Origin of the sequence: Mucilaginibacter agri (assembly GCF_009928685.1) — a bacterium.
Lineage (GTDB): Bacteria > Bacteroidota > Bacteroidia > Sphingobacteriales > Sphingobacteriaceae > Mucilaginibacter > Mucilaginibacter agri.
The window spans coordinates 288,358-346,028 of the sequence record NZ_WWEO01000041.1 but is presented as its reverse complement, the minus strand read 5'-3'; the positions used below and the strand labels follow the sequence as shown (position 1 = coordinate 346,028).

General features: G+C 42.9%; 57 protein-coding genes and 1 tRNA gene (2 of these 58 only partly in view). 20 read left to right on the top strand and 38 right to left on the bottom strand.

What is annotated here, in order from left to right; translation table 11 throughout:
• Positions 1–1,285: the 5' portion of a T9SS response regulator signal transducer PorX gene (gene porX / locus GSY63_RS08865; RefSeq protein ID WP_166585430.1), read on the bottom strand. 269 nt of this gene lie to the left of the window's left edge; the window shows 1,285 of its 1,554 coding nt (coding positions 1–1,285); its start codon is at positions 1,283–1,285; its stop codon lies off the left edge, out of view.
• Between the two features lie 141 nt (positions 1,286–1,426).
• Between porX and GSY63_RS08860 the strand changes: the two genes are divergently transcribed.
• From GSY63_RS08860 to GSY63_RS08825, 8 genes are all read left to right on the top strand, one after another.
• Positions 1,427–2,653 (top strand): HD domain-containing protein, encoded by a 1,227-nt coding sequence (locus tag GSY63_RS08860; RefSeq protein WP_166585429.1) that lies wholly within the window; start codon positions 1,427–1,429, stop codon positions 2,651–2,653.
• Between the two features lie 61 nt (positions 2,654–2,714).
• The gene (gene lpxD / locus GSY63_RS08855) at positions 2,715–3,758 is read left to right on the top strand and encodes a UDP-3-O-(3-hydroxymyristoyl)glucosamine N-acyltransferase (protein ID WP_166585428.1); all 1,044 of its coding nucleotides are present in this window, start codon (positions 2,715–2,717) and stop codon (positions 3,756–3,758) included.
• Between the two features lie 32 nt (positions 3,759–3,790).
• Positions 3,791–5,191: a bifunctional UDP-3-O-[3-hydroxymyristoyl] N-acetylglucosamine deacetylase/3-hydroxyacyl-ACP dehydratase gene (locus GSY63_RS08850; protein WP_166585427.1), complete on the top strand. Its 1,401-nt coding sequence runs from the start codon at positions 3,791–3,793 to the stop codon at positions 5,189–5,191.
• Positions 5,188–5,970, top strand: coding sequence for an acyl-ACP--UDP-N-acetylglucosamine O-acyltransferase (lpxA, locus tag GSY63_RS08845; RefSeq protein WP_166585426.1), 783 nt, complete (start codon positions 5,188–5,190; stop codon positions 5,968–5,970). The genes GSY63_RS08850 and lpxA overlap by 4 nt, the downstream gene beginning before the upstream one ends.
• A gap of 107 nt (positions 5,971–6,077) precedes the next feature.
• Positions 6,078–6,713, top strand: coding sequence for an ABC transporter ATP-binding protein (locus tag GSY63_RS08840; protein WP_166585648.1), 636 nt, complete (start codon positions 6,078–6,080; stop codon positions 6,711–6,713).
• A gap of 60 nt (positions 6,714–6,773) precedes the next feature.
• Entirely contained in the window at positions 6,774–9,617 is a 2,844-nt protein-coding gene (locus GSY63_RS08835) for a M16 family metallopeptidase (RefSeq protein ID WP_166585425.1), read from the top strand.
• 55 nt (positions 9,618–9,672) lie between these two features.
• Positions 9,673–10,236: an elongation factor P gene (efp, locus tag GSY63_RS08830; RefSeq protein WP_166585424.1), complete on the top strand. Its 564-nt coding sequence runs from the start codon at positions 9,673–9,675 to the stop codon at positions 10,234–10,236.
• A 211-nt stretch (positions 10,237–10,447) separates the two neighbouring features.
• Entirely contained in the window at positions 10,448–11,017 is a 570-nt protein-coding gene (locus GSY63_RS08825) for a 5-formyltetrahydrofolate cyclo-ligase (RefSeq protein ID WP_166585423.1), read from the top strand.
• Positions 11,018–11,041: 24 nt separating this feature from the next.
• Here GSY63_RS08825 and GSY63_RS08820 read toward each other — a convergent pair.
• The 4 genes from GSY63_RS08820 to GSY63_RS08805 form a co-directional block, all read right to left on the bottom strand.
• Positions 11,042–11,114: transfer RNA gene (locus GSY63_RS08820), tRNA-Thr, on the bottom strand.
• Between the two features lie 97 nt (positions 11,115–11,211).
• Positions 11,212–11,979, bottom strand: a complete 768-nt coding sequence (locus GSY63_RS08815; protein WP_166585647.1) for an exodeoxyribonuclease III — start codon at positions 11,977–11,979, stop codon at positions 11,212–11,214.
• Between the two features lie 62 nt (positions 11,980–12,041).
• Positions 12,042–12,770, bottom strand: coding sequence for a peptidylprolyl isomerase (locus GSY63_RS08810; RefSeq protein ID WP_166585422.1), 729 nt, complete (start codon positions 12,768–12,770; stop codon positions 12,042–12,044).
• Between the two features lie 2 nt (positions 12,771–12,772).
• Entirely contained in the window at positions 12,773–13,120 is a 348-nt protein-coding gene (locus GSY63_RS08805; RefSeq protein WP_166585646.1) for a hypothetical protein, read from the bottom strand.
• Between the two features lie 332 nt (positions 13,121–13,452).
• On the opposite strand from GSY63_RS08805, the gene GSY63_RS08800 reads away from it, so the two are divergent.
• Positions 13,453–14,433: an alpha/beta fold hydrolase gene (locus GSY63_RS08800; RefSeq protein WP_166585421.1), complete on the top strand. Its 981-nt coding sequence runs from the start codon at positions 13,453–13,455 to the stop codon at positions 14,431–14,433.
• Between the two features lie 126 nt (positions 14,434–14,559).
• On the opposite strand, the gene hisS is transcribed toward GSY63_RS08800, so the two are convergent.
• Positions 14,560–15,930, bottom strand: coding sequence for a histidine--tRNA ligase (hisS, locus tag GSY63_RS08795; protein ID WP_166585420.1), 1,371 nt, complete (start codon positions 15,928–15,930; stop codon positions 14,560–14,562).
• Between the two features lie 197 nt (positions 15,931–16,127).
• Here hisS and GSY63_RS08790 point away from each other — a divergent pair, with 197 nt between their 5' ends.
• Entirely contained in the window at positions 16,128–16,637 is a 510-nt protein-coding gene (locus GSY63_RS08790) for a GNAT family N-acetyltransferase (protein WP_166585419.1), read from the top strand.
• 72 nt (positions 16,638–16,709) lie between these two features.
• Entirely contained in the window at positions 16,710–17,630 is a 921-nt protein-coding gene (locus GSY63_RS08785) for a DUF6607 family protein (protein WP_166585418.1), read from the top strand.
• Between the two features lie 187 nt (positions 17,631–17,817).
• Here the strand turns inward: GSY63_RS08785 and GSY63_RS08780 are convergent, their stop codons facing one another.
• The 5 genes from GSY63_RS08780 to fumC form a co-directional block, all read right to left on the bottom strand.
• Positions 17,818–19,062, bottom strand: coding sequence for a hypothetical protein (locus GSY63_RS08780; RefSeq protein WP_166585417.1), 1,245 nt, complete (start codon positions 19,060–19,062; stop codon positions 17,818–17,820).
• A 45-nt stretch (positions 19,063–19,107) separates the two neighbouring features.
• A complete protein-coding gene (locus GSY63_RS08775; protein ID WP_166585416.1) occupies positions 19,108–19,545 on the bottom strand; it encodes a low molecular weight protein-tyrosine-phosphatase in 438 nt (145 codons plus the stop codon).
• A gap of 89 nt (positions 19,546–19,634) precedes the next feature.
• On the bottom strand, positions 19,635–20,429 hold the full coding sequence (locus GSY63_RS08770; RefSeq protein ID WP_166585415.1) for a S1/P1 nuclease: 795 nt from the start codon (positions 20,427–20,429) through the stop codon (positions 19,635–19,637).
• 2 nt (positions 20,430–20,431) lie between these two features.
• Complete coding sequence (locus tag GSY63_RS08765; protein WP_166585414.1) at positions 20,432–20,980, bottom strand: fumarate hydratase; 549 nt, start codon at positions 20,978–20,980, stop codon at positions 20,432–20,434.
• Positions 20,981–21,034: 54 nt separating this feature from the next.
• A complete protein-coding gene (fumC, locus tag GSY63_RS08760; protein ID WP_166585413.1) occupies positions 21,035–22,432 on the bottom strand; it encodes a class II fumarate hydratase in 1,398 nt (465 codons plus the stop codon).
• Positions 22,433–22,645: 213 nt separating this feature from the next.
• On the opposite strand from fumC, the gene GSY63_RS08755 reads away from it, so the two are divergent.
• The 5 genes from GSY63_RS08755 (at position 22,646) to GSY63_RS08735 (ending at position 26,536) form a co-directional block, all read left to right on the top strand.
• Entirely contained in the window at positions 22,646–23,497 is an 852-nt protein-coding gene (locus GSY63_RS08755) for a hypothetical protein (RefSeq protein ID WP_166585412.1), read from the top strand.
• 1 nt (position 23,498) lies between these two features.
• Positions 23,499–23,960, top strand: coding sequence for a hypothetical protein (locus GSY63_RS08750; RefSeq protein ID WP_166585411.1), 462 nt, complete (start codon positions 23,499–23,501; stop codon positions 23,958–23,960).
• Positions 23,961–24,195: 235 nt separating this feature from the next.
• The gene (locus GSY63_RS08745) at positions 24,196–25,413 is read left to right on the top strand and encodes a serine hydrolase domain-containing protein (protein WP_166585410.1); all 1,218 of its coding nucleotides are present in this window, start codon (positions 24,196–24,198) and stop codon (positions 25,411–25,413) included.
• 118 nt (positions 25,414–25,531) lie between these two features.
• On the top strand, positions 25,532–25,837 hold the full coding sequence (locus GSY63_RS08740; RefSeq protein WP_166585409.1) for a YbaB/EbfC family nucleoid-associated protein: 306 nt from the start codon (positions 25,532–25,534) through the stop codon (positions 25,835–25,837).
• A gap of 21 nt (positions 25,838–25,858) precedes the next feature.
• Positions 25,859–26,536, top strand: a complete 678-nt coding sequence (locus GSY63_RS08735) for a metal-dependent hydrolase (protein WP_166585408.1) — start codon at positions 25,859–25,861, stop codon at positions 26,534–26,536.
• Between the two features lie 70 nt (positions 26,537–26,606).
• Here GSY63_RS08735 and GSY63_RS08730 read toward each other — a convergent pair whose 3' ends face one another.
• The 6 genes from GSY63_RS08730 to GSY63_RS08705 all read right to left on the bottom strand — a co-directional run bounded on the left by GSY63_RS08730 (position 26,607) and on the right by GSY63_RS08705 (position 33,718).
• Positions 26,607–26,804, bottom strand: a complete 198-nt coding sequence (locus GSY63_RS08730) for a hypothetical protein (protein WP_166585407.1) — start codon at positions 26,802–26,804, stop codon at positions 26,607–26,609.
• Between the two features lie 67 nt (positions 26,805–26,871).
• The gene (locus GSY63_RS08725) at positions 26,872–28,137 is read right to left on the bottom strand and encodes a glucose-1-phosphate adenylyltransferase (RefSeq protein ID WP_166585406.1); all 1,266 of its coding nucleotides are present in this window, start codon (positions 28,135–28,137) and stop codon (positions 26,872–26,874) included.
• Complete coding sequence (locus GSY63_RS08720) at positions 28,134–29,555, bottom strand: glycogen synthase (RefSeq protein WP_166585405.1); 1,422 nt, start codon at positions 29,553–29,555, stop codon at positions 28,134–28,136. Before GSY63_RS08720 ends, GSY63_RS08725 begins: the two co-directional genes overlap by 4 nt.
• 92 nt (positions 29,556–29,647) lie before the next feature.
• Complete coding sequence (gene polA, locus GSY63_RS08715) at positions 29,648–32,458, bottom strand: DNA polymerase I (protein ID WP_166585404.1); 2,811 nt, start codon at positions 32,456–32,458, stop codon at positions 29,648–29,650.
• 186 nt (positions 32,459–32,644) lie between these two features.
• Positions 32,645–33,211, bottom strand: coding sequence for a DNA-3-methyladenine glycosylase I (locus GSY63_RS08710; RefSeq protein ID WP_166585403.1), 567 nt, complete (start codon positions 33,209–33,211; stop codon positions 32,645–32,647).
• Between the two features lie 156 nt (positions 33,212–33,367).
• Positions 33,368–33,718, bottom strand: a complete 351-nt coding sequence (locus tag GSY63_RS08705; protein ID WP_166585402.1) for a carboxymuconolactone decarboxylase family protein — start codon at positions 33,716–33,718, stop codon at positions 33,368–33,370.
• Between the two features lie 195 nt (positions 33,719–33,913).
• On the opposite strand from GSY63_RS08705, the gene GSY63_RS08700 reads away from it, so the two are divergent.
• A complete protein-coding gene (locus tag GSY63_RS08700; protein WP_166585401.1) occupies positions 33,914–34,273 on the top strand; it encodes a VOC family protein in 360 nt (119 codons plus the stop codon).
• Between the two features lie 87 nt (positions 34,274–34,360).
• On the opposite strand, the gene GSY63_RS08695 is transcribed toward GSY63_RS08700, so the two are convergent.
• From GSY63_RS08695 to GSY63_RS08650, 10 genes are all read right to left on the bottom strand, one after another.
• A complete protein-coding gene (locus tag GSY63_RS08695) occupies positions 34,361–34,693 on the bottom strand; it encodes an MGMT family protein (RefSeq protein ID WP_166585400.1) in 333 nt (110 codons plus the stop codon).
• Between the two features lie 5 nt (positions 34,694–34,698).
• Positions 34,699–35,349 carry a tRNA (guanosine(46)-N7)-methyltransferase TrmB gene (gene trmB, locus GSY63_RS08690; RefSeq protein ID WP_166585399.1) on the bottom strand — a complete coding sequence of 217 codons (651 nt, stop codon included), beginning with the start codon at positions 35,347–35,349 and terminating at the stop codon, positions 34,699–34,701.
• A gap of 73 nt (positions 35,350–35,422) precedes the next feature.
• On the bottom strand, positions 35,423–35,851 hold the full coding sequence (locus GSY63_RS08685; RefSeq protein WP_166585398.1) for a hypothetical protein: 429 nt from the start codon (positions 35,849–35,851) through the stop codon (positions 35,423–35,425).
• Positions 35,851–36,204 (bottom strand): phage holin family protein, encoded by a 354-nt coding sequence (locus GSY63_RS08680; protein ID WP_166585397.1) that lies wholly within the window; start codon positions 36,202–36,204, stop codon positions 35,851–35,853. The genes GSY63_RS08685 and GSY63_RS08680 overlap by 1 nt, the downstream gene beginning before the upstream one ends.
• Before the next feature lie 55 nt (positions 36,205–36,259).
• The gene (locus GSY63_RS08675; protein ID WP_166585396.1) at positions 36,260–36,526 is read right to left on the bottom strand and encodes a YtxH domain-containing protein; all 267 of its coding nucleotides are present in this window, start codon (positions 36,524–36,526) and stop codon (positions 36,260–36,262) included.
• A 107-nt stretch (positions 36,527–36,633) separates the two neighbouring features.
• Complete coding sequence (locus tag GSY63_RS08670; protein ID WP_166585395.1) at positions 36,634–37,677, bottom strand: AI-2E family transporter; 1,044 nt, start codon at positions 37,675–37,677, stop codon at positions 36,634–36,636.
• A gap of 114 nt (positions 37,678–37,791) precedes the next feature.
• Positions 37,792–38,013 (bottom strand): hypothetical protein, encoded by a 222-nt coding sequence (locus tag GSY63_RS08665; RefSeq protein WP_166585394.1) that lies wholly within the window; start codon positions 38,011–38,013, stop codon positions 37,792–37,794.
• 2 nt (positions 38,014–38,015) lie between these two features.
• Positions 38,016–39,458: a sigma-54-dependent transcriptional regulator gene (locus GSY63_RS08660; RefSeq protein ID WP_166585393.1), complete on the bottom strand. Its 1,443-nt coding sequence runs from the start codon at positions 39,456–39,458 to the stop codon at positions 38,016–38,018.
• 111 nt (positions 39,459–39,569) lie between these two features.
• Complete coding sequence (locus tag GSY63_RS08655; RefSeq protein WP_166585392.1) at positions 39,570–40,346, bottom strand: enoyl-CoA hydratase/isomerase family protein; 777 nt, start codon at positions 40,344–40,346, stop codon at positions 39,570–39,572.
• Between the two features lie 7 nt (positions 40,347–40,353).
• Entirely contained in the window at positions 40,354–40,776 is a 423-nt protein-coding gene (locus tag GSY63_RS08650; protein ID WP_166585391.1) for a cobalamin B12-binding domain-containing protein, read from the bottom strand.
• A 180-nt stretch (positions 40,777–40,956) separates the two neighbouring features.
• Here GSY63_RS08650 and GSY63_RS08645 point away from each other — a divergent pair, with 180 nt between their 5' ends.
• Positions 40,957–42,612, top strand: a complete 1,656-nt coding sequence (locus GSY63_RS08645; RefSeq protein WP_166585390.1) for a glutamine--tRNA ligase/YqeY domain fusion protein — start codon at positions 40,957–40,959, stop codon at positions 42,610–42,612.
• Positions 42,613–42,747: 135 nt separating this feature from the next.
• Here the strand turns inward: GSY63_RS08645 and GSY63_RS08640 are convergent, their stop codons facing one another.
• From GSY63_RS08640 to ypfJ, 3 genes are read right to left on the bottom strand one after another with little or no spacing between them, the layout of a single operon-like run.
• Complete coding sequence (locus GSY63_RS08640; RefSeq protein WP_166585389.1) at positions 42,748–43,584, bottom strand: N-acetylmuramoyl-L-alanine amidase; 837 nt, start codon at positions 43,582–43,584, stop codon at positions 42,748–42,750.
• Positions 43,581–44,537 (bottom strand): MrcB family domain-containing protein, encoded by a 957-nt coding sequence (locus tag GSY63_RS08635; protein ID WP_166585388.1) that lies wholly within the window; start codon positions 44,535–44,537, stop codon positions 43,581–43,583. Before GSY63_RS08635 ends, GSY63_RS08640 begins: the two co-directional genes overlap by 4 nt.
• A 57-nt stretch (positions 44,538–44,594) precedes the next feature.
• Positions 44,595–45,461: a KPN_02809 family neutral zinc metallopeptidase gene (ypfJ, locus tag GSY63_RS08630; RefSeq protein WP_166585387.1), complete on the bottom strand. Its 867-nt coding sequence runs from the start codon at positions 45,459–45,461 to the stop codon at positions 44,595–44,597.
• Positions 45,462–45,613: 152 nt separating this feature from the next.
• Here ypfJ and GSY63_RS08625 point away from each other — a divergent pair, with 152 nt between their 5' ends.
• Positions 45,614–47,830 (top strand): transferrin receptor-like dimerization domain-containing protein, encoded by a 2,217-nt coding sequence (locus GSY63_RS08625; RefSeq protein ID WP_166585386.1) that lies wholly within the window; start codon positions 45,614–45,616, stop codon positions 47,828–47,830.
• Positions 47,831–47,919: 89 nt separating this feature from the next.
• On the opposite strand, the gene GSY63_RS08620 is transcribed toward GSY63_RS08625, so the two are convergent.
• Together GSY63_RS08620 and ffh are read right to left on the bottom strand one after the other, a co-directional pair.
• Complete coding sequence (locus GSY63_RS08620) at positions 47,920–49,521, bottom strand: AAA family ATPase (protein WP_166585385.1); 1,602 nt, start codon at positions 49,519–49,521, stop codon at positions 47,920–47,922.
• 132 nt (positions 49,522–49,653) lie between these two features.
• Positions 49,654–50,982 carry a signal recognition particle protein gene (gene ffh, locus GSY63_RS08615; RefSeq protein ID WP_166585384.1) on the bottom strand — a complete coding sequence of 443 codons (1,329 nt, stop codon included), beginning with the start codon at positions 50,980–50,982 and terminating at the stop codon, positions 49,654–49,656.
• 157 nt (positions 50,983–51,139) lie between these two features.
• Here ffh and GSY63_RS08610 point away from each other — a divergent pair, with 157 nt between their 5' ends.
• Positions 51,140–53,590: a DUF5916 domain-containing protein gene (locus tag GSY63_RS08610; protein WP_166585383.1), complete on the top strand. Its 2,451-nt coding sequence runs from the start codon at positions 51,140–51,142 to the stop codon at positions 53,588–53,590.
• Position 53,591: 1 nt separating this feature from the next.
• Here the strand turns inward: GSY63_RS08610 and GSY63_RS08605 are convergent, their stop codons facing one another.
• From GSY63_RS08605 to GSY63_RS08580, 6 genes are all read right to left on the bottom strand, one after another.
• A complete protein-coding gene (locus GSY63_RS08605; protein ID WP_166585382.1) occupies positions 53,592–54,695 on the bottom strand; it encodes a DUF3078 domain-containing protein in 1,104 nt (367 codons plus the stop codon).
• Positions 54,696–54,764: 69 nt separating this feature from the next.
• A complete protein-coding gene (locus tag GSY63_RS08600) occupies positions 54,765–55,103 on the bottom strand; it encodes a hypothetical protein (RefSeq protein ID WP_243749189.1) in 339 nt (112 codons plus the stop codon).
• Positions 55,087–55,854: a carboxypeptidase-like regulatory domain-containing protein gene (locus GSY63_RS08595; protein WP_166585381.1), complete on the bottom strand. Its 768-nt coding sequence runs from the start codon at positions 55,852–55,854 to the stop codon at positions 55,087–55,089. The genes GSY63_RS08600 and GSY63_RS08595 overlap by 17 nt, the downstream gene beginning before the upstream one ends.
• 59 nt (positions 55,855–55,913) lie before the next feature.
• The gene (locus GSY63_RS08590; protein ID WP_166585380.1) at positions 55,914–56,786 is read right to left on the bottom strand and encodes a glucosaminidase domain-containing protein; all 873 of its coding nucleotides are present in this window, start codon (positions 56,784–56,786) and stop codon (positions 55,914–55,916) included.
• 61 nt (positions 56,787–56,847) lie between these two features.
• Complete coding sequence (locus GSY63_RS08585; protein WP_166585379.1) at positions 56,848–57,381, bottom strand: glucosaminidase domain-containing protein; 534 nt, start codon at positions 57,379–57,381, stop codon at positions 56,848–56,850.
• A 3-nt stretch (positions 57,382–57,384) separates the two neighbouring features.
• A protein-coding gene (locus tag GSY63_RS08580) for an O-methyltransferase (protein WP_166585378.1) crosses the window boundary here: on the bottom strand, positions 57,385–57,671 show its end. The gene runs 352 nt beyond the window's last position; 287 of the gene's 639 nt are visible here — the last part of the coding sequence; the start codon falls outside the window, past its right edge — the gene reads right to left on this strand; the stop codon is at positions 57,385–57,387.

The window sequence follows — 57,671 nt, the reverse complement described above, 5'->3', positions numbered from 1 at the left end:
CGCCTATAATTTTGCTTGGGTTTTTTACTCGGATGGTACCATGATCTGTAGTAATAACCACTTTTACCTGTTTGGTAGATAAAAACTTAAGCAGATCAAACAGCGGCGAATGTTCAAACCACGATAGTGTTAACGAGCGGTAAGCCGCATCATCACTGGCCAACTCACGGATCATCTGCATATCGGTACGGGCATGCGACAGCATATCAACAAAGTTGTATACCACCACATTCAGGTCGTTATTCATCAGGTTGTTTACCGAATCATTTAACGCACGGCCCTCGTCGATATTGAGTATCTTGTTATACGATACCTTGCACTCTTTGCGCACGCTGCGCTTCACATTATCACTCAGGAAGTCTGATTCAAAAAGGTTTTTGCCACCCTCGTCCTCATCATTCTGCCACTGGTTGGGGAAACGTTTTTCCATATCCAAAGGCATTAAACCTGCAAATATGGCGTTACGGGCGTATTGCGTAGCAGTGGGTAAAATACTGTAGTAAGTATCTTCCTCTTCTAATCTGAAGTATTCGCTGATGATAGGGTTAATAATCCTAAACTGATCGTAACGTAAATTATCGATAAGGATAAAAAACACCGGCTGGCCACCTTCCAGTTTCGGAAATACTTTCTTTTTAAACAACTGGTGCGATAACATCGGGCCCTTGTCCTGGTTCTTGATCCAGTCGAGGTAGTTTTTCTCAATAAATTTTGAGAACTGCACGTTAGCCTCAGCTTTTTGCAATGTCAAAATCTCATGCATGCCCGAGTCTTGCAGGGTTTCCAGCTCAAGCTCCCAATAAATTAGCTTTTTGTAAACGTCGGCCCATTCCTGGTAACTCAGGTTGTCGTTGAGTGTCATACCCAGTTGGCGGAAGTCCTGCTGATAGGCCATAGTGGTTTTCTCAGTTACCAGCCTTTTGTTTTCGGTAAGCTTTTTAATGGTTAACAATACCTGTTTCGGGTTTACCGGCTTAATCAGATAATCATCTATTTTCGACCCGATGGCATCTTCCATCATAGGTTCTTCTTCGTTTTTGGTAATTAGTACTACCGGCACATCATTATTAAGCGCCTTAATTTCAGATAGTGTTTCCAGGCCGGTAAGTCCCGGCATATTTTCGTCAAGGAAAACCAGGTCGAAATAACCGCCCTTAAACGCATCAACCGCATCGCGGCCATTGGTTACGGTGGTAACTTTATAGCCCTTTTCGTTCAATAACATTATATGGGGCTTCAACAGATCAATCTCATCGTCTGCCCATAGAATTGTGGTTTCCTGCATCTTTGTTGTCAATTTATCTGGGTATAACTTTTCGCCAGCCTAATTGTTGCATGTAATTATAAGTAATTAACAATATTTAACAGATACTCTTAGTAAGGTTTACAATAAATTAACACTTTTGCATCACAATAAGCTGCCGCCTTGAATAAAAAGAAAATAATAAACGACCCGGTATACGGTTTCATTAACATACCTACCGATCTGGTGTTCGACCTTATCGAGCACCCTTACTTTCAAAGGCTAAGATACATTAAACAATTGGGGATGACCCACCTTGTTTATCCCGGTGCTTTGCACACCCGTTTTCACCATGCTCTGGGCGCTATGCACCTGATGAGTATGGCTGTTGAAACTCTTTGCAATAAAGGCCACATCATCACCGCCGAAGAGCAGGAAGCCGTTACTATTGCCATTTTACTGCACGATATAGGTCACGGGCCGTTTTCGCATGCTTTAGAAAAAACCATTGTTCAGGGTATCTCCCACGAGGATATTTCCGTATTACTGATGGATCGCCTGAACCAGATTTTCAACGGGCGGTTAAGCATGGCTATCGCGATATTTAATAACACTTATCCTAAACGTTTTTTACATCAGCTGGTGTCCAGCCAGTTGGATATGGACCGCATGGATTACCTTAACCGCGACAGCTTTTTTACCGGTGTATCTGAAGGCGTGATCAGTTCTGAGCGCATTATTAAAATGCTCAACATTGCCGACGACTATATCGTGGTTGAAAAAAAAGGCATTTACTCAATAGAGAAATTTCTGATTGCCCGTCGTTTAATGTACTGGCAGGTGTATCTGCACAAAACCGTTGTAGCAGGCGAAAACCTGTTGGGTAAAATATTAAAACGTGCCAGAGAGCTTGCATTAGGGGGCGAGAAACTTTTTTCTACACCGGCGTTAAACCATTTCCTGGTAAATAGTATCAGTAAAGAAATGTTTATGCAGCAAGAGCAGCATTTAAAAACGTTTACCTGTTTGGATGATACCGATATTATGGCGGCTGTAAAGGCCTGGATGAACCATGGTGATAAGGTTTTATCTACGCTTTGCACCAATTTTATACATCGCCATTTGTATCATGTTGATATCGCCAACCAACCTGCCGACGAAAATTTTGTAGCACAACTGCTGCTTAATGCTTCGCGGAAATACGGGGTGAACGAAGTTGATGCTTCTTATTTTGTATTTACAGATACCATTAGCAACTATGCCTATAAGCTTGATGATGGAAATATTTTAATATTGATGAATAACGGCGAAACGCGGGATATAACCAAGGCAAGCGACAATCTTAACCTCGAAGCCCTGGTGAAACCTGTTGAAAAATATATATTGTGTTATACAAAAGAGCTTATATAAAACGTATAAAGCCTGTATTATAATAATTTGTTGCTTCGATATTAACATTTAAATTTGCCCGATGCAATTTAGTGCAATTGAAATAGGTTTACTGCTAAACGGAACCGTAGAAGGCAACCCGCAAGCCATAGTAAACCAACTGGCTAAAATAGAAGAAGCCAAGGCTGGCTCATTATCTTTTTTGGCAAACCCAAAGTATGAGCAGTATCTATATACTACGCAGGCTTCGGTAGTAATTGTTAACAACGATCTGGTTTTAACCGAACCTGTTAATGCCACTTTGGTGCGTGTTGAAAACGCCTATAGTGCGTTCTCCATTTTACTCGAGAAATATAATACCATAAAGCTTAACAAAACAGGTATAGAGCAGCCAAGCTTTATACACCCCAGTGCGCAGCTTGGTTCAAATGTTTACATCGGCGCATTTAGCTATGTAGGGCCCAATGTAAAAATAGGCGATAACAGCAAAATTTATCCTAACACTTATTTAGCCGATAATGTAACAATTGGCAATAACACTACGTTATTTCCAGCAGTGAAAGTTTACTTTGATTGTATTATCGGTAACAATGTGATCATTCACTCGGGTACCATTATCGGCAGCGATGGTTTTGGATTTGCGCCTAATACCGATGGTACTTATACCAAAGTTGCCCAAATTGGCAATGTGGTTATCGAAGATGATGTGGAAATTGGCTCTAACACAACGATAGACAGGGCCACAATGGGATCTACCATTATCTCTAAAGGAGTTAAGCTGGATAACCTGATCCAGATTGCCCATAACGTTGAAATAGGACCCAATACCGTGGTTGCTGCTCAAACAGGTATATCGGGCAGTAGCAAAATAGGCGAAAATGTAATTATTGGAGGTCAGGCGGGTGTTGTTGGGCACATCAGCATTGCCAAAGGATCGCAAATACAAGCACAATCAGGCATTGGCCGAAGCATTACCGAAGAAGGAAAAAAATGGGCTGGCTCACCGGCTGTCCCTTATGCAAATAACATGCGCTCGCAGGTAGTTATTAACAGATTGCCCGAGTTAGAAAAGAAAATAAACGAACTGGAAAAATTAATTGCTGAGTTACGGAACATCAGCATATGACTCAAATTTTGATGCAGTCTCCATTACAAATTATGAACGTAAAACAAAGAACCATTAAGACAGCGGTTGCCGTATCGGGCACAGGTTTACACACCGGCGAAAGCGTAACTATGACTTTTAACCCGGCTCCTGAAAACCATGGCTTTAAATTTAGACGAGTTGACCTACCCGGCCAGCCGATAATTGACGCCGATGTTGATAACGTAACCGACACTTCGCGTGGTACTACCATAACTCAAAACGGTGCCAGCGTTAGCACGGTTGAGCACGTTTTAGCCGCCTTAGTAGGTTTAGAACTTGATAACGTACTGATTGACCTCGACGGGCCCGAGACGCCGATAATGGATGGCAGCTCGATGCCTTTTGTTGATACCCTTACCGATGCCGGCTATGAAGAGCAAGAGGCTGATCGCGAGTATTACCATATCCCATACAACATACACTATTCTGAGCCCGACCGTAAGGTTGATATGGTAGCAATGCCTTTAGACGATTATCGTTTTACCTGTATGGTAGATTATAACTCGCCTGTATTGGGTAGCCAGCACGCCAGTATTTCAACTATATCTGAGTTTAAAAAAGAGATCGCCTCATGCCGCACTTTCTGTTTCCTGCACGAACTGGAAGCATTATTAGCACATGACTTGATTAAGGGCGGCGATATTAACAACGCTATTGTTGTTGTTGATAAAACTATCGATGCTGAAGAATTAGCTAAACTGGCTAAACTATTTGGCCGTGATGATATTGATGTTGCCCCGCAGGGTATCTTAAACAACATTGAACTGCGCCATCAAAACGAACCTGCCCGCCATAAACTGCTTGATATGATTGGCGATTTGGCATTAGTTGGTGTACCATTGCGCGGCCACATTATGGCAGCCAGGCCAGGCCATGCTGCAAACGTAGCCTTCGCCAAAAAAATCAAGGCGCTTATTAAAAAGGAAAGAAGCCGCAAACATGTAAAGGTTTACAACCCTAACATGAAACCGGTTTATGATACCGTACAGATCATGGATATTTTGCCGCACCGCCCGCCTATGCTGCTGGTCGACAAAATATTAGAGCTTACCAAAACCCACGTAGTAGGTTTAAAAGGCGTAACCATGAACGAGCCTTTCTTTGTGGGCCACTTCCCTGGTGCCCCGGTTATGCCAGGTGTGCTGCAGATTGAGGCTATGGCACAAACAGGCGGTATATTGGTGTTAAACACTGTGCCTGATCCACAAAATTGGCTTACCTTGTTCCTGAAGATCGAGAACGCAAGGTTTAAAGACAAAGTTTTGCCGGGAGACACACTGATATTCCGTTGCGACCTGGTGGCGCCAATCCGCCGTGGTATTGCACAAATGAAGGGTATTGGTATGGTAGGAGAAAAAGTTGTTGTTGAAGCCGAATTAATGGCACAAATTGTAAAATATAAAGAATCATGATCCAGCCGTTAGCATACATCCACCCACAGGCTAAAATAGCTGATAACGTGGTGATCGAGCCTTTTGTAACTATTCACAAAGATGTTGAAATAGGAGAGGGTACCTGGATCGGTTCAAACGCCACCATTATGGAGGGCGCTCGTATTGGTAAAAACTGCCGAATTTTCCCCGGTGCCGTAATATCGGGCATCCCGCAGGATCTTAAATTCAAGGGCGAAAATACGCAGGTAATTATTGGCGATAACACCACCATTCGTGAGTGCGTAACCATTAACCGTGGCACCAAAGATCACTGGCGTACCGAAATTGGCAGCAACTGCCTCTTGATGGCCTATTGCCACGTAGCGCACGATTGCCAGATTGGTGACAACTGTATCTTCTCTAACAACACTACCCTTGCCGGGCACATTACCATTGGCGATTATGTAGTATTGGCAGGCATGGTGGCCATCCATCAGTTTTGCAAGGTAGGCTCACACGCTTTTGTAACCGGCGGTTCGTTGGTGCGTAAAGATGTGCCTCCTTATGTAAAAGCTGCACGTGAACCGCTTTCCTACGCTGGTATTAACTCTGTAGGCTTACGTCGCCGTGGTTTCAGCGAAGACAAGATCAACGAAATACAAGATATTTACCGCACACTGTTTGTTAAAAACAACAACGTGAGTAAAGCCATGGAGATTATCGAAGCCGATTTCAGGCCGACCGCCGAGCGCGACGAGATCCTAAACTTCATTACCGGCTCGCAACGCGGTATCATGAAGGGTTTTGGAAATAGTTAAATTACTTTGTTCATAGATCATAGTTGATAGTTCATAGCCATATTTTTAAGACAGCTGTTTAAGAAATTTAATTCCATGAACTATCAACTATGAACCATGAACCTTCTATAAGCATCTCCCTCGAAAACGTAGGCCGTCGTTTTAACCGCGACTGGATCTTCCGGAACGTTAACTACAATTTTACTTCGGGCGAGAGTTATGCTATACTGGGGTCTAATGGCTCGGGTAAGTCAACCCTTTTACAAATTCTTAACGGTAGCCTGGGCCCATCTACTGGCAAAGTTACCTATCAACTTAACGACTCTGTTATTCCAACCGAGGCCATTTATGAGCATTTAAGTCTCGCTGCTCCTTATCTGGAGGTAATTGAAGATTTCTCGCTGACAGAAATGATCGATTTCCACTTCCAGTTTAAATCCTTGTTGCCGGGCATAAGCAAAGCAGATATCATTGCATTGCTTAATTTAAATACCAGCCCGGGTAAGCTCATTAAGTACTTTTCGTCGGGTATGAAACAACGCCTCAAACTGGCGCTGGCATTCTGCTCAGAGACCCCAATACTGATGCTCGACGAACCCACTTCGAATCTTGACACACAAGGCATTGACTGGTACCGCGACCTGGTACAAAGGTTCGCAGTCGATCGCCTTACCATTGTGTGCTCAAATCAATTGCACGAATACGATTTCTGCAACCATCAGCTCCACATTGCCGATTATAAAAAACAACCTGTAACACCTTAACGTGTTGATTGTCTAAGGGTATCTTTTTATATTGTCAAAATATCTTAAATCTCCTGATTAATGAAAAAACATGTACTAACAATGATTTCGGCATTGGCTATTGCCGGCACTGCGCTGGGGCAAGCCAAACTTGTTGAAAAAGTAACCAAAAAAGGCAGCGAAATTGTAATACCCTACGAAAAGTATGTGCTACCCAACGGCCTTACCGTAATACTTACCGAAGATCATTCAGACCCATTAGTACACGTTGATGTTACCTATCACGTTGGCTCGGCCCGCGAAGAGATCGGCAAATCGGGCTTTGCACATTTCTTTGAGCACATGATGTTCGAGGGATCAGACGATGCCCCCAAAGGCGTACATGATAAAATAACCATCGGCAACGGTGGTACCAACAACGGTTCTACCAATCGCGACCGTACCAACTATTATGAAACCGTGCCGGCTAATCTGTTAGAAAATATGGTTTGGCTGGAAGCCGACCGTATGGGCTTTCTGTTAGGCCAGGTTACCCAGGAGCGTTTTGAAGTACAACGCGCAACTGTTAAAAACGAGCGCGGGCAAAATTACGATAACCGTCCTTACGGTTTAGCTTCGGAATACACGAGCAAAAATCTCTATCCCTACGGGCACCCATACTCATGGTTAACCATCGGCTATATCGAAGATTTAAATCGCAGCAATGTTAACGACCTTAAAAACTTCTTTCTGCGTTGGTACGGACCCAATAACGCCACGCTAACTATTGGTGGTAATATTAACCCAGCTACCACTTTAAAAATGGTGGAGAAGTATTTTGGCGGCATTCCACGCTGCCCGGCAGTGCAACCGGTTAAAGTTGCACCTGTTAGCTTAACCGCTAATCGCTATGCGTCGTATACCGACAACTACGCCAAACTGCCCATGTTGGTGATCGACTATCCCACCATACCCGATTTTACCAAAGATGTGCCTGCACTTGATTGCCTTGCCGAGGTTTTAGGCCAGGGTAAAAATTCTATCTTATACCAAAGCCTGGTTAAAAAACAATTGGCATTGCAGGCATCTGCTTCGAGCCAATCGTCAGAGTTGGCGGGTGAATTCATTATCCGCATTGTACCACTTCCGGGTAAATCTTTGGCTGATATGGAAAAGCTTTATATGGCTGCTGTAGACTCGTTAGATAAACGTGGAATTACCGACGATGACCTGCAAAAATTTAAGGGTGGGGTAACCGCCAGCTTTATCAACAACCTGCAAAGTGTATCGGGCAAGGTATCGCAGCTAGCCGAGTTTCAGACCTTTACGGGTAACCCAAATAAAACTGCTGATCTGTTGAAAGAATATGCCTCACTTACCAAAGAACAGGTAATGGCGGCTTTTCACAAATATGTTAAAGGTAAATCGGCAGTGATTCTAAGCGTATTGCCTAAAGGACAAGAGCAGGCTATTGCCGGTGCCAACAATTACACAGTAGATACTACACATTACGTAAAACCAAACTACGGTTACGCAGGCTTAAAATATGTAAAGGCTGTTGATAACTTCGACCGTAAAGTAGCGCCGCCTCTTGGCCCTAACCCGGTAACTAAAGCGCCTCTATTCTGGAAAAAAGATTTGACTTCGGGTACAAAAGTTATCGGCGTGCAAAATACCGAAGTGCCTTTGGTTACCCTTAACTTAACCTTGCCAGGCGGTCGTTTATTAGAGGCCAAGGACTTGAGTAAGGCTGGCCTATCGAGCCTGTTTGCTACCATGATGTCGGAAGACACCAAGAAATACACTGCCGAGCAGTTCAGCATCGAACTGCAGAAACTGGGTAGTACTATCCGCGTAAATAGCGATATTGATGGGGTTGTATTCTCTGTACAATCACTTAAAGGCAATTTTACCAAAACCATGGCCTTGTTACAGGAGCGTTTGTTCAATCCATTGTTTACAGAAGCGGCATTTAACCGGGATAAAAAGCAAACGCTCGAGTCGTTTAAAATCGCCAAATCGCAACCGGCATCGATTGCCACCGCGGCTTTTGCCAAAATAAATTATGGCGCATCCAATATTCTAGGCAACCAGGCTTCGGGCACCGAGCAAACAGTTAAAAACATCACCCTGAAGGATATTGAAGATTACTATAGCAATAACATAACTGCCAATGGCGCTAAAGTGGTTGTAGTTGGCGATATCACCGAGGCGGAGCTGTTACCGCAGCTGGATTTCTTAAACAAACTGCCTAAGAAAACAATAGATCTTACGCCACCGGCACCGGCGTTGGCCGTAGCAAAAACCAAGATCTATTTGATAGACGTTCCAAAAGCCGCACAAACCGAATTCAGAGTTGGCTACGGCACCAATTTAAAATATGACCCAACCGGCGATTATTTTAAGCTGTACCTGATGAACTATCCATTAGGCGCCGATTTTACCAGTCGCGTTAATACTTATCTGCGTGAAACCAAAGGCTGGACTTACGGTGCAAGCACCCGTGTAATAGGTGATAAGTATTCTGCTGATTATTTCTTCCAATCGGGTATCCGCGCTAATGCAACTGACAGCGCGCTGGTTGCCTTAATGAAAGAGTTAAACGACTACAGCCAAAACGGACCAGACGCAGCCGAGATTACCAACATGAAAAAGGCTATTAGCCAGGGCGATGCGCTTCGTTACGAAACCGGCATGCAGAAAGCCCGTTTTGTTTCGAGGATCTTAGACTACAATTTACCCGCAACTTATGTTGATGCGCAGAATCAGTTGATAGCCAACATTACGCCAGAGCAATTAAAAGCAACAGCTGCCGAATGGATTAAACCTGGCCAACTAAACATTTTATTGGTAGGCGATAAGGCTGCGATTTTGCCGGGACTACAGAAACTGGGCTATGATATTGTTGAACTAAATACCGACGGAGACCCGCTTGTTTCGCAGTAACTGCTTGATATTTTGCAGTTAAGTCCCTAAGTTTGCGCTCCTATATCAGTTTAGTATGTCAAAAGCATCAGAAATAAAAAATGGCAACATCCTTCGTTTTAACGGGGAGTTAGTGCAGGTAGAAGAATTTATACACCGTACACCAGGCAACCTACGTGCCTTTTACCAGGCGCGTATGCGTAACGTAAAAAGCGGCAAGTTGGTTGAATATCGTTTTCGTACAGACGAAGACGTAACCATTGCCCGTGTAGAAACCAGTGATTATCAATACCTATACGAAGACGGTAATGACCTGGTAATTATGGACAACGCCACTTACGAACAACACAATGTGCCTAAGTTTTTATTTGGTACCGGTGTTAAGTTTCTAAAAGAGGGTATGAACGTAATTGTGGCTTTCGAAAGCGATGAGCCTATTATGGCTAAAGTTCCTGCATCGGTAGAATTAGAAATTACCTATACAGAACCCGCCGTTAAGGGAGATACTTCAACCAACGCGCTTAAAAATGCCACAGTAGAAACCGGAGCGGAGATACGCGTACCTTTGTTCATCAACATTGGCGATAAGGTTAAAGTTGATACTACAACCGGCGCTTATTCGGAGCGTGTAAAAAGTTAATTGATAATTTAAATCATAATCTAAAGGCTCTAATTAGTTAGAGCCTTTTTTGTTTACTAAATTTCCGGTGTCATTGTAAGCAAGGCAAACACCCTCACGTCATTGCGAGATACGATATGTCAGGCTGAGGCCCTCGAAGCCCCCTATATGCTTATCCCCTCTGCAAGTTGGTGATTGCTTCGTACCTAGCAATGACGGATTCAATAAGTTTATGACAAAGCAGGAACTCCGTAAACAATTCATAGAAAAGCGTACCCAGCTTTCTCAAGTAGAGTACGTCGGGATGTCCCAAAAACTGTTGCAGCAATTTCAACAACTTGACCTTACCGCAATTAAATGCATCCATGCTTTTCTACCTATTCATAAACGACGTGAGCCTGACACAACACTGATTATCAATTGGCTAAAAAATAATCACCCCGAGATTAAGATAGTATACCCCAAAACCAACTTCGCCCACTGCACCATGCAAAGCTTTATCGACGATGCCGATTTAGTATTAGAGAACAGCGGTTTTAATATTCCCGAACCTGTTAGCGGTAATCAAGTTGAGTCTGAGGAGATAGATATGATCCTGGTTCCGCTATTGGCATTTGATAAACAAGGCTATAGGGTAGGTTACGGAAAAGGCTTTTACGACCGCTTTATCACACTATGCCGGCAAGATGTGAAACTTATTGGCTTATCTTTTTTCGAACCGGTTGATACTATTGATGACATCGACAAGTACGACAAAGCTTTGCAAGTTTGCATTACGCCAAATAAGGTCTATAAATTTTAAGCTTGTTTAAGGGAGAAAAAAAAGAGCCTCCTATCGGGATCGAACCAATGACCTACTGATTACAAGTCAGTTGCTCTACCAGCTGAGCTAAGGAGGCTTCTAATTTTATAAATCCCGCCAGTCATCACCTGGAAGCGGTTCAAACCAACGGGAGCGCAAAAATATAAAAAATCTTAATTTTTCAAAATATCAGATTATAAATCGAGTTCTAAAAGTACCGGGCAATGATCGGAGTGTTTGGCTTCGGGTAAAATGGCCGCTCGCTTAATATGTGGTTCGAGCGCCGTAGTTACCATATTATAATCGATACGCCAGCCCAGGTTCTTGCCACGTGCACCCGCCCTAAAACTCCACCAGCTGTAATTGTGCGGCTCTTTGTTTAAATGGCGAAACGTATCAACAAAGCCCGACTCCACAAAACCATCCATCCAGGCGCGCTCCTCCGGCAAAAAGCCCGATGAGTTAGCGTTTGATTTCGGGTTATGAATGTCAATGGCTTTATGGCAAATATTGTAGTCGCCGCAAACCACCAATTTAGGATAGGCCAATTTCAGTTCGCTTAGGTAAGCGCCAAACTCATCCAGGAAACGGTATTTGAACACCTGGCGCTCATCGCCGCTCGATCCCGATGGAAAGTAAACACTCATTACTGAAAGCTCCTCAAAATCAACCCTGATGCAGCGGCCCTCACGGTCAAAATCGCTAATACCACAACCATACTCCACATGTTTTGGCGTACGTTTGGTAAATATGGCTGTGCCTGCATAGCCTTTCTTTTCGGCAGGGTACCAGTAGTGCTGGTAACCTAAATCCTCAACCAAGTGCAAATCGGTTAATACATCGGGTGTAGCTTTAATTTCTTGCAGGCAAACCACATCAGCATCGGTAGCCTGTAACCAGGCCAGCCAGTTTTTAGAAATGGCAGAACGAATGCCGTTAACGTTATAAGTAATGATTTTCATAACCTCTCCCCAGCCCTCTCGAGAAAAGAGGGTGGTTTCTTTCACTTGTAATATTTTAAAATCTATTTAACTGCCACTTCAGACTGCGGTAAAGACAACGATGGTGCAATCAGCTTATCCAGCTGTTCGCATTCTTTTTTGCTGAGTAGGGTAACCGTCATGGGTACATCTTCAACAGGGCGATCTTTGGCATCCTTTTTTACAGCGGCGATACGGTCTACCATATCTAAGCCGCTTACCACTTCTCCATACACGGTGTAGTTTTGATCCAGATGGGGCACACCGCCCACGGTTTTATACCACTCGCGCTCCCATGTTGGAATTTTGCGACCTTTTAAACGGGTTTGCTCAAGAGTATCCAATTTACCGTCGGTCCAGCGTTTGCCTTCTACAATATAAAATTGGCATGCGCTCGAGGCTTTTGCCGGGTTATCGTCGCGAGCTGCAGCAAGTACACCGCGTTTGTGGAATAAGCTGTCTTTAAACTCAGCAGGTATAGTATATTTTAAATCACCATTACCCAGTTCCTGGCCTGGTTTGGCGGTCTTAGAATCGGGGTCCCCACCTTGGATCATAAAATTCTGAATCACGCGGTGAAACAATGTGCCGTTATAAAATCCTTCTTTAGCCAGTTTAATAAAGTTATCGCGGTGCTGGGGCGTTTCGTTATATAAGCGGATAATCACCTCTCCGTAGCTGGTTGAGATACGTACATATTGATTCTTAGGGCCTTTAGCAAAGCTTCCAAATGCAATAAGAAGTAGTGAAAAAAGGAGTAAGTGTTTCTTCATAATTAATTAATTTCGAGTTCATCAAAATAATCAATTATTAACGATTTCATCAACATTTCCTGCTCCAGCAGGGTATAGTTAGGTACTTTGCCAACCAGTTTCCAGTGCGGCCAGCCGTCCTGATCCAGGGCTTCCAGTTCGTAAAAACCCATTTTGCTAAGCAGTTTGCAGGTGGCAATATGCATCAGTTCTTCCTTTTGGCGTTTGCTGAATTTCTTTGGCCCCTTACCCAGCTCCTGCACCCCGATCAAAAAAAGCATTACCTTAATATCGGGTACATCGGTATCAAACTCTTCCGAAATGTACTTTTGCAGTTCGGCCCATCTTTTATTGGTTTCAGCTGGTGTCATAGCCTGCAAATTTAACTTATTGGTGCGACTATCCGGGCGGTTAATTAAGTTGCTGAAATGTAAAATATATGCAAACAGGGTGGTGCGTGGTGCAAAGTTCCACATGCACCACTGTGTTCCTACTTAAAAGTCATTTTCGCAATTTATTTAATTTAACAATCTGATATTTAATTACTTGAAAAGTTATGGGTTGATTGCAAAATTAGACTGTGCACCACTTTTGCAGACTTTTAAGTCTTTTTAACACAGTTTTTGTCAGCATTTTAAGTTAAAATGAGCTTCGTAGGGGTCATCTTCTATAAACTTTTAAAGCGCACACATGTATGTAAATAATGCGCAGTCTATTTATCTTTTTAACACTATTATTTTTAGGCGGAAGTGTCGCCATGGCCCAGCCTGATACCATTTCCATCAACCTTAGTAACGTAAGCTATCCATACCCGGTAAAATTTCTTCATCTGCAACAGGATGGCCAACACATCCGGATGGCATACATGGACGTTAAACCCACTACGCCCAATGGTCGTTCAATAATCCTTTTCCATGGAAAAAACTTTGGAGGTTATTACTGGACGAATGTGATCAAAACCTTAACTGCAAGAGGTTTCCGTGTGATCGTACCCGATCAGGTGGGCTTCGGCAAATCGGATAAAGCCTATATCCACTACAGCTTCCATAGCCTTGCACGCAACAATAAAATGTTGTTAGATAGCCTGGGTATTGGCAAAGTTACCATTATGGGCCACTCCATGGGGGGTATGCTGGCTACACGGTTTTCTTTAATGTACCCAAACAGGGTGGAGAAACTATTATTGGAGGACCCTATCGGTCTGGAAGATTACCGCACTTTTGTACCCTACCAGTCTGCCGAAGACGATTACAAAACCGAACTGAAAGCCACCTTCGAGAGTGTGAAGAAATACTACGCAACCTCTTATTTTACCCAATGGAAACCCGAGTACGATTACCTGGTTAAGATAGGAGCCAACGTAAACAAGAGCACTAATTTCCCGCGTTATGCCAAGGTAGCCGCCATGACCTTCGAGATGATCTACGAGCAACCGGTTTGTTATGAGTTTGGCCGCATTAAAGTGCCGACTGTACTGTTTATCGGTAAAGAAGATAAAACCATTGTTGGCAAAGCGCTGCTAACCGACGAAGAAAAAGCCAAACACGGTCAATACAAAATTCTTGGCCCCGAAACGGCTAAAAAGATTCCTGGCTGTAAGCTAATTGAGTTTGATAACTGCGGGCATATACCGCATATAGAGGTGCCCCAGTTGTTTTTGAAGGCGTTGGTGGAGAATATTTAATTCTCAATGTGTCATTGCGAGCGATAGCGCGGCAATCTAGTAGTTATTCCTGGTGGATCTACATAGCTACGAGGTTGCCACGTCGTTACACTCCTCGCAATGACATCAATATAACAAAAAAGCTTCCTATTTAACCTTAGCCAAAATCTGATTCACCGTTAATTTTTCCTGCTCACCGGTGGTCATATTTTTGAAGGTGAGGTGGCCGCTTTCTATCTCATCGCTGCCTATGACAATTACGTAGGGTACGTTTTTGTTGTTAGCATAATCAAACTGCTTTTTAATCTTGGTGCCCGATGGGTAAAGCTCGGTGTTAACACCTTCGGCCCGCAATTGCTGTAAAAGGGGTAGGGCATAAACTTCGCCGCCTTTATCGAACGTGCAGATTAGCACTTTGGTGGTTTGGTTACTGCCTTCGGGGAATAGCTCCAATTCCTGCAACACATCATAAATACGGTCTGCTCCGAAAGAGATACCTGCTCCGGTTAATCCTTTCAGGCCAAACATGCCGGTAAGGTCATCATAACGGCCGCCACCGCCGATGCTTCCCATCGCCGCCTCGTTGGTTTTCACCTCGAAGATGGAACCTGTATAGTAATTTAAACCGCGAGCCAGGGTAATGTCCAGCTCTAATGTAGCGCGGTGCAGTTTAATGTTATTAATGTATTCGAAAATCTCTTCCAGCTCGTGGCAACCTTTCAGTCCTGTTTCTGATGATGCCAGTATATGCCTTAGCTTGTGCAGCTTATCGTAGTTCGTGCCTTCCAGCAAAATAATTGGTTCCAGCTTGTCGATGTCTTCGCGGGTAAAGCCTTTTTCCATTAATTCATTTACCACACCATTAAGGCCAATCTTATCGAGCTTATCAATGGCAACCGTCATGTCGATAATCAGTTCTGGCTTACCTATAATTTCGGCTATGCCCGATAATATCTTACGGTTATTGATCTTGATGGTAAAATCCTTTAAGCCAAGGTTTGATAGTGCTTCGTCATAGATCATGATAAATTCGGCCTCGTTCAATAACGAATCAGAACCCACCACGTCGGCATCGCACTGGTAAAACTCGCGGTAACGGCCTTTCTGTGGGCGGTCGGCACGCCAAACCGGCTGCACCTGGAAACGCTTAAAGGGCATTGTGATCTCGTTCTGGTGCATCACCACATAACGGGCAAATGGCACAGTAAGATCATAGCGAAGGGCTTTTTCGGATATACTTGAAGTTGCGAGGTTTGAGTTTCGGGTTGTGAGGGCCTGCTCATTAGCTTTAGCTAAATAATCGCCGCTATTTAAAACCTTAAAAATCAGTTTATCACCCTCATCGCCATACTTGCCGGTAAGGGTTGATAAGTTCTCCATAGTAGGGGTTTCTATCTGCTGATACCCGTATTTTCGGAACACACTTTTAATGGTATCGAAAATATAATTACGCTTCACCATTTCGGCGGGCGAGAAGTCGCGGGTTCCTTTAGGTACAGATGGTTTAATAGCAGCCATGCGGCAAAGGTAAAAAATTGATATATTAATCGCGTAAATGTTTCATATAGCTGCGTCGGCTCATACCCCTTCCGAAATAACAGTAATATTAGCAGTAACGTTGCGTTCATTTAATAAGGAAACCTACTACTTATGCACCTGGCAGTCCGTTGGTAATGGATGATATTTTGCCGCTATGATAAATTAGAATACGAACAATGAAAACCATCCTGACAACGCCTCGCCTCCGAATACGCCAGTTTGCCGAAAGTGAATGGCCTTTATTTATTGGCATTAGCGAAGACCCGGAGGTAATGCGTTTTATAACTCCCCGCACACCCGAACAAAACCGCGAGTTGTTTGAACAAATGATGATCGATTACCTGGTTATACCAGAATTTGGCCGATGGGGAATATTTGATGTTGAAACCGGTGATTTTATTGGTCTCTGCATGTTACTCGAAGCCCGCCCCGGTTTAAACGGGATAGAGTTGGGATACAGTTTTCACTACGAATATTGGAATAAAGGTTACGCAACCGAATTGGTAAAAGCTCTGGTAAATTATGGCCTTTACGACCAGGACCTGCCAGAAATTTGCGCCATCACCAATCCGGAGAATATGGCTTCGCAACGTGTTTTAGAGAAAGCCGGCTTTACCAGTACCGAAACGGTTTTCTTGTGGGAAAAGAATAATCCGCTCTATCTGATTAACCGGGCAGATCAATAGCGAACACCCAAGCCATTGATAATTAAATTTTTATTCGTTGCTTTGTGTTTAGAATCAATCTAAACAAGGGAAATGAAGAAACTATTACTACTGTTTATTGCTGCCGTCTTTACCGGCAGTGTAAACGCGCAATCTAAATTTGAACAAGACCGAAAGGCCATAGAAGCACTGGCAGGCTTTTACAAAGTTACCTTTAACTACGCCGAAACCTTTGCGCCAGATACTGCTTATAAATTTCACCCGCGTTATAACTCATGGGGATACGAGTGGGCGGTAATTGCCGAAGACTCTCCTAAAAAGATCGTGATCCAGCACCTTTTGGTTGTTGGCGACAGTACCGTTATTAAACACTGGCGTGAAGATTGGGTTTATGAAGACCAAACCCTGTTAAGTTTCGACCATGATAATACATGGAAAAAGGTTAAACTATCGGTAGCCGATCTAAAAGGCAAGTGGATACAGCGTGTTTACCAGGTTGATGATAGCCCTCGTTACGAAAGTATCGGCACCTGGGTGCATGTGGATGGCCGTCATCAATGGCAAAGCGAAACCGATTCGCCGCTGCCTCGCCGCGAGTTTACCAAACGTAGCGATTACAATGTACTACGTCGTGGCAACCGCATTTATTTAACTAAAGATGGCTGGATGTTTGAGCAAGACAATAAAAAGATCGTCCGTTCTGCATCAGGCGATAAATTGCTGGCCCAGGAAAAAGGATATGAAGAATTTACCAAAGCCGATGAAAGCAAATTTGCCTACGCCGAGCAATGGTGGAAACAACAGAAAAACTATTGGGACGATGTTCGCCTCGTTTGGGACGCGGTTTACGCCAGCAACCCGGTTGTTAAAATAGCGGGTAAAAAAGATGGCAAGGTATTATTTGAACACCTCTTCGATCTGGGCGACCAATCTGTAAAAGAGAAATGGGACAGTGTCAAAAATAAGGTCGAAGTGAGGAAAGTAATTGATAGTTATTTGATCAGCAATTCTTAAGAAGAGACGCAAGAGTCGAGAATCAGGAATCGGGATAAAATTAGAAGAGCGGATGGCAGTCATCCGCTCTTCTAATTTTGTCATATTGAGCGATAACGAAACATCTCATTTAACATGACATGAATAACGTAGAAGATTCTTCCTTCGTCAGAATGACAAATCAATTAGGTTCTCGACCGTGCCTTATTTAATGCTGTTTACCCAAAAGCAAATGTGCTCCTATCATAAGGGATTTCACTTTTATACTATAATCGCCGTCCGTGTTATCGGCCGGAAACAGGTATCTGGCTAATATTTCAACACGTTTATTTAATACCACGCCAACCTCGACAGGTATGTTAATCCAGTTCGAATCAAACTTAAACGGATGATCATAAGTTTGGGTGTAGGTATCTATAGTTTCTGTTTTGCTGGTAGTATACGACGACACATTAATGCCAATCCCGGCACCAACATGTATTTTAAAACTCTGTGTATTATAAAAATTATAAATTACTTGGGGAGCTATAGTAACATTTCTTTGGCTTACAGATGCAGTCAGATTATTTATAAGCCCCACGTGCCCCGCTTCAAAATCAAATTTCGACCAAGACAAAAGCAACTCCGTCCGTACGATAAATCTTTGTGATTGAGGCTTAATTAAAAAGTCGATACCGGCACTAATTACCGGTTCAATTGAGTTTTTAAGCCCCGATGTTTCAAATTGGCCGTTTTGTTTAAATGTACCTTGAGTACTGCTCGCTCCTAAGCCTGCAAAAACCCTAAAGTTTGATAGTGCTGAGGGTTTCGCCTCTCCCTTCTTATTATTAATCATATTAATAATAGCCGTTAATTTCGGCTTATTGTATTCTGCAATAGCCAGGCTTTTTAAGAGTGTGCCATTGTCCGGCTGATATTTTTTTGCCAGTAACAAAAGCTGGCCTTTATATATTTCTGTATTTACTATACGGTTATCCTCGGCTGTATTGCTATAAAACACATTATATTTTAACTCCGTTGGCTGTTGCTCCTGCTCCTGTATAAAGTATCTTGCCTTAATATCGTCAACGTATTCGTATAGTTTTACATGTGGCCCGTCAGCTATTATTTTAAGAAACACAGTTCCCTTTTGGCTTGTGGTATCTATACCATATGATAACTGGGTACCTTGGGTTCTGCCCATTGAGATGTATCCTTTATAGGTCTGATATATCTCCTTGTCATTAATATTAAACCCTCTTATCTCTGTTGGTTTATAACGGGTTATTGTACTCCCGACTTTTGCATTTTTAAACGCAATAACATTGGGTGTAATGTTCCATTCTCTGTTGTCAATAAGCCCTCTGGTGGTATCACCTGTAGAATTGATAATATAGCCGGGTTGAAAATTGGTTTGAGAAAAAACAGCAGCAGGAATTAAGCTGCAAAGTAGCAACAGGTAAAAGTATTTCATTAATTGTGATAATATTAGGTAAGGATTTAGTTCTGGGGTATATAATTATGTATTTAATTCTTTAATGATCTCTTTGCAAGCCTCTTCAACCATATCGAAAACAGGCTCAAACTGAGTGTCGTCATAATAAGGATCAGGAACCTCTTTATCGCCCATTAACAGCTTAACTTTCTGAGCTGCCTGTTGGCTGGGCGCCAGAGCCAGCACATCGGCCAGGTTATTTCTGTCCATAACAAAGATCCTATCAAATTCTTCAAAATCTGACACTTTAAACTGGCGACAAACCTGCTTGCTGATATCAACACCGCGTTCGCGGGCAACGCGGGTAGAGCGACGGTCGGGACCTTCGCCCACATGCCAGTTACCTGTACCGGCCGAGTCTATTTCCCAGTTTAAATGCTGCTCATTGACCAGGTGCTGCATAATACCCTCCGCCAGCGGCGAGCGGCATATATTACCCAGGCAAACCATTAAAATCTTCATATTTTAGATGTGCAAGTGAGCGGATGTGCAGATGTGCAAATGATTACAGATTAAGGCATCTCATATTTGCACATCTGCATATCTGCACATTAAGAAAATATCTGATTCAATAAACCCGCTAAGTGTACGCCTGCTTTAAGCAGCTGCTCGTTAACCGTGCTTATATACTTAAAGTTGTACTTGTAGTTTAATGTTTCATCGGGTTTAACGTCGCTGTAAACTTTATCCGCCAATACGCTCGAGTCATAGATCCACTTGCTTATCGGCTCTTTTTGCCAGTCGGCACGCTGTGCTGCGGTGGTATGGTTAATCATTGTAGCGTATTCGGTGTAGCTCAATTGCTGAAAATCAATCAGCTTGCTATCCCAAACCGAGTGCAGGTTTGAGGGCTCGCTAAACCAGTTCACTTTAATATCGTTACCACCCTTATCTGTGGTGTGGCCGGTATGCAGTGGTTGGTGTATGTCTTCTACAATGTGGATTACCATACGCAGGTATAGCAATTTGTTTTCTTTGCTCAGGTCTTTCTTTTTCAACTCACCGATCAAAAACTGCAGCTTGGTATAAGCATCAGTACCTTTGTCGTTGTTCAAAAAGTCAACCATTTCGTTGTAGGTGTATAACTTATCAAAATCTACAAAATGCCAGTTATACAAATAGTTATACGCAGGATCCGACTTAATGAAATCGGCCCAGTTGCTGGTAATGGCAACAGACTCATTGCCTAAAATATCCTGCACGGCTTTACGTGCTTTAGGGCTTAGATAGCTATCGGCAATCTGGCCCGCAATGCGGTGGCCTTGCGTGCCCCATGCCATGGTTTGCGCAGGCACATACAGCATTGCTGCGCCCAATATTAATTTTTTTAAAAAGCTAATTTTCATAATTATAATGCTTTAGGGGAACAAGTAATTTTTTTCTTCAACCGCACGTTAAACGGAACAATGCCCGATGTGATGGTAAACTGGTAAAGCGAATCTGTTTTCTTCAGTATCTTAAAGTGCTCTTCGTAATTGCCCGAACGGAAACAACCACCCGGATCTTTGTAAGAGAAATCGGCATTGCAAAACAAGCCGGTTAGGCGCAGCGTATCGTGCCTTAATTTGTAGCCTCCTTTGGCATACTCTGTCCAGTGGCCAGCGCGCATACACGTATCGTCGCCGTAGTTTACTTTGCTGTGAGTTTGTATCTGTACAAAAAACGAATCGCAGTCAAACTTATAACGGTACAACGAATAGTTAACCAGCTTTTGCTGTATAGCCGATGTGTCCTGCTGCCATTCGCCCTGCAATTCCTCTACGCCCTTACCTTGAAGAGGCGGGTTGAAAGTACAAGAGGGAAGTAGCAGGCCCAAAGTAGCAAGTAGCGATATAGAAGCCTTCGAAGATGAAAGGAAAATAGAAAAAGGACGAAAGACTTTAAAACGATTACACATAAAACAAAAGTCCCTCTCCTGCGGAGAGGGATTTAGGGTGAGGCTTTCGCCGTTTTATTTTAAACTTCCGATCATATCTTCCGGGCGTACCCATTGGTCAAACTGCTCGTTGGTAAGCAATCCAAGGCCAATAGCCGCTTCGCGTAGAGACAGACCTTCTTTTAATGCTGTTTTAGCAATTTTAGCTGCATTTTCGTAACCGATGTGTGGGTTAAGCGCAGTTACCAGCATTAACGAGTTTTCGAGGTGTTTTTTAATACCCTCGTAGTTCGGCTCAATACCAACGGCACAATGGTCGGTGAAAGACACACAAGCATCGCCAATTAAACGTGCCGATTGCAGGAAATTAGCTGCCATTACCGGTTTAAATACGTTTAGTTCGTAGTGCCCGTTTGAGCCACCGATAGAGATAGCCACATCGTTACCCATAACCTGTGCAGCAACCATGGTTACAGCTTCGTTTTGAGTAGGGTTAACTTTACCCGGCATAATAGATGATCCAGGCTCGTTATCCGGAATATGGATTTCGCCAATACCCGAACGCGGACCAGATGCCAGCATACGGATGTCGTTAGCAATCTTCATCAAAGAAACTGCAATTTGCTTTAATGCTCCGTGGGTTTCCACAATAGCATCGTGTGCAGCAAGCGCTTCAAATTTATTTTCGGCAGTTACAAAAGGTAAGCCTGTAAATTGAGCAATGTATTCTGCAACCTTAACATCATAACCTTTAGGGGTATTGATACCGGTACCAACCGCAGTACCACCAAGAGCAAGCTCGCTCAGGTGTTCTAGGGTGTTCTTTAACGCCTTTAAGCCGTGGTTCAATTGAGAAACATAGCCCGAAAACTCCTGACCCAGGGTTAACGGCGTAGCATCCATTAAGTGGGTACGGCCAATTTTAACTACGTTTTTAAATGCATCAGATTTTGCCTGCAATGCATCGCGCAGTTTTTCAACACCTGGGATAGTAGTTTCCATCACCACTTTGTATGCCGCAATGTGCATAGCAGTAGGGTAGGTATCATTTGATGATTGCGATTTGTTAACATCATCATTGGGGTGGATAAAGGTTTTGCCTTCGCCCAGTTTGTTGCCTTGTAATACATGTGCGCGGTTGGCAACAACCTCGTTAACATTCATGTTTGATTGGGTACCCGAGCCTGTTTGCCAGATAACCAATGGGAACTCCGCATCCAACGCGCCGGTTAAGATTTCGTCGCAAACGGCGCCAATCAGATCGCGTTTTTCGGCAGGCAATACGCCCAAATCGGTATTGGTATAGGCTGCTGCTTTTTTAAGAAAAGCAAAAGCTTCAATAATCTCCTTTGGCATAGAGGCCGCAGGACCAATTTTAAAGTTGTTGCGAGAGCGCTCTGTTTGTGCGCCCCAGTATTTATCGGCAGGTACCTGTACCTCGCCCATGGTATCGTGTTCAATTCTGAAACTCATGACTGATAGATTTTTGCAGCGGCAAAGTTATGTATTCGAGGCTAGAAAGAACAGCTTAATATCCGATTTATTACATGAGTTTTTATCTTACAGATTATGTTGACTTCCAATTCAGGACTAATTAATGATATTGAGGATCTAATAATATTAGCCTTTCTATTGGCAATTAAAATTTTAAATTATACATTTCACTGTTTAAAAACCCCAAACCTTATGAGCAAAAAAGTTCCTTTTAAAATGTACAGGTATCATTTGGTGCCTATTAAATCTGAACAATTATCAATTTTTGGAAATGAGTTAACTTTAGACGAACTTAAAATTCAAAAAAACGAATTATTCGAAAGAATACTTGTCGGAAGTCAGTCCTTAAAAGCTCGTTCATCACAATTACCTATTGAGATAAATTACAATCAAGATAACATTTATATTCTAAAATTAGGTGTTGATAGAAAGACAACACTATATAAGGACTTTAAAAAAGTAGATGTCGAAAATCAGCCATTTACGTATATAATTATAAACAACAACTCTGAAATACAGAAAATACTTATTGAAGATAATAAAATTGCTTTCTATGACACCAGCGCGGTTCGTAATATTTTAGAAGTTGCATTTAGTGCCCAACTATATCAATTTTCCTTAACCATACATATCGAACCAGTAGTTGACAAGGGTGAATTTTGGGATTACATTAAAAAATACGAGAAAAATATTGAACGATTAGATTTTGAAATTGTTAAACCAAACCTAGCCAATATATCTAAATCCTTAACTGCTCCCCTCAAGCAACTTGTTGATATTACCAATAGTCATAAAACCACTATAAAACTTAAGGCGCCAGAAAATGGGGTTTTGGAGAAAATAAATCCAGAGAATAAACAACTTAATAGTTTAGTAGAATATACAAATGAAGGCGGAGGAGATGGTATTAAAATGAAAATTAAGGGAGTTAAAAAAACAGTTAGCACGAAGAATATGATAAAAGAAACCTATATAGAATCCATCGAGTTTGAAACGCTCCATCAACAAAAACTCTTAGATACTTGGGAAAAATTATTTGAATAAAATGAATGTGTTTAAACCCATCGGTCTCTTTATAGCTATTGGTTTTTTAGTTAATTATTGCTGTGTTTTGTTACAGAGTGACTTCTTAGCAAACTTCTTACATGCTCAAATTATAACCTTGACAATTACATTAGTAGCCATTACCTCTGCTGTAAGGGGAGTGATCTTGGGTAAATTAACTGATTTAAGTAACACATTCGACGAACTCGACTTCACTTCGACTTTCAAAGAATTAAAAAAATCGATACTTGAACAAGTTTCAATGGTTGGAATTGCGATTGTTTTGCTTACTATAAACTCAAGCAAAAGACTTTCTGACTTGAATAAAGAATATTTTCAATTTTTTACAGACAGTCTATTGATATCCATCCTATTTTACAACATTTATATTCTTTGCGATACTGGGATCGCGATAATAAACATCTTCCAAGCAATTGCAACTAAGTCAAAAGATGATTCCTAAGCAATTAGATACCAGATCCATGGAGATGGAGTATCTGAGGCACTTCTATAATTCTGAACTACATTATCGTTGCCGAATTAAAATATTGAAAGGCGACATTGAGACGGGCCATGCATAAGTTTTAGCTAGCACCCGCACTCCATTTTCTTTTTAAATAAAATATTTAAAACTTTCCTTTTCAACTCATGTATATTTTCTGACTTTCGCGTTAATTAAAGCGATAGTATTTTTTTCAATGAGTTTAGCACCCTTCAAGTTTTTTTCGGCCCTTTGTTCTGTTATTCTGTTAGCATCTTGTTCATCAAAACAACATAACTCTACTACTTCTGCCACGGCAATTAATGTAGCCCCGCTCGATACCCAAAAGTTATTACAATACGACCCCAAAAAGGCCGACCCACAAATAGATGCATTTATGAAACACCTGCACGAAAAAGCTGCCTTTAATGGCAACGTGCTGGTTGCTAAACACGGTAAAATCATTTATGAAAATGCCTTGGGCTGGGCCAATCACCTTACGCGCGATAGCCTGAAAATAGGTTCGCGGTTTGAGCTGGCCTCGGTATCAAAAACACTGACCTCTACCGCTATACTGATGTTAATGGAACGCGGCAAGCTGAAGTTAGATCAGGACGTGCGCGATTTCTTTCCTAATTTTCCATACGCGGGCATTACCATCAAGTTGTTACTTACCCACCGTTCGGGCATGATGAACTACGTATATTTCATTGATGGTGTGTTCCGCAGCGAACACCGCGATCAGCGTAAAGGGGTTACTAATCAACAGGCCATGGATATGATAGCCCAGTACAAACCTGCGCCATTTAACAAGCCCGATAAAAGTTTCCTGTATAACAACTCTAACTTTATGGTGCTGGGTTCTATCGTAGAAAAGGTAAGCGGTATGCCGTATGCCCAATTTATGAAAGAGAACATCTTTAAACCGGCTGGTATGATGCATACAGATGTTTATTCCAAAGCTACTTATGATAAAATCCCGGTTGATGTTGTTGGCCACGATCGTAATAGCTGGAAATATTCGGTGGCGCAAAACTTCTTAGACGGCCCGGTTGGCGACAAGGGGATCTACAGCACAGTTAAAGATTTGTACCTTTTCGACCGTGCCATGCGCGATAACCGATTGATCTCTAAAGCCACCCAGGACTCGGCATATACGCCACGTAATCCAATGGTTCGTGGTCACTTTAACTACGGTTATGGCTGGCGTTTATTTATTGCGCCAAACGAACAAGTGGTTTACCATACCGGCTGGTGGCATGGTTTCCGCCACATTTACCTGCGCGATCTGAAAAATGACATTACCATTGTTTTATTAGGCAACGTGGTTAATGGCAGCTTACTACATTTGGACGATTTATTTAAAATGACTGGCATGCCGATTGTGCGTAAAAGTGCATATAGCGGTAACGGCGATACGGCCGAAGATCAATAAAAAACGGGGCGGGTAGTTGATTTGTTAACTGATTTTTTACTAACTTGTTTATAATCAAAGCCAAATCACTTACCTCCCCTGATAGAATCCTATAAACTTAATCATTAATACGCGCGCCATGTTCGACAAATTATTTGAAGCACAACAGAAAGCAGGAGAGGCCAAGAAACGCCTTGATGCTATTACAGTTACCGGTACCGCCGAGGGTGGTAAAATTACGGTTACAGCCAATGCTAATAAAGTTATACAGTCCATTAGTATTGACGATGAATTTTTTAAAGAGGCCGACCGAGAGGAGATTGAAGAACTGATGCTGGTTGCCCTTAACAAAGCCTTAGAACAAGCCGATAACATAAGCCAAAGCGAAATGGCAGCCATGACCAAAGATATGTTTGGCGGCCTTGGCGGTATGTTTGGTAAATAACATCTTAAACACAATCTATTTATGAAAGTTACTTTTTATGGACATGCAACGGTTCAGTTAGAAACCGGTGGCAAAACGCTATTGTTCGATCCGTTTATTACCCCTAACGAGCTGGCTAAACACATCGACATAAACAGCCTTAAACCCGACTATATTTTGTTAAGCCACGGCCACGGCGACCATATTGCCGACCTGGAAGCGATTCAGAAAAACAGTGGTGCCAAGGTTATCTGTATTGCAGAAATTGCAGGCTGGCTTGGTAAAAAAGGTATCGAAGCCCACGGGATGAATATCGGAGGTAGCTTTACTTTCGAATTTGGCCGTGTTAAAATGGTTAACGCAATTCACAGCAGCAGTATGCCCGATGGTAGCTACGGCGGTAACCCTGCAGGCTTTGTGCTGTACACCAACGAGGGCAAAAACATCTACTTCGCGGGTGATACTGCGTTAACTTATGATATGAAGTTGTTAGCTGATGATAATATCAACTGGTCTATTTTGCCAATTGGCGATAACTACACCATGGGTGTTGATGATGCAATTAAAGCCGCAGCATTTGTAAACTGCCAAAATGTTATCGGGGTACATTATGATACCTTCCCGGCAATAAAATTGGACCTGGAAGAAGCCCGTCAAAAGTTTCTTAAAGCTGGCCTGAATATTCAGCTACCGGGTATTGGCGAATCGATAGATTTATAACCATAATTTTCCTTACATAAAAAAAGCGCCCCGGATATCCGGGGCGCTTTTTTTTTTCATCAAGACCGACTTACATGGTTGGTGTTTTTGTAGTGTCTTTCTTGGTTTTTGTCTTGGTTTTTGTTTTCTCGTTCTTAGTCTTTGTCTTCTTTTTCACAGTATCCTGTGCTAAAGTAGTTTTCGGGCTAACGATAACATCTGCCGAATGGGCAAACACACTCCCCGAACAAATGGCCGCAAGGGCAACAAAACACAATACCTTTTTCATAAATGTAGTTTTTAAAAGTTATCTAATCAGTTCCAAATACTACAATTAATTATGACTGTTGTTTTAATTATATAACGGTGCCGTTTGGTATAACGGCCCTTTTTTTCACCACAACAATGCCGTCCTGCGCGGTGTACAATCCATAATCACCATCTGGTATTACCTCTGGCCCACAGTTAATTGATACATCATTGCCGATGTAACAGTTTTTATCTATAATGGCATTTTTAATGGTACACCTATCTCCAATACCCATTATTGGCTTATCTGTAGCGCGGGCTTCCTGTATCTGTTCCAGTGTTTGATAATTGTCTCCACCCATTATATAGCAGCTTTCTATAACGGTATCTACACCTATACGGGTACGTATACCCACAATACAGCGGCTAAGGCTTTTGGCGTTAATAATGCACCCGTCGGAGATAATGCTTTTATCAAGAAGCGTTCCTGATACTTTTGACGGAGGCAGCATGCGCGCACGGGTGTAGATATAGTTTTTGTCGAACAAATTAAACTGCGGAATGTCGTCAGTTAATCCAAGGTTCGCTTCGAAAAACGATGGGATGGTACCGATATCAGTCCAGTAACCCTCAAACTGGTAACTGATCATCTTATGGGTTTCGATAGACTGTGGGATGATGTCTTTACCAAAGTCCGGGTGTTCGTTACCGTTCAGCAGGTCATAAAGCGCTTTTTTGGTAAACAGGTAAATACCCATAGAGGCCAGGTATACACGTCCTTGTGCAGCCATTTCTTCACTCACCTCCGATGCCCAGCTTTCGAAGTTGGTTTTAGGCTTCTCGATAAACGCGGTAACGTTACTATCCTCGTCGGTTTTTAAGATTCCAAAGCCCGGAACGTCATTTGCGTGAACCGGTATGGTTGCCAGCGTAATGTCGGCACCTTTTTGGATGTGCTCGGCAATCATCTCTTCAAAATCCATTTGATACAATTGGTCGCCGGAGAGGATCAACACATACTCAAACTCATGCACAGTTAAGTGGTGCAAGCTTTGCCTAACCGCATCTGCCGTGCCCTGAAACCAGGTTGCACTGGCGGGAGTTTGCTCGGCAGCAAGGATATCAACAAAAGCCTCACTAAAGCTGCTGAAGTGATAGGTGTTTTTAATGTGTTTATTAAGCGAAGCCGAATTAAACTGCGTTAATACGAATATGCGGTCGATACCCGAATGCAGGCAGTTGGAGATAGGTATATCTACCAAACGGTATTTTCCTGCTATTGGAACGGCCGGTTTTGAACGCGTTGCCGTAAGGGGCGAAAGGCGGCTTCCCTGCCCTCCACCAAGCACAATGCTAATTACTTTGGATATCATAAGTTAGGTATTAAACTTTTGTAAAGTTGTATATATTGGTTCGTCGATTGGTTCCACGAGAAATCAAGTGCCATCATCCGTTTACGTAACAATTGTAAGTGCTCAGTGTTCTGATAAACTGAAAGCGCCCGGCCAACGGAATAACAAATATCATTAACACTGGCGTTATTAAACCGAATGCCGTAGCCGTTCTCATCACCAAAATCAATCACAGTATCTTTTAGGCCTCCTGTGCTGCGCACTATCGGCACGGTTCCGTACCGTAGCGAATAAAGTTGGTTAAGCCCGCAGGGCTCAACACGCGATGGCATCAGCAGAAAATCTGCCCCTGCGTAAATGCGGTGCGAAAGTTCCTCATCGTAACCGATGTAAACTTTGCAGCTTTCCGGATACCTTTCGGCCAGGACCTTCAACTCGTCCTGAATATCTATTTCGCCGGTGCCCAACACCAAAAAGTTTACTTGCCCGCCGAGTTCGTTAACGCTCTTGCCAAAAGCCTCGGCAATCAAGTCGGCTCCTTTCTCACCAACTAGTCTGCCGATGAAAGCTACCAGGGGTTTATCTGTAGAAAGCTCAAAACGCTCACAAAGCGCCTGTTTGTTTTTCTCCTTGTCCTTTATTTTCTTTAATGAATAGTTTGCCGCAATCATTTTATCCGTAGCCGGATCCCAAACCTGGGTATCGATACCGTTGATTATGCCCGAGCCTTTCTGGCCTTCGAGGTAAAATAAATATTCGAGGCCATTGCTTTGTTTGGTCAGCTCGTAGAGATAGCTTGGCGATACCGTTGTATATCTGTCGCAGCATTTAACGGCAGCAGCCAATGGGTTTATGGCATTATTCCACTCCAGCAAACCCGCGGACGCCATATCTATTTCTGGCAACAGGCCAACCTTGTCCCAGCTGAAAGCGCCGTGATATTGGCCGTTATGGATAGTGAAAACCGTTTTAGTTTTTGATATGCGTTTATAAAGCGCCGAGTGCTGCAGCAAAAACGGCACTAAACCCGAATGATGGTCGTGGCAATGAATAATATCGGGCGTTTGCTGCGACCAGTTGATCCAGTCTAAAAAGGCCAGTTGATAGGCTATAAATTGCTCGCGTTCATCGGGATAGCTGTAAACCTCTTCGCGATCGAGCAACCCGGGTATATGTACCAGATATAGCTCGAAGCCCAGCACATTATCGCGCTCCTTTAAGATCTCGAATTCATAGCGTTTAGTGCCTAATAAGTTAGACGCCCGGAACACCACATCAAACTGGTGCTCGCGCACAAACTTGCGGTTGTAATAAGGCAATACAACCGCCGCATTAAGGCCGGCCTGGTTTTGATATTTAGGCAGTGCGCCTACAACATCTCCCAGCCCGCCAACTTTAGCAACAGGATAACACTCTGCACTTAGATGATAAATTCTCATTACGGCTTATATGGATGTTAAGGTAAACAACATTTACCCAATACACAACCACAAACAGGGTTAATGTGTTTGTTTACTCGCCGCTGATTTTTTTAGTGTGCTTCGAGCCAGTTTAAGCCGGTGCCGATCTCTACCATTATAGGCACATTGGTTTTGATAGCGGTTTTCATGTTGTGCTCAATAATTGGTTTAACCAACTCTATCTCGCTGTTAGGCACATCAAACACCAACTCATCATGCACCTGCATAGTCATGCGGGCACCCAATTTCTGGGCTTTCAGCTCCCTATGGATGTTGATCATGGCTATTTTGATCATATCTGCAGCCGAACCCTGGATTGGCGCATTAATGGCATTTCGCTCGGCAAAGCTGCGCACAGTTTGGTTGGCCGAGTTGATATCGCGCAGGTAACGACGGCGACCCATCAGCGTTTGCACATAACCGTTCTCGCGGGCGAAGTTCATGGTATCGCTCATGTAACGTTTTATGCCCGAATATTGTGCAAAATATTGTTCAATCATCTCACCGGCCTCTTTACGCGGAATGCCCAGACTTTGCGATAAACCGAAAGCCGATTGCCCGTAAATAATACCGAAGTTTACCGCCTTGGCATTACGGCGCATGGTACTGTCCACTTCTTCTAACGCTACCCCATACACGTTGGCTGCGGTAGCGGTGTGGATGTCGAGGTTTTTAGAGAATGCATCGAGCATATTTTCGTCTTTGCTGATCTCAGCTATTAAGCGCAGTTCTATCTGCGAATAATCCGCAGAGATAATGCTGTGATCTGCGTCGCGGGGGATAAATGCTTTACGCACCTCGCGACCGCGCTCGGTACGGATCGGTATATTTTGTAAGTTAGGATTATTAGAACTTAACCTGCCTGTTGCAGCCACCGCCTGGTTGTAAGAAGTATGCAGGCGACCGCTCTTCGGGTTAATTAACTCTGGCAAAGCATCCACATAGGTAGATTTCAGTTTCTGCATCTGGCGGAAATCGAGGATATCGCGCACGATGTCGCTTTTGTTGGCCAAGGCTAACAGCACATCTTCGCCGGTTTGGTATTGGCCGGTTTTGGTCTTTTTGGCTTTGGGATCGAGCATCAATTTTTCGAACAATACCTCGCCCAGTTGTTTGGGTGATGCAATGTTAAAACGTACGCCAGCCTTTTCGTAAACCACTTTTTCTAAACGCACCAGGTCCGCTTCCAAATCTTTGGAGAAATCGCGCAGGGTACCTTCATCAATACGCACACCTTCAAATTCCATGTCGGCCAATACGTAGATCAGCGGGTGTTCTATCTCGTGGATTAGCTTTTCTGCATCAGCTTCTTTGATCTTTGGTTCGAAGACATTTTTCAGTTGTAAGGTAATGTCGGCATCTTCAGCAGCATATTCCTTAATCTGCTCCATCGGCACATCGCGCATGCTTAACTGGTTCTTGCCTTTGGGGCCTATAAGGGTAGTTATCGATACCGGTTTATATCCGAGGTAATTCTCCGACAGGATATCCATGCCGTGTCTGGTGTCCGGATCGAGCACGTAGTGTGCCATCATGGTATCAAACAAAGCGCCCTTAACATCAATGCCGTACCATTTAAGCATTAAAATATCATACTTAATATTTTGGCCAACCTTATCTATGTTTTCATCCTCGAGCAGGTCTTTAAACTCCGAAGCAATGGCGTAGGCCTCATTCTGATCGGCAGGTACGGGTACATACCAGCCCTCGCCCGGTTTAATAGAAAAGGAGAACCCCACCAGTTCGCAGTGATTAGCATCTGTACCGGTAGTTTCGGTATCAAAGCAAATGCTTTTTTGCTGCTTTAAAAGCATTATCAGTTCTGCCCGCTTTTCAAAGTCGTCGACCAGATGATAGGTGTGCTCTACGTTGGTTATGTTTTTACCTGCCTCAGGTAAATCTTCTGTGGCAATGTCATTAATCTCCACTGTTAGGGTGGTACGACCGGTTGCCGTTGGATTACCAAACAGATCTGTTTGTACACCAGTAGCTTTAATTTCGGTAATGCTGAAATCGTCGCCAAATACACGGCGGCCAAGCGTACGGAATTCCAGTTCGGCAAACAGCGGTTCAAGTAAATCTTTGCTTGGTGCACAGATTTCTAATCCAGCTTCATCCAGTTCAACCGGAACATCTAATAAAATAGTTGCCAATTTTTTGGATAGCAGCCCTTGCTCCGCAAAGTTCTCCACGTTCTCTCGCATCTTGCCCTTCAGCTCGTGGCTGTTGGCTATGATGTTTTCCATCGAGCCGTATTGCTTGATAAGTGCCTTGGCTGTTTTCTCGCCAATGCCGGGTATACCGGGAATGTTATCAACAGCATCGCCCCATAAACCCAGGATATCGATCACCTTGCAAACATCATCCACTTCCCATTTTTCGCAAACCTCCTTTACCCCGAGAATCTCCATCTCGTTGCCCATACGGGCAGGTTTGTAAATAAATATATTGTCGGATACCAGTTGTGCAAAATCCTTATCGGGGGTCATGCAATACACCTGGTAGCCTTCTTTTTCTGCTTTTTTCGCTAGCGTACCAATAATATCATCGGCCTCGTAACCATCAGAAGTAATTACCGGGATGTTGAAGCCCAGTATCAACTTAAACACGTAAGGCATGGCAGCCGAAAGATCTTCGGGCATGGCTTGGCGCTGGGCTTTATAAGCTGCAAAATCTGTATGGCGCTCGGTTGGTGCTTCGGTATCAAAAACAACAGCCATGTGGGTTGGCTTTTCTTTTTTAAGCACATCTAACAGTGTATTGGTAAAGCCCATTACAGCTGATGTATTAATGCCCGATGAGGTAAAGCGCGGGTTTTTGCTTAATGCAAAATGTGCCCGGTACATTAGGGCCATACCATCCAGAAGAAACAGTTTTTTCATAATTATTGTCTTGAACCGGAATTTTCAGGATTAAAGAATTAACAAAATTCTGGCCATTAAAATTCTAAGTTACGGTTTATATAACTCAACAAATTTAAGATTAATGAGGTAAAGCAGGCAGTCCATTCACGCGTGAAATGAAAATTCAGAAAATTCTTTAATCCTGAAAATTCTGGTTCAGACTATTTATCTAAAACTGCACGTCGCTAAATGATCATTCACCATACCAGTGGCCTGCATGTGAGCATAACAGATAGTCGAACCAAAGAATTTAAACCCCCGCTTTTTCATATCCCTGGCAATAGCGTCCGATTCGGGGCTGGTGGCTGCTACTCCGTGGGTTGGGCAATTGTCTATCGGTTTACCGTCGGGCATAAAGCTGTACAGGTATTTATCAAACGAGCCAAATTCCTTTTGCAATTCCAGAAACAACTGTGCATTTTTTATAGCCGAGTTTATCTTTAAGCGGTTGCGGATAATACCCTCGTCGTTCATTAAACGCTCTACGTCTTTCTCGTCAAATGCGGCTATCTTTTTTGCGTCGAAATTGGCAAAAGCCTTCCGGTAGTTCTCACGGCGGCGCAGAATAGTGATCCAGCTCAATCCGGCCTGTGCGCCTTCGAGCAGCAAAAACTCGAACAATACGTTATCGTCATGCGTTGTTTTGCCCCACTCTTCGTCGTGATATTTTTGATACAACGGGTCAGTGCCGGCCCATGCGCAGCGGTGGATTTCTTGAGTTGATTGGCTCATGGTTCAATAGGTTTTGAGCAGGCAATATACTAATTTTATTAGCACACCGAAACCTGTTGTCATTCAGAGCGACGGCGAAGAATCTTCTACGTAAATGCATCGACGCAAATGCTAATTGAAGAGGATTCTTCGCCGTCGCTCTGAATGACAAAAAAATCACGCCTGATATCCATTCAGCTCGTCCCAATATTCCACAGCACGGCGGTAGTGCGGGATAACGATAGATCCACCTACCAAATTGGCTATCATAAAAATTTCGTTCATCTCGGCACTATTTACACCTGCTTCATGGCATTTGCCGAGGTGATATTTTATGCAATCGTCGCAGCGTAACACCATAGAAGATACCAGGCCCAGCATTTCTTTTGTTTTTACATCCAATGCGCCTTCGGCATAACTGGTGGTATCTAAAGCAAAAAACCGTTTAATATTTACATTGGCGGTTTCCATTATTCTATCGTTCATTTTTTCGCGATAGCCGTTGAAATCATCTACTAATTGTCCCATTATTTTGAGTTATTAATTATTCAGTTACTGAGTTATTGAATTGCAATGTTCGGCAAAATTCTTGTTTTGCAGGTTATGTATCGGCTATCTTTGATGAAGTTGGTAGATCTCAGCATCATGATCTACTCCCTTATTAATGCAAATTACAGCGGCATTGAAAAGGAGTAATGCGCATAAACATATTTATTTTAACCTATGATAACATTTAAACGTACCGACCATATCCACATTTGTGTACCCGAAGAACGTATAGAAGAAGCCCGGAAATTTTATACCGAAGTTATTGGCCTACCGGAGAAATATCGCCCGGTTGAACTGAATGATGTAGGTATTTGGTTCCAATTGCCGGATATTGAATTGCATGTAGGCGTAGAAGACGCGCACCCTTTAACCATACGCCACACCGCCTTTGAGGTTAAAGATTTGGAAGCAGCCCGGGCTCATCTAATAACCAACGGGGTTACTATTCAAAAACAACGCGACATTGCCGGCCGCCGTAGGTTTTCGTTTTTAGATCCGTTTGGGAATAGGATGGAATTGCTGGAGTATATATAGCCTCACCTAAATGGCGAAGCCCTCGTGCATACAAATAACCTAAAAATTAACAATGCATAATCCTCTCCATAGGAGAGGACTTCAAGACTATTCGTAGTTAATTTCTTTAGATGGATCCCAGAATACTTTTTTAAAGTTCTGGATCTTATCTTCTTTCACAGATACGCCCTCTTCTTGCAGCAACTCCCGCCTGCGCGTTGCTGCGGATGGGTCGCCGGTAAGGTGGCCCGTGCTATTCACCACCCGATGATAGGGCACTGGTGGTTTGGCCTTTCCGCATTCGCCCATAGCGCGGCCAACCATGCGAGAGTAATTGGGCGATCCTAAAAATTTGGCAATGGCACCATAAGAAGTTACACGCCCGGCCGGAATTTGCCGGGTAACTTCGTAAATGTGATTGAAAAAATTAGGATCATCCATAAATACTAAGTTAGCGAATACTTCAAATAGTTAATATTCTTGTCGTGCTTCAGGTATTTTTTCTCGTAGTAGGTTTTGATATCCAATACCTCGTTCAAAAACTCTGAATGGTAAACATCTTCCGTCTTTGCGTAAAGTTTTAAACCTTGATCTGCAATAACCTGTGCGGTGTATTCGTGCAGGCCATCGTTATCTGTTTTAAGATTGATAAATGCACCCGGGCGCAAAATCTGGCGGTAGTAATCCAGGAAGCGGGGAGAGGTTAAGCGCTTTTTCTCTCTACTAATCTGCGGTTGCGGATCAGGAAAAGTAATCCAAATCTCGTCGATTTCATTATTGGCAAAGTATTCAACAATTTGCTCAATCTGTATCCGCAGAAAGCCAACGTTTTTAATTCCTTCTTCTATAGCCGTTTTGGCACCGCGCCAAATGCGGTTGCCTTTGTAGTCGACACCAATAAAGTTTTTATCCGGAAACATTTTGGCCAGGTTAACGGTGTATTCACCTTTACCGCAAGCCAGTTCTAAAACAACAGGGTTGTCGTTTTTAAAAAATTCCTTAGCCCATTGACCTTTATAAGGTTTGCCGGCATCTAATTGTAAAACATTATCAAACGTTTCTATCTCAGCAAATCGCTTTAATTTATCTTTTCCCACTTTAAATAATAAAGTGCAAAAATAAAGTTTTACTTACAGCTAAGAGCCTAAAAGATAGAAATGATAGATTCTGTCAGGACGCCTTCGAAAAATCCGGCTCCGGAGCAGGAGCGGGCTTTTTATTTTTCTTGCTAAGCAGGCCCGTAATCAACCCTTTGGCTTTATCCCAAACGCCGGTTACAGAATCTTCGCTGATATAGGTCGATGCCTTTTGCGAAACCAAACCAACCAGCGTTTTAACTAAAAAGCCAGAACCCTTAAACAGGGTGCGGTTTAGTGTAAATGGCAAAGCTACACGCGATATCAGACCTAAAAAGTCTTGATCCAGAATGCTGCTACCGCCTTTATTAGACCGTGGGAAGAAACTTTTTACGATCGAAAATATAGACGATGGACTACTAAACCTCTGTTTAAGGTCTATTTCCTGTTGTTGCTTCAGCTTTTCGAGCCTTATAATTTCGCTATGCAGATCACTTATAGTTCTAACAGTTATATCCATCATTAATTTTCGCTAAATATTTTTTTGATCAATGCGTTAACAATTGGCTGCTTTAAACTGCCCTTGGCGGCCATTACAATAATGGCAATCAAAAGGTAAATTAAGGCAACAGAACCAAAGCCTTTCCAGTAGGAGTGGAAAACATCGGCCAAAAAAAGCGCAAGCGTAAAACTGGCGAACAAAAAGGTTAACAGCAGGCAAATCATAATAGCCATATCTGTAACAACTCCTGCCGCAACTGAAGTGCTTTTATCTATTGCCTTATATTTAACCAGTTTAATACGCGTTTCGGCGTATTCTGTCAACTGCTCCAAAATAGGCGGGTGCATTTGTTGTTTTTGTTCTTGTTCTTCCATTATATTAAAATATGTCCCGGGGTAAATCCCGGGACTGTATTCGATTTTATTTTACTTATGCGTGTTCCAGATCGTCCTGATACTCGTCTTCGGCTCCTTGAATTTTAGTTTTGATGTTATCTACTAACTTATCTTTTAAGCCCAGCAGGTTTTCAATTTCTTTGCCTGCGGTTTCTTTAATAGAATCGCTTAAGCCCTTTAATGAGTCAGCAAGCTTGTCTCGTGTATCGTCACCTTTATCGGGTGCAAACAATATACCTAATGCGGCACCTGCTGCTAACCCTGCAATAAGGGCCAGGATAGTTTTTGAGTTATTGTTCATAGTATTATAATTTTTAAGTTGAGTTTTTGTTTGTAATTGCTGCAAATTTAATTGGCTTTGCCAACCAAATGCAATAACGTTTGCAACGTTGATATTAGTGTTACCACCTAAATATCCGGCCCTGTTTTTATCCGGTCGAGCCTGTCGGCAGCGAGGCGGTTTGTCTCATAAATTTCTACCAGCAGCAAAAAGTACGACAGCAATACCGGCCCGAAAACCAGGCCTAAAATACCAAAAAGCGGCAAACCGATAAACACACCAATAATAGAAATAATGGGGTGCGTATTACCAATACGTTTGTTAATAATCATTCGCAACACGTTATCCACATTGCCAATAAACAACAGGCCATACACCATAATACCAATACCTTTCCAGGTGCTGCCCAGCATAATCAAATATATCCCTGCCGGGATAGAAAGCGTTGGCGCACCTACCACAGGCAAAAATGAAATGAAAGCTCCTATAACACCCCAAAACAAAGCATCGGGTATCCCTACAATCCAAAACCCGTTGGCTAACAGGCCGCCCTGCACAACAGAAATAATACCCTGGCCCAATACATTTGAATAAGTAGCATTACGCAGGGCTACTGCAAACTTTAGCGCATGCTGCTCGCGGAAGGGGGCATATTTTAAAAGCCCCGCCTCAAATTCATAGATCTGCGTGAGCATAAAATACAGCAGAAAATATAACATCAGCAGGGTTAACAAAATGCTCGCTGCGCCACTAACAATGGATGGAAAAAGATCTGTTGCATATACGCTCACCTTCTTCAAAAAATCATCAATAAGGTGGGGTTGATTAAATGTTGATCCGGTAAAGGCGTTAGCTTTTAATATCAGTTGATCGATGAAAAAGGGATCGTCTCTAATTGCTGCAATTTTACTAAGCACCATAATGCTCAACGACAGAAATGGGATCACAATCACGATGAGCGAAAGGAAGATAAACATCAGCGCGGTAAGCGCATGGTTCCACTGGCGTTTTTCGGTAAGGTAAAGATAACCCGGCCTGAAAATGGTAAAAAGCACAATGGCCCCCAATATGGCGCTAAACAGCGACGCAAGTGAGTATATGAGTAAACACCCCAGCACCACAATGCTGATGAGAATTATATTATTGCGCTGCCTGTAATTGAAAATAGACATAAGTGTATAAGTAGCCTTGTATGTGCCATCCCGCCTTTATCGATCCCGTAAAGTTGTTGAATAATACTAATACAGCTACAAACCCTTTAAGTTTTACCGCAACAAAATTGATATTTACAGACGCTGTTCGTCTGTTTTTTTAAGCAGTTCGTTAATCTTAACACACCCCGCAGCAATGGTATCTATGTAAAACAGGATGTCGTCACTAACGTCGGGCAGCTCAAACCTTAACTGCTCAACACAAAGCGTCATGTTAGAAAGCTGGTTTCTGATATCATGCTTCACCATGGCCAGGCCGGTCTTTTCCGAGCCGCTTTTTCCGTTATCATCTGCCATAACTATTTACCTATATTAATGGCTTTCATCTTGTTATACAAGGTTTTGCGGTCGATGTTCAGTATCTCGGCTGCCTTGGTTTTGTTAAAGTTAACCTCGCGCAAAACCTTCAATATGGTATCATACTCAGCTTCGAGTGCTGCATTCTTCAAATCGGTTCTATGCTCTTTTGCCGTTGGCGCTGGCGTTGTTTCGGTATTATGGTGATGATGTGTATGCTCTACCAGGGGCGAGATCTTGCTATAATTAGAAATCTCGAGCGGCAGTGCTTTGGATTGTACAGTTTCACCCTCAGTTAGCAGGGTTGCTCTTCTGATCACGTTTTTCAGCTCGCGGATGTTGCCCGTCCAGCGATAGCTCATAAAGCTTTCTTCTACGTCTGGCGCAAAGTTTTTCACATCACGGCCTAATTCTTTGTTTGCGATCTTCAAGAAGTGATCAGCCATCAGCATAATATCTGTACCGCGATCGCGCAATGGCGGCATATAGATGGTAAACTCGTTAAAACGGTGGTAAAGATCCTCGCGGAATTTGCCTCGCTGAATACCGTCCATCAGGTTTTCGTTGGTGGCCACAATAATGCGTACATCCAAATCAATCTCTTTGGTGCTGCCTATGCGCTTTACTTTACGCTCCTGCACGGTGCGCAGCAAAGCTGCCTGGATATCGTATGAAAGGTTACCCACCTCATCGAGGAAAAGGGTGCCTCCGTTGGCCATTTCGAAATGACCGATTTTGGTATACAGCGCGCCCGTGAACGATCCCTTTTCGTGACCGAAAAACTCACTCTGGGCTAATTCTTTTGTAAGTGATCCACAATCCATCGCAATGAATGGCTGGTCGCGGCGAGGGCTATTTAAGTGAATGCTTTTTGCAACCGACTCTTTACCTGTGCCACTTTCGCCCAAAATAATTACACTGTAATTGGTTGGGGCAACAAGTTCTATCTGGCGTAATAGCTCTTTAGATGCTTTACTTTTACCCACCACAAACTCGCTGGCCATTACCTGCTTTTCTTTACTGCCTGAAGATTTTGAAGGCAATACAGCGGCCTGATCGTCGTCAGATTCGGCCATCAAAGCGTTGTGGGTTTCTATCGCCTTGGTAATGGTATTCAGAATCTCATCGGGATATAGCGGCTTGGTTATATAATCATAAGCCCCCATTTTAATGAGCTCGACAGCCATTTTTATATCCGAGTAGCCGGTAATAATAATTACTCCGGTTTTAGGATACTGCGCTTTAATATTTTTAAGCATTTCGCGGCCATCGGTATCCTCCAGCCTGAAATCGCATAACACAAGATCGTATTCTCCATTCTTAAGATACTCCATCCCGCTGCTTCCATTAGAAGCTGTCGAAACTTCGAACCCATTACGGGTAAGAAACTTCGATAACAATAACGCGGTGTTCACTTCATCATCAACGATGAGAATCTTTTTCATATCGGCACTAAACTTCGTAAAAGGTAAATGTAGATGACTAATAGGTCATTACAAATTTGTTAATTTTATTATTGGCATACGAAAACAAAGGCGATTTTGTTATAAATTATTCTATTCACCTTTAAAATTCGCTTTGCGCTTCTCCAAAAAAGCAGCAATGCCTTCTTTTGTATCTGCAGTGGCAAAACATTTGCCAAAAGCGTTTATTTCTGTTTCAAACCCCTGTGCCGTTCCTGCAGCATTTACAGCTTCAATGGCTGCAGCAATGGCTAAAGGCGCCCGTTGTAAAATTTTGCCTAAAATTTCTTCGGCCTTTAAAATCAGTTCATCCGAACCCACCACGTAATTAACTAAACCAACCCGGTAAGCCTCGTCGGCGGTTATCATATCGGCGGTTAAGATCATTTCCAGCGCTTTGCCGCTGCCAACCAACTTAGTAAGCCTTTGCGTGCCACCATATCCCGGTATCAAACCCAGTGTTACTTCGGGCAAGCCCATTTTTGCGTTATTGGCCGCAATGCGTATATGGCTCGCCAAAGCCAACTCCAGGCCTCCGCCTAAGGCATAGCCATTTATTGCTGCAACCACAGGTTTGCCGCCATTACCAATCAGATCAAAAACATTGATATGTGCCTTTCGGGACAGTTCGGCACCCTGGTTTTGGTCTAAGTTAACAAATTCGGCAATATCTGCACCTGCAACAAAAGCTTTTTGTCCGGCACCGGTAATTATAACCCCGCCGATGTTTTTGTTGCCGAAAGCATCCATAAAAGCATTATGCAATTCGCTAAGCGTTTGCTGGTTAAGGGCATTTAACTTGCTTTCGCGATTAATAGTAATATATCGGATACGGTTTTTATCTTCGATTAATAGATTTTGATATTCCATAAAGTTGTTAAAAATTACGGTGTTGTTGCACCCAGCCGGTTATATAATCAACAATTTTTGCCGTGGCTGTACCAGGAGGGAAGAGCTCACCAACCCCCATTTGTTGTAGTTCGCGGGCATCTGTTTCTGGTATTATCCCGCCACCGGTAAGCAGTACATCATCCATCTGCTTTTCTTTGATCAATTTAATAATTTTCGGAAATACCGTCATGTGCGCCCCCGAAAGAATAGAAACTCCGATGGCGTCCACATCCTCTTGCAAGGCGGTATTTACCACCATTTCGGGCGTTTGGCGTAGGCCGGTATAAATCACCTCCATCCCGGCGTCGCGCAGCGAAGTGGCGATGATACGCGCACCGCGATCATGCCCGTCTAATCCTACTTTAGCAACTAATACCCTTATGGGGCGGTTAAATTGGCGTTCACCCATGTAAAACGAGTTTATTGTCGGGTAAATGTACAAAGAATACGTAAGACGTTGGACGTTATCGGTTAGAGGTTTTTATTGCCGCTAAGCGCGGGAAGAATACGTAAAACGTATAACGTCCAACGCAAAACCTTTTACCCTGATTTTTTTGCTAAATTTGCCTTTCAAGTATATTTTATTTTTATGAGCGAGGAAAGATCGTTGAATTTTATAGAAGAGATTGTTGAAGAAGATATCCGCGAGGGTAAAAACGGAGGCCGTGTGCATACACGTTTCCCACCCGAGCCTAATGGTTATCTGCACATTGGCCATGCAAAATCTATTTGCCTAAACTTTGGTTTAGCACAGCGTTACAACGGCCAAACCAATCTTCGTTTCGACGATACCAACCCCGTTACCGAAGATACAGAGTATGTTGACAGCATTAAGGAAGACATTAGCTGGCTGGGCTTTAAATGGGCCAACGAGCTTTATGCGTCAGACTATTTCGATAAAATTTATGCCTTCGCACAAGCGCTGATCCGTAAAGGATTGGCTTATGTAGATGATAGCACTGCCGAAGAAATTGCTACCCAAAAAGGTACACCAACCGAACCAGGTAAACCGAACCAATACCGCAGCCGCAGTGTTGAAGAAAACCTGGAACTGTTTGAAGCCATGAAGAATGGTAAATATCCCGACGGTGCTAAGGTACTGCGTGCCAAAATAGACCTGGCATCGCCTAATATGCACATGCGAGACCCGATTATGTACCGCATAAAACATGCGCATCATCACCGCACGGGCGACAAATGGTGCATTTACCCAATGTACGATTTTGCGCATGGCCAGTCGGACGCTATTGAGGAGATTACCCATTCGGTATGTACGTTGGAGTTTATACCGCACCGTGCATTATACGATTGGTTTATACAAGAGCTGGAAATTTTTCCATCGCATCAATATGAGTTTGCGCGCTTGAACATGACCTATACTGTTATGAGCAAGCGTAAACTGTTGCAATTGGTTAAAGAGGGTCATGTTGATGGCTGGGATGATCCGCGCATGCCTACCATCAGCGGATTACGTCGCCGCGGTTATACACCTGCCTCTATTCGCGAGTTTTGCGAGCGCATTGGTGTAGCTAAACGCGAAAACATTATCGACCTGAGCTTGCTGGAATTCTGCATCCGTGAAGATCTGAATAAAACAGCATGGCGTCGTATGGCAGTGTTAGATCCGGTGAAACTGATCATTGATAATTACCCCGAAGGCCAAACCGAAGTTCTTCACGGTGAAAACAACCCAGAGGTTGAAGGCGGAGAAGGCGGTCGTGATATTCCGTTTAGCCGCGAAATTTATATCGAGCGTGAAGACTTTATGGAAGTTGCTCCGAAGAAATTTTTCCGTTTAGGACCAGGCCTGATGGTAAGGCTAAAGAATGCCTACATTATTAAAGGCGAGAGCTGCGTGAAAGATGCCGACGGCAATATCACCGAAATTCATTGTACTTACCTGCCCGAATCTAAATCTGGCAGCGATACCAGCGGCATCAACGTAAAGGGTACTATCCATTGGGTAAGCGTTCCGCATGCTAAAACAGCAGAAGTTCGCCTGTACGATCGTTTGTTTAAAGTAGAAGACCCATCGAGCGAAGAGGGTGACTTTAAAGAATACCTTAATCCAGACAGCCTGCAAGTGATCAATGCCTTTATCGAACCCGACCTGGCTACCGCCATCCCGGGTAAAGGGTACCAGTTTATCCGCAAAGGCTATTTTACCCTCGACAAAAACTCAACCGCTGACAAGCTGGTGTTTAACCGCACCGTGACTTTGAAAGACGGATGGGCTAAAAAATAAGCCCCCCGGCCCCCTAAAGGGGGAGTGTAAGAGAGGCCTGAAATAAGACAAAACAGAAAGGCTGCGAATCATCTTCGCAGCCTTTCTGTTTATAGCAAATAAAACTCCTGCTCCCCCTTTAGGGGGCCGGGGGGCTCAATATTTCTTATAAACGTTGTACAAAATATTCAGGTCCAGCTGTGTCATTTGGGGGCTGAGGTCTGTTTGTACAAAGTGGCGTTTAAAGGCATCTATGGTATTGGTGATATTTCGGGTATCGTAACCAATTAACCGTAGCGCGGTTACATAATCGAAATTATCGGGAGCCGGAACAACAATATCGTCGCTCCAGTAGCCGAAGCCTTTTGCAGCAAGGCGCTTCCATGGAAAATATGGTCCGGGGTCTGGTTTACGGCCCGGTGCAATATCTGCATGACCGATAAAATTAGCCTGTGGAATATTATAGTTCTTCTTCAACTGGGCCAGCAGGATTAACAGGCTTTTGATTTGTGGTTCGCTGTAGGGCTCGTTTCCGTTGTTATCTATTTCGATACCGATAGAGCAGCTGTTCATGTCGGTAACACTTCCCCATTTACTTATACCGGCTTGCCATGCCCGAAGGTAGTCGTTAAGCATGTGCACCACCTTACCATCTTTGCCAACCACATAATGCGCGCTCACCTGTGTGCGGCGAAGGCTAAAAGTGCGGATGGTTTCCTGCAACGAATCTTGCGCAGTATAATGCAATATTACATAGTTTGGTTTTCGCAAGTTCAAATTCACGGTACCAATAAACTCCGACGGGATAGGCTGACCCAAGCTATCCGTCAGCATAGCTGGGTTCATTTGTTTAGTCACATCAACTAAACTATCAACTTGCGATTGGTAAAAGCTCTTATTAGCCGCAGCAGCCGGATCAACAAGTTTCTTTTTAGACTTACAAGCCGCTAGGGTTAAAACAAAAAGTAGTAGCAGGTAGGGGTAGTGTTTCATTTATGTTTATAGTTGTATTTCAATAGTTTCCTAAACCCGTCCAGATCACTCGGGTCTTGGTATTTATGTATCATGCTGTGGCAGTTAGAACACAATACAGCAAAATCTTTTTTTGCATTTAATTGCACTTGATCTCCGGTCAATAGCGATATTGGCTTAAGATGGTGGGCTTCGATAAAATTTCTTCCCAGTGTTCCGTAAGCATTTTCAAAGTTAATCCCACAAGCTTTACAATTATAACCTTGAGCCTTTTTAACTTTTTTTGATAACTGAACATTTCTTTCCAATCTTTTATGGAACCGAAAATTCCTTAGGTTTTCGAAACCAGTATAATTTTCCTCGTCGCTTTCAACTTCAATTTTACTGGACGAAATCCCGTCGTTATAGCATAACATTTTATAAATCATCAGAATATCAGTTATATCCTGCTGTAATAACTCTTTCTCTGGAATATTATCAGAAGGATAATATTTGGCGATGATATTTCCTGCCTCATACAATTTAGGATATTTAGAAGTCGTGGATTTAAGCGTCCTTAATCTAATATCCATTTCCGTAAATTTTATGTTATCAATCCCAATTTGTGCTCTAAAATCTTGCGCTCTTATCTTTAAAATATCTTTTGTATCTCTTTTATAAACTTTATCAAGACTTGTTACGCCTTGGTTAAGAGATAAATAAAACCCAGACATATCATCTTTAAATAAAAAAACGGGATAATATCCTGATTGAGCCGATCTTGTTATCAATGTATCGAAAATTGCAATCCATGGGCATGCGGCCCAAACTCCCTGACCAGATGAACCTTGAACTTTATAACGAGTTATATCAAGTATTTCATTTATAGCTTCTGGTAACGTCTTTCTTAAAACTTTTCCAAGACGATGATTAGCAAAATCTTGCCCATATGCTTCTTGATAATCGTTAACTATATATTGAAATAACTCCTTCATGATAATGGCATGAAGGTAAAACTTTTCAATTTCTTAATTTCAGTTTTTTAATTTCCCCTACAACCCCATCTCCCTAAAAGTATTTCCCTTACTTAAATCTCCGGTTTCAAAACCGCGTTTAAACCAGTACATCCGCTGGGCGGAGGTGCCGTGGGTGAACGAGTCGGGTTGTACGGATTGGCCGGCTTGCTTTTGGAGGTTGTCGTCGCCTATCTGGTGGGCGGCATTGAGGGCACTTTCTATGTCGTCGGTGTCTAACACAAGGCCATTTTGGTGGTACAGGTTTTCGTAGTGGGCCCAAATACCGGCGTAGAAATCGGCCTGCAGTTCGAGGGCTACGGAGTATTTGTTGCGTTCGGCTTCGCTGCCGGCCTGGCTTTCGGCATTCTCAACTTTTTGCGAGGTGCCTAACAGGTTTTGAACGTGATGGCCTACTTCGTGGGCTATCACATAGGCCTGGGCAAACTCGCCAGGTGCGCCGAAGCGCTGGCTTAGTTCGTTATAGAAAGAAAGATCGATATATACCTTCTCGTCCTGCGGGCAATAAAATGGTCCGGTTGCTGAACTGGCGAAACCGCAGCCGGCGTCAACGCCGCCGCTAAAAAAGTGCAGGGTTGGTTTCTGGTAGGTTTTTCCCGCTGCACGGAAAAGGCTGTCCCAAACTTCCTCTGTACCGCGAAAAGTCATGCTGGCCAGCTTTTCTTCTTTGGTACGGGCATGGGTTACTTTGGTATTCTGCTGATCGCTTGCTCCCATCTGATTACCACCATTACCAATTAGCGATGATGGGTTAATGCCCGTAAACAAATAAAATACCACACCAATTACCCCAACTATACCGCCGCCGAAGGCTAAACCCCGGCCGCCGCCACGGCTGCTGCCTTCTTCAACATTGTCGCTTTCTTTACCGCCAAACCATTGCATATATTTCCGCTTTAATTGTTATCCATTAACATCAACCGTGATTTTTTGTTTCCATGTAACAAATCCGATGAAACATTCCGGTTTTTCATAAAATTGCGAGTATAAGTCGCATTAAATCAATATTTTCACCTGTCACCCCTTAAAACTACGGCATGAAGAAAACTTTTACACTTGCTTTTCTCTCCATCGCGGCCTTCGCACAGGCACAGCAAACAACGATCAGCGGCTTTTCGTCAGCATCGGCAGAAAAAGAACTGCAGTACGAAAAACAGTTCGACCAATCGCTTAGCGCCAAACGCATTGGCGAAACCATAAAACAGCTTTCGGCATATCCGCACCATTTAGGTTCTCCGGGCGGCAAAGCTGTGGCCGACGCCATTTTAGCTAAATACAAAAGCTATGGTTTGGATGCACACATCGAAACCTATAACGTACTGTTTCCAACACCCAAAACGCGTGTGCTGGAAATGACCGGACCAACGCCCTACACGGCCATATTAAAAGAACCGGCTTTGGCAGAAGATGCCACATCGGGACAAGACGGGCAATTGCCAACCTACAATGCCTGGAGTGCCGACGGCGATGTAACCGGTCAGCTGGTGTTTGTAAACTATGGCTTGCCTGATGATTACGATCAACTACAAAAAATGGGCGTTGATGTAAAGGGCAAAATAGTGATTGCTAAATACGGCCGCTCATGGAGGGGTATCAAACCCAAAGTAGCTTATGAACATGGCGCTATTGGCTGTATCATTTACTCTGATCCGAAAGACGATGGTTTTACCCAGGGCGATGTATATCCAAAAGGCGCTTATAAAGGCGAGTATGGCGTACAACGCGGTTCTGTATTGGATATGGTAATTTACCCCGGCGATCCGCTTACACCTTACGTAGGTGCCACTAAAGATGCTAAACGACTGGATCGTTCAGAAGCGCCGACCATTTTAAAGATTCCAGTTCTGCCAATCAGTTACCACGATGCATTACCTTTCTTAACCGCATTGGAAGGCCAGGTAGCACCGGCAGATTGGCGGGGTGGTTTGCCAATAACCTATCACATTGGGCCAGGTAAAACTACCGTTCACTTAAAACTGACATTCAACTGGGATATGGTGCCTTGTTATGATGTAATTGCCAAAATAAAGGGGTCGAAATATCCCGACGAATGGGTTCTTCGCGGCAACCACCACGATGCATGGGTTAACGGTGCAAGCGATCCGATCAGCGGACAATCGGCCATGTTGGATGAAGCCAAAGCCATGGGCGATTTGCTTAAGACCGGCTGGAAGCCAAAACGTACCATTGTATTTTGCTCGTGGGATGGCGAGGAACCAAGCTTAATAGGTTCTACAGAATACGCTGAAGACCACGCTAAAGAGCTACAACAAAAAGCTGTGGTTTACATTAACTCTGATAGCAACGGTCGCGGCTTTTTAGGTGCCGAAGGTTCGCATGCGCTCGAAGGCTTTATGACCGAGATAGAACAGGCCGTTACCGACCCGCAAACTAAAGTGAGTGTTTACGAACGCGCTAAAGCACGCGATCTGGTAAACGCATCGTCTGTCAAAGCCAAAAAAGAAATTATGGATCGGAAGAATGTTCGCCTTGGTGCGCTTGGTTCGGGCTCTGACTATTCTGGCTTCTTACAACACTTGGGTATTACCACCTTAGATCTGGGCTTTGGTGGCGAAGATCCAAGCGGCGATTACCACTCTATTTACGATTCGTACGATAGCTATTCCCGTTTTAAAGATCACGATTTCGAGTATGGACCTGCATTGGCATCGGTAGCCGGTCGCGCCACTTTACGTATGGCCAATGCCGATGTGCTGCCTTTCGATTTTCGTAGTTTATACAGCACCATTGCTAAATACGGCAGTGAGGTAAAAGAACTTGCCGACCAAATGCGCGAAAGCACCGCGATGAACAACAGCCTGATCAAATCAAACCAATTCGGTTTATCATACGATCCAGACAAGCATTTGCCGCAGCCCGAAATTAAGTCAGAAGTTCCGACGATAGATTTCGGTCCGCTTACCAGCGCACTGGAAAGCCTGAAACAAAGCACTGATAAATTAAGTACAGAGTGGGAGCAAGCCGCACAATCTGGCAAAGATCAGGATGCGCTTAACCAAAAGCTTTACCGCGCCGAGCAGCAGTTACTTTCTGCCGAGGGGCTACCGCGTCGCCCATGGTTTAAGCATACTATCTACGCCCCGGGGTTCTATACCGGTTACGGCGTAAAAACCTTACCAGGTATCCGTGAGTCTATCGAACAACGGAACTGGATAGAATTAAAACAACAGATTGATGTTGCCGCCAAAAGCATTACGCAATTGGCAACTTATCTGAGCCCCCCGGCCCCTTGATAGAATCAAGAGCCGGGGATCAAGATAACACAAGAAGGGCTGTGAAATATTTCACAGCCCTTCTTGTGTTATTATAATTTACAATAAGACTAAAATATACATTTCTCCAACTCCTTATAAATTGCCATATCTTCTGTTATTATTTCTGATAATGATAGCTTAAAGGATTCTGGATTTATACTGGTTGTCATACCACAAATGTTTTTGATTTTAGCCACTTCCTTTTTTACATCTTGGTTTTCAATATCAGTAACTAATTTATCATATTCTACTTCATCAAAAACTATCCCGCTGCTTTGACTGAATTTTTTTAACACCTCTTTATCGAAAAGATAATTTTCGATTTCCCACCTTATTAACATTCGATGATTTTCGGGATTTGTTTTTAAATAAAGTTCTCTGTCTGCTAAAGAATTTGGTCTTCCAGAAGACACATCCCTATCTTTTAATACAAGTATTTCAATATCGGAAAACACTTTAGTTAGTATAGCTAAAGCAACGCTACTACGTTGATCTAATTCTGTATTGCCACCACTGGATATAAATAATGTATCCTGATATTTATCATTAAACACATTGTTGAAAACCTTTGCATCAAAACCTCTTTCCTGCCCACGGAATCCTGGCAAATCTCTACCCTCGCAATATATTATTCTTTTGGGGCTTATTAAGCCTGTTAAATCGTCTAAGGCGGTTTCAAATATTTCTGCCCATTTTGCTCTCGTCTTCCTTATTGGTTTTAAGACATGTGCGGTTGAGCCCCAGTCTGTTCCTTTTTTAAATTGTATTATTTCGCATTCATCTTTTAGCTCATTTTGTAAAGCCCTTAAAAATCCAATACTGTGGGTCGCTAACCATATTTGACAGTTAGGGCCAATCAATTTATTTATTTCCAGCAAAAGATTTTTTTGTATTGATGTATTTATATGTAACTCGGGTTCATCAAATAAAAAAACTGTGTCGTCATATTCTTCTTGTCTTAAATACAAATCCAATAAGATGTCCACAATTTCTTTTTCGCCAGAAGACAAAACATTAAATTCAAATTGAACCCCCTGATCAGATTTTTTAAAAAATATAGTTCCTTGACTTGCTTCTATATCTCCCAAACTAACGATTTCTAAATCAAGGCATCTTTTTAACGAGTTGTTTAAGTCGCCTATTATTTTTTGTTTTGCTTCACTGGGCCTGCAATCTGCATGGTTTAAATATTTATTATATTTAATATTTAAACGTCTATAATTCTCTTCCATCTTATCATCAATGTCCGCTGATGAACTTGCTCCATAGGAATTCAATCTAAGCTCTGTTATCGCCCTTGATTGTTCAACTTTTAAACTTGAGTTGTAACGATATGGGCTTCTAAAAGACAGAAGAGTTTTTTCCTTCCCCGACACTTCTTTTTTACGTCTAACACTTTCATAATCTCCGTCTACAAAATCTAAAAGAATGTTTTGATAGGTATAGTTTGGCTCTCGTTTCATAGAATGAAACTCATAGTTTCGACCTCCTTTATTACCCAGGGATCCATAAGCGCTATTGAGAAACAACATTCCATCAAAAACACTACTTTTTCCACAACCATTTGGCCCTACTAAAGCTATTATTCTTTTGGGATTATCTCCTAAATCGATGGTTAAATCGTAAAATCGTTTGTATCCATTCTTAAGCTGGATCTTTTTTATTTTCATTGAAGAGGTTTAAAGTTCCAATAAACATACAAACGATAATTATAAAACAAGAAGAGCTGTGAAATATTTCACAGCCCTTTTTATATAACAAAGTCTTGTCTCTTGATTCTCGATTCCTGACTCTCTTCTTAATTACATTTTCGGCATTCTGCGCATCATGTTGGCCATCGCGGCAGGGTTGCTCATTTGTTTCATCACCTTGCGCATGTCTTCAAACTGCTTAATCAGGCGGTTAACTTCAGCAATGTCTGTACCCGATCCTTTTGAGATCCTGGTACGGCGGCTCTGATTAATGCTATCCGGGTTTTCTTTCTCAAATGGAGTCATTGATTGGATAATGGCTTCGATAGCTTTAAAAGCGTTATCATCTACCTCTACGTCCTTCATCATTTTACCAACACCCGGTATCATGCCCATCAGATCTTTCATGTTACCCATTTTCTTGATCTGCTGTATCTGGCTATAGAAGTCGTTGAAGTCGAATTTATTCTTACGGATCTTCTTTTGGAGTTCCGCAGCTTGTTGTTCGTCAAATTGTTGCTGAGCACGCTCTACCAGGGAAACCACGTCGCCCATGCCCAAAATACGGGAGGCCATACGATCCGGGTGGAACACATCTAGCGCTTCCATCTTTTCGCCTGTACCGATAAATTTGATCGGCTTGCTTACAACAGATTTGATAGAAAGCGCGGCACCACCACGGGTGTCACCATCCAACTTGGTTAACACCGCACCGGTAAAGTCCAAACGGTCGTTAAATACCTTGGCTGTGTTCACCGCGTCCTGACCGGTCATGGCATCAACCACAAACAAAATTTCATGTGGTTGGGTAGCCGCTTTAACGCGCTCAATCTCTTGCATCATGGCCTCATCCACAGCCAAACGACCGGCGGTGTCAATAATCACCACGTTATGGCCGTTTGCTTTAGCCTGTGCAATACCTTCTAAAGCAATAGCAACCGGATCTTTCGACTCGCGGTTAGCATATACCGGTACGCCTATCTGGGTACCCAAAACCTCTAACTGATCAATCGCCGCCGGGCGATAAACGTCGTCGGCAACCAATAGAGGTTTCTTTTTTAGTTGTGTTTTTAAATAGTTGGCTAGCTTACCGGTAAAGGTGGTTTTACCCGCACCGTTTAAGCCCGCTATTAAAATAATGGTTGGTGAAGCTGATAAATTCAGCTCGGCAGTGCTGCCACCCATTAAAGCAGTCAGCTCATCATTCATGATTTTGGTAAGCAATTGCCCCGGCGAAATGGTGGTTAACACGTTTTCACCTAAAGCCTTTTGCTTTACATCATCAGTAAATGCTTTTGCAGTTTTATAGTTAACGTCGGCATCCAGTAAGGCTTTTCTAATTTCCTTCATGGTTTCGGCCACGTTGATCTCGCTTATACTTCCTTGTCCTTTTAGAACCTTAAACGCCCTGTCGAGCTTATCCGAAAGATTTTCAAACATATCTGGTCAACCTCTTTTATCTCAGTTTTTTGAGGACTACAAAGTTATGATTTTGAATTTATTCCACCGTATCAACTTGCATAGTAAAACTTTTAATTATCAAAGTGTAACTATTTACTTACGAAACGCATCTTATGCTTGTTCTTGCTAACCGTTTATGCCCAGATTTTATACGCTCTTATTCTTTATTTTAATTAGTTTTTCGGCTATCTCTCAGCCTGTTATCAGAAAACTGGCGGCCATTAAAACTACCGTTGCTCCTAAAATAGATGGCAGCCTGGACGACGATGTCTGGAAAAATGTTCCGATAGCAACCGATTTTGTTGAACTAAACCCTACTTCGGGCAGGCATGAAAAGCCGGAAGAACGTACCGAGATAAAAATAATTTACGATAACGAAGCTATTTATGTGGGTGCCCGGATGTATGAAACATCGGCCGATAAAGTAGCCCGCGAGCTAACCACCCGCGACAATATTGCCAATGACGATTTTTTGGGTATTGTATTAGATACCTACCTCGACCGCATTAACGGCAGCGGCTTTTATGTTACCGCAGCGGGCGTACAGTTTGACGCTAAATACTCTAACCAGGGAAATGAAGACCCTAACTGGAACTCGGTGTGGATAAGCAAAGTGAAGGTTGACAATCAAGGCTGGACGGCCGAGTTTAAGATCCCGTATTCGGCGCTGCGTTTTGCTAATAAAGAGGTGCAAACCTGGGGCTTAAACTTTGTGCGAAAGCGAAACTTCGAACAAAAGCAATTATTCTGGAATGAGATAGACCCGAAGAAAAACGGCTTTATAAACCAGGAAGGTGAACTTACCGGGATAGAAAAGGTTACACCACCGGTAAGGTTAGCGTTTTACCCTTATGCATCTACCTATGTAAACCATTATCCATACAATACTACCGGTGTAAAAAACACTACCAACTCTTTTAACGGTGGTATGGATGTTAAATATGGCATTAACGCCAGTTTTACGCTCGACATGACGTTGATACCTGATTTTGGGCAGGTGCAATCGGACAACCGCATTCTTAATTTAACCCCTTTCGAAGTTAAGTACAACGAGAACCGGCCTTTCTTTACAGAGGGCACCGAGTTATTTAACAAGGGTAACCTGTTTTATTCGCGCAGGGTGGGTGGCCAACCGATTGACTATAATAATGCTTATGATAATTTAGCGCCTAACGAAGCCGTTATTAAAAACCCTACCGAAACCAAACTTTACAATGCCACCAAATTTTCGGGGCGTATGGCTAATGGTTTGGGTATTGGGGTGTTCAACGCGGTTAGCGCTCCGGCTTATGCCACCATACAGGATACGGTGACTAATACGTCGCGTAAGGTACAAACCAGCCCTGTTACCAACTACAATATCATCGTGTTGGATCAAAACCTGAAGAACAACTCGGCAGTAACTTTTATTAATACCAATGTTGATAGGTTTGGCAAAGATTATAATGCCGACGTTGGTGGCTTTGTGTTCAGTCTTAACAATAAGAAGAACTCTTACAACCTGAGCGGCTTTGCCATGATGAGCAACCTGTTTTATACCGACAGGCAAACAACCACCGGTTACAGCTATGAAATAAACGCTGGCAAAACGCTGGGTAATTTTACCTGGAATATTATCGAAGACCTGGTCGACAGCAAATACAGCTCAAACGATCTGGGTATTATGTTCAACAACAATTACTTCGACCACAATATTAATATGTATTATAACAGCTACAAGCCGAAGCGTTATTTTACATCTTGGGGTATTTATGGTAACGTGTACTATTCGCGCAGATACAAGCCGAGTGCGTACCAGACGCTTAACTTTAATAGTGAATATTACTTTACCACCAAAAAGGGTTTGTGGCGAGGGTATATCGATTTAAGCTATAAAGCAGCCGGAAACGATTTTTACGAGCCCCGTGTAGCCGGCCTTGTTTATCAAACCCCGGCAAGCGCTGGTATTGGAGGCGGCATAAACAGTAACAGGGCGAAACGTTTTTATGGAGGTATATTTTATTTCTACAGAAAAATAGACCGGCTTAGTGGCTATGGTTACGATAGTGAAGCCTATTATACTTTCCGTATCAGTAACAAATTCTCTTTCGGACAGGATGTGATTTACAGCCCGCGGATTAACTATACAGGCTTCTCGACACTCGACAGCGCAGGTACTACACCAATTTTTGCATTGCGAAATGTGCATACCATCGAAAACATATTTAATCTTAAATACACCTTTAATAACACTATGGGATTAACCCTGCGTGCAAGGCATTACTGGAGCAAGCTAAACAATAAGCAGTTTTATAACCTATCGCCAGATGGCGCTTTGGTTGATCTTACCTCGACCAACTTTAACCACGATAACGATCAGAACTTTAACACCTGGAACCTGGATATGATCTATGCCTGGGTATTTTCTCCTGGTAGTGAGTTAAGTTTGGCGTGGAAGGGCTCGTCACAAACCAACACCGATCAGGCGAGAAATGGTTATCTATATAATTTGCATGATACGTTCACCCAACCGCAAAACAACAACTTTTCGATAAAAGTGCTTTATTATATCGACTACCAGAGCTTACGCAAAAAGAAACACGCTTAACTTACGGAAACTTGTAGATTACACCCAGGGCCAACCCTTCCGAGCCTTGTATTTTTGGCGCGGTATCTTTATCGTACAACGCTGTAGCATTAATTGTTACAGCTATAAGCTTGTTCACCTTTGCAGTTAAAACAGCATCAATACGGTGGTCGATGTTTTCGAGTGAACGGCCGTAAGGTATAAACAATGCATATCGTGTATTTAAATGCACGTTTGGCATAATATCTTTATCATAAACAGCCACGGCTTGAAATGCCAGCTCGTTTAAAAAAGTATGGCCTTTTTTAACCCCGTAACTTGTTGGATTGTTCGGGTCATTTTGCGGCAAATTGCGGTAAAGTGTTGTATCTAACACAAAGGTTTGGCGGGCGGTACCCGTACCCAAACGTAAATCGAACACCTTGTTTGGCTTATACTCAAAACCCAACGATTCGGTAACATAACCGGGAGACATAAAATTGGAGATCAGCAACGGATAACCAGGTAAGGTACCGGTGTCATCGTACTGAAAACCTTTGTCAAATTGCGACTCAAAACTTACCGAACCGAAGAAATACCATGTTTTAGATAATTGGGTTGCTATCTTGTTATCGAAGAATATACGGTCGTTCGTTTTACGCGCCGTTTGCCCTTTGTTGTGCGATTTGCCATATAGCAACAATAATTCACTGGTATAGTCAAAAGGCGCTTTGTTGTATTCTGTTTTATAGTCGAAGTTTCCGCCGATGGCTAGCGAGTTTACACCCCCGCCACTCCAGTTATTACTAAATGCCGTCTGATTTAAATTGATACCAAATGTTATCCATTTGCGCCAGTACGATACTTTATAATCAAGCAAACCAACCGGAACCAAGTTCTGTTCGATGGTAAATGGCTTTGTTACCACAGGCAGTTTAAACCGGCGCAGATCTATCCGGTACTTATTAAGCACTCCTGTGTCTATCTTAACTGTGTCTAGTTTAGCCAGGCTATCTATTCGCCTAAGGCTGTCAGCCCGCTGCAGGCTATCTATATGATGCTGAAGGCTGTCGGTAACCTGAGCCCTTGACTGCAGTGTTATAACCGTAAATAAAAATAGGAGAGAGGTAAAGACGCGTTTAAACATTCAGTAGCAAATAAAAACAAAAATGCCCTTTTAAAAAAAAGGAAAAATATAATTATGTCTGCCTTACAGTTATTTCACATAATTTATCCATGCATACAACTTCCTTTTGTACAAATAATCGGTATTGTATTCATTGGCGTAGGCTTCCCGCTCAAACCATATCATTTCATAAGCCCGGCTATGATTTCTGTAACGCACAAAATTTATGCAATAGCTTAACGCATAAAGCAAATAAAACGGTATAACTAATAATTCGGCTTCCTGTTTTAAATGGATGGTTTCGTGCCGCATTAAAACTTCATCCTCCAAAAGTTGCTTGTTGCTCACCAATATAAACGGAAATAAGGCTATACCCGCAACCTTTAAAAAAGGCGCCACAATTATGGGGTATCTACTTTTTTTCATCATCTGGCACTATATGGGGCAATACCGGCAAGGTATAACGTCTGTTTGGACTGCGCAAGTACCTGCGATAGTTGGCCTTAATGCTGGCTATAAAATCGTAATCGCTTGCTGTAACTACCATGTAGTAACCTGGCCTGTAACGCAGCATAAACTCCGAAAGCTTTGGTTCTGTTAAACCGGTGATATTGCCAACCAGGGTTTTATTAAACCGATAGTCGATAATATTTTCGTGATAATCGCGCTCTATAATTCCTTTAAGGCGTTCCGCATTACGGCCGCTGCGGCTTATCATATTCCAGATAGCATCGATGCTAATACCCGCTCCGCCATAAGGCGAAGTACTTAAAATACTACGGTTGCCTAATGATCCATATATCTTGGTATAATCTCTTTGGGTAGCTTGATAGCGCTCCAGTGGTGTTTTCAGTGTATCGTGTATATCTACCTGTTTCAGCATAATACTGGTTGCCTTAAGGTACACCGCAATAGAACCCGTATTTTTTACCGTTACCGTGTCATTTGCATAATTAACTTTGCTAAAAATAAGCTGATCGCCAATTTTAACGTTAATGTGAAATTCGGCCTGCAGGTTATTGTAGATAGACTCTTTGGTTCGCGCATTTACAATGTTTACTTTGGCTATGCGCTCTTTGCTATCTTTATCAAACACAACACCATCAACAGGTTTCTGCTGAGCAACAGCATGCAACAACGAACCAAAAAAACAAAGAAATATTAACCACCTTTTACTCACAGCACCAAAACTAAACTTACAGGCCGGGCAAATCATACTTTTTAACAATAATTAACAGGCTATCGGGCTATAACAAGTGTTTGCCCTATCTTAATGTTATTGTCAGCCATATTGTTAAGTGCTTTCAGATCATCCACGGTAAGTCCAAAACGACGGGAAATGTTATATAGTGTGTCGCCGGTGGTAACCGTATATGTTTTGTTAACCGGGGCAGCGCCAATTATAGAGTCTTTTGTTGCCTTGCCTATGTTTTCATTAATCTCTGTAAGTACGCGGTCTTCGCGTTTTACTTTTTGAGCCTCATTTTCAGGGCGGTCGTAAACGTCGAGACCATATTTCTGGATAATGTTGATGATGAGTTGCGGATATTTGGGGTTGGTTGCGTAACCTGCATCCTTTAACCCTTGTGCCCAACCCTGGTAGTCGTTTTTATCCAGCTCGAACAAATGGGCATAACGCTTGCGTTTCAAAAACTCCGAATGATCGCGAAACGATTCCTCGGGATTGTTGTACACGCGGAAACAGTCGTTCACCTGGTCGTCGTCTTTAAAATAACTTTGCCCGTGCCATTCGCTGTTACATTTTATGCCGAAGTGATTGTTGGCGTAGCGCGCCAAGTCCCCATTACCAGTACCGGACTCGAAAAGCCCTTGCGCCAGCGTTATACTGGCAGGTATGCCGTACAAATTCATTTCTTGTATAGCAATGGCTTTAAACCTGTCTACATATTGTTGGGTGGTATAAGTAACAAAACCGCCGGTTGGCTCCTGGCGTTGCTGCTTTATCTTTTCGTTGTTATCATGCGCCCGCGTGTTTGAAACAACAGGTGCTGCAGAAGGATAATTTGGCCTGTTAGTATGTACTACCTTTTTGTGCGCAGAACAGGCGCTAAATGAAATGGCGATTAAAAATAGGAGTGCAGTTTTACGCATTAAGCTAAATATTAGGTTGGCCCACAAAAAACAAGTCCAAACTTAACATTTATAATGTGGTTTATTCCACATTTTTAGCAGGCTGTGGTTGCGGCTGCTCTTCGGGCTTCTCGTCGTAAGCATTAAGCTGATATTTTTTGATCAAGCCTAACACCTGTGAACCCCATTTTTTACTGCTGGCATAACCACTACGCTGAATGCCCTTTACCCATCCTAAATAATCATAGTGGTTAAGGCTTTCGGCCAGATGGCTAAACTGCTTACGCTCTGTCATGATACGGGCAAAATCCTGGAAAGAATCGATAGCCGAATCGTATTGTTTATAGGATGAATGTGTTGGTTTACGACCTGTATAAGATACAGGGCTTCTACCTTTTACACCAAAGTGATTGTTTTGCGTACGCGCTAATTTGCTTGTTCCGCTGCCCGATTCGTGCATGGCGATGGCCAAAACGATACTTGCAGGCACACCGCTCTCGTGCATAATGCGAATGGCATTATCTTTGAACTTTTGAATATAAGTTGTAGAGGCGTTTTGTGCTGAAACAGCTGATGCGGAAATAACTAAAGAGACAATCAGTAGGATTTTCTTCATAATTTAAATTTTTCGGATGATCAGGATTCCGTCTCTGACCGGTAGAATTAGTTTTTCTACCCGGGTGTCAACAGCTATCTGATCATTTAGTTTGCGAAACATTTGTGTATCGGCATCTTTTTCTTCGCCATACACCTTCCCTTTCCACAAAACATTATCAATTATAATTAAACCTGCCGGTTTTACTTTATCAATCACCGCTTCGAAGTAGGCTAAATTGCTCTTCTTATCGGCGTCGATAAATACAAGATTAAACAAATTATTCGGAAACTCCAAAATTTTCGGCATCG

Bases quoted from the DNA above. Each gene is read 5' to 3' on its own strand.
- lpxD (WP_166585428.1), top strand. From the start codon at position 2,715: ATGCAATTTAGTGCAATTGAAATAGGTTTACTGCTAAACGGAACCGTA.
- GSY63_RS08850 (WP_166585427.1), top strand. From the start codon at position 3,791: ATGAACGTAAAACAAAGAACCATTAAGACAGCGGTTGCCGTATCGGGC.
- lpxA (WP_166585426.1), top strand. From the start codon at position 5,188: ATGATCCAGCCGTTAGCATACATCCACCCACAGGCTAAAATAGCTGAT.
- GSY63_RS08835 (WP_166585425.1), top strand. From the start codon at position 6,774: ATGAAAAAACATGTACTAACAATGATTTCGGCATTGGCTATTGCCGGC.
- efp (WP_166585424.1), top strand. From the start codon at position 9,673: ATGTCAAAAGCATCAGAAATAAAAAATGGCAACATCCTTCGTTTTAAC.
- GSY63_RS08825 (WP_166585423.1), top strand. From the start codon at position 10,448: ATGACAAAGCAGGAACTCCGTAAACAATTCATAGAAAAGCGTACCCAG.
- GSY63_RS08815 (WP_166585647.1), bottom strand. From the start codon at position 11,979: ATGAAAATCATTACTTATAACGTTAACGGCATTCGTTCTGCCATTTCT.
- GSY63_RS08810 (WP_166585422.1), bottom strand. From the start codon at position 12,770: ATGAAGAAACACTTACTCCTTTTTTCACTACTTCTTATTGCATTTGGA.
- GSY63_RS08805 (WP_166585646.1), bottom strand. From the start codon at position 13,120: ATGACACCAGCTGAAACCAATAAAAGATGGGCCGAACTGCAAAAGTAC.
- GSY63_RS08800 (WP_166585421.1), top strand. From the start codon at position 13,453: ATGCGCAGTCTATTTATCTTTTTAACACTATTATTTTTAGGCGGAAGT.
- hisS (WP_166585420.1), bottom strand. From the start codon at position 15,930: ATGGCTGCTATTAAACCATCTGTACCTAAAGGAACCCGCGACTTCTCG.
- GSY63_RS08790 (WP_166585419.1), top strand. From the start codon at position 16,128: ATGAAAACCATCCTGACAACGCCTCGCCTCCGAATACGCCAGTTTGCC.
- GSY63_RS08785 (WP_166585418.1), top strand. From the start codon at position 16,710: ATGAAGAAACTATTACTACTGTTTATTGCTGCCGTCTTTACCGGCAGT.
- GSY63_RS08780 (WP_166585417.1), bottom strand. From the start codon at position 19,062: ATGAAATACTTTTACCTGTTGCTACTTTGCAGCTTAATTCCTGCTGCT.
- GSY63_RS08775 (WP_166585416.1), bottom strand. From the start codon at position 19,545: ATGAAGATTTTAATGGTTTGCCTGGGTAATATATGCCGCTCGCCGCTG.
- GSY63_RS08770 (WP_166585415.1), bottom strand. From the start codon at position 20,429: ATGAAAATTAGCTTTTTAAAAAAATTAATATTGGGCGCAGCAATGCTG.
- GSY63_RS08765 (WP_166585414.1), bottom strand. From the start codon at position 20,980: ATGTGTAATCGTTTTAAAGTCTTTCGTCCTTTTTCTATTTTCCTTTCA.
- fumC (WP_166585413.1), bottom strand. From the start codon at position 22,432: ATGAGTTTCAGAATTGAACACGATACCATGGGCGAGGTACAGGTACCT.
- GSY63_RS08755 (WP_166585412.1), top strand. From the start codon at position 22,646: ATGAGCAAAAAAGTTCCTTTTAAAATGTACAGGTATCATTTGGTGCCT.
- GSY63_RS08750 (WP_166585411.1), top strand. From the start codon at position 23,499: ATGAATGTGTTTAAACCCATCGGTCTCTTTATAGCTATTGGTTTTTTA.
- GSY63_RS08745 (WP_166585410.1), top strand. From the start codon at position 24,196: ATGAGTTTAGCACCCTTCAAGTTTTTTTCGGCCCTTTGTTCTGTTATT.
- GSY63_RS08740 (WP_166585409.1), top strand. From the start codon at position 25,532: ATGTTCGACAAATTATTTGAAGCACAACAGAAAGCAGGAGAGGCCAAG.
- GSY63_RS08735 (WP_166585408.1), top strand. From the start codon at position 25,859: ATGAAAGTTACTTTTTATGGACATGCAACGGTTCAGTTAGAAACCGGT.
- GSY63_RS08730 (WP_166585407.1), bottom strand. From the start codon at position 26,804: ATGAAAAAGGTATTGTGTTTTGTTGCCCTTGCGGCCATTTGTTCGGGG.
- GSY63_RS08725 (WP_166585406.1), bottom strand. From the start codon at position 28,137: ATGATATCCAAAGTAATTAGCATTGTGCTTGGTGGAGGGCAGGGAAGC.
- GSY63_RS08720 (WP_166585405.1), bottom strand. From the start codon at position 29,555: ATGAGAATTTATCATCTAAGTGCAGAGTGTTATCCTGTTGCTAAAGTT.
- polA (WP_166585404.1), bottom strand. From the start codon at position 32,458: ATGAAAAAACTGTTTCTTCTGGATGGTATGGCCCTAATGTACCGGGCA.
- GSY63_RS08710 (WP_166585403.1), bottom strand. From the start codon at position 33,211: ATGAGCCAATCAACTCAAGAAATCCACCGCTGCGCATGGGCCGGCACT.
- GSY63_RS08705 (WP_166585402.1), bottom strand. From the start codon at position 33,718: ATGGGACAATTAGTAGATGATTTCAACGGCTATCGCGAAAAAATGAAC.
- GSY63_RS08700 (WP_166585401.1), top strand. From the start codon at position 33,914: ATGATAACATTTAAACGTACCGACCATATCCACATTTGTGTACCCGAA.
- GSY63_RS08695 (WP_166585400.1), bottom strand. From the start codon at position 34,693: ATGGATGATCCTAATTTTTTCAATCACATTTACGAAGTTACCCGGCAA.
- GSY63_RS08685 (WP_166585398.1), bottom strand. From the start codon at position 35,851: ATGATGGATATAACTGTTAGAACTATAAGTGATCTGCATAGCGAAATT.
- GSY63_RS08680 (WP_166585397.1), bottom strand. From the start codon at position 36,204: ATGGAAGAACAAGAACAAAAACAACAAATGCACCCGCCTATTTTGGAG.
- GSY63_RS08675 (WP_166585396.1), bottom strand. From the start codon at position 36,526: ATGAACAATAACTCAAAAACTATCCTGGCCCTTATTGCAGGGTTAGCA.
- GSY63_RS08670 (WP_166585395.1), bottom strand. From the start codon at position 37,677: ATGTCTATTTTCAATTACAGGCAGCGCAATAATATAATTCTCATCAGC.
- GSY63_RS08665 (WP_166585394.1), bottom strand. From the start codon at position 38,013: ATGGCAGATGATAACGGAAAAAGCGGCTCGGAAAAGACCGGCCTGGCC.
- GSY63_RS08660 (WP_166585393.1), bottom strand. From the start codon at position 39,458: ATGAAAAAGATTCTCATCGTTGATGATGAAGTGAACACCGCGTTATTG.
- GSY63_RS08655 (WP_166585392.1), bottom strand. From the start codon at position 40,346: ATGGAATATCAAAATCTATTAATCGAAGATAAAAACCGTATCCGATAT.
- GSY63_RS08650 (WP_166585391.1), bottom strand. From the start codon at position 40,776: ATGGGTGAACGCCAATTTAACCGCCCCATAAGGGTATTAGTTGCTAAA.
- GSY63_RS08645 (WP_166585390.1), top strand. From the start codon at position 40,957: ATGAGCGAGGAAAGATCGTTGAATTTTATAGAAGAGATTGTTGAAGAA.
- GSY63_RS08640 (WP_166585389.1), bottom strand. From the start codon at position 43,584: ATGAAACACTACCCCTACCTGCTACTACTTTTTGTTTTAACCCTAGCG.
- GSY63_RS08635 (WP_166585388.1), bottom strand. From the start codon at position 44,537: ATGAAGGAGTTATTTCAATATATAGTTAACGATTATCAAGAAGCATAT.
- ypfJ (WP_166585387.1), bottom strand. From the start codon at position 45,461: ATGCAATGGTTTGGCGGTAAAGAAAGCGACAATGTTGAAGAAGGCAGC.
- GSY63_RS08625 (WP_166585386.1), top strand. From the start codon at position 45,614: ATGAAGAAAACTTTTACACTTGCTTTTCTCTCCATCGCGGCCTTCGCA.
- GSY63_RS08620 (WP_166585385.1), bottom strand. From the start codon at position 49,521: ATGAAAATAAAAAAGATCCAGCTTAAGAATGGATACAAACGATTTTAC.
- ffh (WP_166585384.1), bottom strand. From the start codon at position 50,982: ATGTTTGAAAATCTTTCGGATAAGCTCGACAGGGCGTTTAAGGTTCTA.
- GSY63_RS08610 (WP_166585383.1), top strand. From the start codon at position 51,140: ATGCCCAGATTTTATACGCTCTTATTCTTTATTTTAATTAGTTTTTCG.
- GSY63_RS08605 (WP_166585382.1), bottom strand. From the start codon at position 54,695: ATGTTTAAACGCGTCTTTACCTCTCTCCTATTTTTATTTACGGTTATA.
- GSY63_RS08600 (WP_243749189.1), bottom strand. From the start codon at position 55,103: ATGATGAAAAAAAGTAGATACCCCATAATTGTGGCGCCTTTTTTAAAG.
- GSY63_RS08590 (WP_166585380.1), bottom strand. From the start codon at position 56,786: ATGCGTAAAACTGCACTCCTATTTTTAATCGCCATTTCATTTAGCGCC.
- GSY63_RS08585 (WP_166585379.1), bottom strand. From the start codon at position 57,381: ATGAAGAAAATCCTACTGATTGTCTCTTTAGTTATTTCCGCATCAGCT.